The sequence below is a fragment of the Spirosoma litoris genome (genome assembly GCF_054776755.1).
The window spans coordinates 212,055-269,725 of record NZ_BAAHBI010000002.1; the positions used below are offsets into that span (position 1 = coordinate 212,055).

45 protein-coding genes (2 of these 45 cut by a window edge) are annotated in these 57,671 nt (G+C 49.0%); 42 read left to right on the top strand and 3 right to left on the bottom strand.

The genetic code is table 11. The features are described 5' to 3' along the window. The 7 genes from ACYVGR_RS01700 to ACYVGR_RS01730 all read left to right on the top strand — a co-directional run. Positions 1 to 906, top strand: partial view of a pectate lyase family protein gene (locus ACYVGR_RS01700; protein WP_460953415.1) — the 3' portion only. Its footprint begins 450 nt before the window's first position; 906 of the gene's 1,356 nt are visible here — the last part of the coding sequence; the start codon falls outside the window, past its left edge; its stop codon occupies positions 904 to 906. Between the two features lie 183 nt (positions 907 to 1,089). Further along, positions 1,090 to 1,791: an NUDIX hydrolase gene (locus ACYVGR_RS01705; protein WP_460953416.1), complete on the top strand. Its 702-nt coding sequence runs from the start codon at positions 1,090 to 1,092 to the stop codon at positions 1,789 to 1,791. 288 nt (positions 1,792 to 2,079) lie between these two features. Next, positions 2,080 to 3,717: a ribulokinase gene (locus tag ACYVGR_RS01710; RefSeq protein WP_460953418.1), complete on the top strand. Its 1,638-nt coding sequence runs from the start codon at positions 2,080 to 2,082 to the stop codon at positions 3,715 to 3,717. A 108-nt stretch (positions 3,718 to 3,825) separates the two neighbouring features. After that, entirely contained in the window at positions 3,826 to 5,316 is a 1,491-nt protein-coding gene (gene araA, locus ACYVGR_RS01715; RefSeq protein WP_460953420.1) for an L-arabinose isomerase, read from the top strand. 104 nt (positions 5,317 to 5,420) lie between these two features. Further along, on the top strand, positions 5,421 to 6,962 hold the full coding sequence (locus ACYVGR_RS01720) for an alpha-N-arabinofuranosidase (protein WP_460953421.1): 1,542 nt from the start codon (positions 5,421 to 5,423) through the stop codon (positions 6,960 to 6,962). A 90-nt stretch (positions 6,963 to 7,052) separates the two neighbouring features. After that, a complete protein-coding gene (locus ACYVGR_RS01725) occupies positions 7,053 to 7,751 on the top strand; it encodes an L-ribulose-5-phosphate 4-epimerase (protein WP_460953423.1) in 699 nt (232 codons plus the stop codon). Positions 7,752 to 7,864: 113 nt separating this feature from the next. Further along, positions 7,865 to 9,025 (top strand): aldose epimerase family protein, encoded by a 1,161-nt coding sequence (locus ACYVGR_RS01730; RefSeq protein WP_460953425.1) that lies wholly within the window; start codon positions 7,865 to 7,867, stop codon positions 9,023 to 9,025. Between the two features lie 460 nt (positions 9,026 to 9,485). Here the strand turns inward: ACYVGR_RS01730 and ACYVGR_RS01735 are convergent, their stop codons facing one another. After that, positions 9,486 to 9,776 carry a hypothetical protein gene (locus ACYVGR_RS01735; protein WP_460953427.1) on the bottom strand — a complete coding sequence of 97 codons (291 nt, stop codon included), beginning with the start codon at positions 9,774 to 9,776 and terminating at the stop codon, positions 9,486 to 9,488. Positions 9,777 to 9,969: 193 nt separating this feature from the next. On the opposite strand from ACYVGR_RS01735, the gene ACYVGR_RS01740 reads away from it, so the two are divergent. The 27 genes from ACYVGR_RS01740 (at position 9,970) to ACYVGR_RS01870 (ending at position 48,141) form a co-directional block, all read left to right on the top strand. Next, entirely contained in the window at positions 9,970 to 10,344 is a 375-nt protein-coding gene (locus ACYVGR_RS01740; RefSeq protein WP_460953429.1) for a hypothetical protein, read from the top strand. 19 nt (positions 10,345 to 10,363) lie between these two features. Continuing rightward, positions 10,364 to 12,613, top strand: coding sequence for a DUF7133 domain-containing protein (locus tag ACYVGR_RS01745; RefSeq protein WP_460953431.1), 2,250 nt, complete (start codon positions 10,364 to 10,366; stop codon positions 12,611 to 12,613). A 74-nt stretch (positions 12,614 to 12,687) separates the two neighbouring features. Next, a complete protein-coding gene (locus ACYVGR_RS01750) occupies positions 12,688 to 13,521 on the top strand; it encodes a ceramidase domain-containing protein (protein WP_460953433.1) in 834 nt (277 codons plus the stop codon). A gap of 261 nt (positions 13,522 to 13,782) precedes the next feature. Beyond that, positions 13,783 to 13,929 carry a sulfatase-like hydrolase/transferase gene (locus ACYVGR_RS01755; RefSeq protein WP_460953435.1) on the top strand — a complete coding sequence of 49 codons (147 nt, stop codon included), beginning with the start codon at positions 13,783 to 13,785 and terminating at the stop codon, positions 13,927 to 13,929. A 1,012-nt stretch (positions 13,930 to 14,941) separates the two neighbouring features. Next, positions 14,942 to 15,154 carry a hypothetical protein gene (locus tag ACYVGR_RS01760; RefSeq protein WP_460953437.1) on the top strand — a complete coding sequence of 71 codons (213 nt, stop codon included), beginning with the start codon at positions 14,942 to 14,944 and terminating at the stop codon, positions 15,152 to 15,154. Positions 15,155 to 15,165: 11 nt separating this feature from the next. Then, positions 15,166 to 16,233 carry a sterol desaturase family protein gene (locus tag ACYVGR_RS01765; RefSeq protein WP_460953439.1) on the top strand — a complete coding sequence of 356 codons (1,068 nt, stop codon included), beginning with the start codon at positions 15,166 to 15,168 and terminating at the stop codon, positions 16,231 to 16,233. Positions 16,234 to 16,245: 12 nt separating this feature from the next. Continuing rightward, a complete protein-coding gene (locus ACYVGR_RS01770) occupies positions 16,246 to 17,346 on the top strand; it encodes a formylglycine-generating enzyme family protein (protein WP_460953441.1) in 1,101 nt (366 codons plus the stop codon). 179 nt (positions 17,347 to 17,525) lie between these two features. After that, positions 17,526 to 20,597, top strand: coding sequence for a SusC/RagA family TonB-linked outer membrane protein (locus tag ACYVGR_RS01775; protein WP_460953443.1), 3,072 nt, complete (start codon positions 17,526 to 17,528; stop codon positions 20,595 to 20,597). Between the two features lie 25 nt (positions 20,598 to 20,622). After that, positions 20,623 to 22,185, top strand: coding sequence for a RagB/SusD family nutrient uptake outer membrane protein (locus ACYVGR_RS01780; protein WP_460953444.1), 1,563 nt, complete (start codon positions 20,623 to 20,625; stop codon positions 22,183 to 22,185). Positions 22,186 to 22,290: 105 nt separating this feature from the next. Next, positions 22,291 to 23,814, top strand: coding sequence for a sulfatase-like hydrolase/transferase (locus tag ACYVGR_RS01785; RefSeq protein WP_460953446.1), 1,524 nt, complete (start codon positions 22,291 to 22,293; stop codon positions 23,812 to 23,814). 6 nt (positions 23,815 to 23,820) lie between these two features. Then, complete coding sequence (locus tag ACYVGR_RS01790; RefSeq protein ID WP_460953448.1) at positions 23,821 to 26,130, top strand: sulfatase-like hydrolase/transferase; 2,310 nt, start codon at positions 23,821 to 23,823, stop codon at positions 26,128 to 26,130. A gap of 146 nt (positions 26,131 to 26,276) precedes the next feature. Continuing rightward, positions 26,277 to 27,710, top strand: a complete 1,434-nt coding sequence (locus ACYVGR_RS01795; RefSeq protein ID WP_460953450.1) for a sulfatase family protein — start codon at positions 26,277 to 26,279, stop codon at positions 27,708 to 27,710. A gap of 61 nt (positions 27,711 to 27,771) precedes the next feature. Further along, positions 27,772 to 29,607, top strand: a complete 1,836-nt coding sequence (locus ACYVGR_RS01800) for a sulfatase-like hydrolase/transferase (protein ID WP_460953452.1) — start codon at positions 27,772 to 27,774, stop codon at positions 29,605 to 29,607. 4 nt (positions 29,608 to 29,611) lie between these two features. Further along, positions 29,612 to 31,009 (top strand): sulfatase family protein, encoded by a 1,398-nt coding sequence (locus ACYVGR_RS01805; RefSeq protein ID WP_460953453.1) that lies wholly within the window; start codon positions 29,612 to 29,614, stop codon positions 31,007 to 31,009. A gap of 165 nt (positions 31,010 to 31,174) precedes the next feature. After that, positions 31,175 to 32,584, top strand: coding sequence for a sulfatase (locus tag ACYVGR_RS01810; RefSeq protein WP_460953454.1), 1,410 nt, complete (start codon positions 31,175 to 31,177; stop codon positions 32,582 to 32,584). A gap of 88 nt (positions 32,585 to 32,672) precedes the next feature. Then, positions 32,673 to 34,346: an arylsulfatase gene (locus ACYVGR_RS01815; protein WP_460953456.1), complete on the top strand. Its 1,674-nt coding sequence runs from the start codon at positions 32,673 to 32,675 to the stop codon at positions 34,344 to 34,346. A gap of 24 nt (positions 34,347 to 34,370) precedes the next feature. Next, positions 34,371 to 36,056 carry an arylsulfatase gene (locus ACYVGR_RS01820; protein ID WP_460953458.1) on the top strand — a complete coding sequence of 562 codons (1,686 nt, stop codon included), beginning with the start codon at positions 34,371 to 34,373 and terminating at the stop codon, positions 36,054 to 36,056. A 256-nt stretch (positions 36,057 to 36,312) separates the two neighbouring features. Then, a complete protein-coding gene (locus ACYVGR_RS01825) occupies positions 36,313 to 37,371 on the top strand; it encodes a hypothetical protein (protein ID WP_460953460.1) in 1,059 nt (352 codons plus the stop codon). A 2-nt stretch (positions 37,372 to 37,373) separates the two neighbouring features. After that, complete coding sequence (locus tag ACYVGR_RS01830; protein ID WP_460953462.1) at positions 37,374 to 38,633, top strand: mandelate racemase/muconate lactonizing enzyme family protein; 1,260 nt, start codon at positions 37,374 to 37,376, stop codon at positions 38,631 to 38,633. Between the two features lie 11 nt (positions 38,634 to 38,644). Further along, positions 38,645 to 38,821, top strand: a complete 177-nt coding sequence (locus ACYVGR_RS01835; RefSeq protein ID WP_460953464.1) for a hypothetical protein — start codon at positions 38,645 to 38,647, stop codon at positions 38,819 to 38,821. Positions 38,822 to 38,857: 36 nt separating this feature from the next. Further along, positions 38,858 to 40,276, top strand: coding sequence for a sulfatase (locus tag ACYVGR_RS01840; RefSeq protein WP_460953466.1), 1,419 nt, complete (start codon positions 38,858 to 38,860; stop codon positions 40,274 to 40,276). A 14-nt stretch (positions 40,277 to 40,290) separates the two neighbouring features. Further along, a complete protein-coding gene (gene bshB1, locus ACYVGR_RS01845; RefSeq protein WP_460953467.1) occupies positions 40,291 to 41,010 on the top strand; it encodes a bacillithiol biosynthesis deacetylase BshB1 in 720 nt (239 codons plus the stop codon). Positions 41,011 to 41,050: 40 nt separating this feature from the next. Beyond that, a complete protein-coding gene (locus tag ACYVGR_RS01850) occupies positions 41,051 to 42,313 on the top strand; it encodes a hypothetical protein (protein WP_460953469.1) in 1,263 nt (420 codons plus the stop codon). Positions 42,314 to 42,315: 2 nt separating this feature from the next. Then, on the top strand, positions 42,316 to 43,893 hold the full coding sequence (locus ACYVGR_RS01855; protein ID WP_460953471.1) for an arylsulfatase: 1,578 nt from the start codon (positions 42,316 to 42,318) through the stop codon (positions 43,891 to 43,893). A gap of 68 nt (positions 43,894 to 43,961) precedes the next feature. After that, on the top strand, positions 43,962 to 44,675 hold the full coding sequence (locus ACYVGR_RS01860; RefSeq protein ID WP_460953473.1) for a rhodanese-like domain-containing protein: 714 nt from the start codon (positions 43,962 to 43,964) through the stop codon (positions 44,673 to 44,675). 155 nt (positions 44,676 to 44,830) lie between these two features. Then, positions 44,831 to 46,261, top strand: coding sequence for an arylsulfatase (locus tag ACYVGR_RS01865; protein ID WP_460953475.1), 1,431 nt, complete (start codon positions 44,831 to 44,833; stop codon positions 46,259 to 46,261). Positions 46,262 to 46,359: 98 nt separating this feature from the next. Further along, entirely contained in the window at positions 46,360 to 48,141 is a 1,782-nt protein-coding gene (locus ACYVGR_RS01870; RefSeq protein WP_460953477.1) for an arylsulfatase, read from the top strand. Between the two features lie 254 nt (positions 48,142 to 48,395). On the opposite strand, the gene ACYVGR_RS01875 is transcribed toward ACYVGR_RS01870, so the two are convergent. Then, on the bottom strand, positions 48,396 to 49,466 hold the full coding sequence (locus ACYVGR_RS01875; RefSeq protein WP_460953478.1) for a dipeptidase: 1,071 nt from the start codon (positions 49,464 to 49,466) through the stop codon (positions 48,396 to 48,398). A gap of 242 nt (positions 49,467 to 49,708) precedes the next feature. On the opposite strand from ACYVGR_RS01875, the gene ACYVGR_RS01880 reads away from it, so the two are divergent. Then, the gene (locus tag ACYVGR_RS01880) at positions 49,709 to 51,421 is read left to right on the top strand and encodes a sialate O-acetylesterase (protein ID WP_460953480.1); all 1,713 of its coding nucleotides are present in this window, start codon (positions 49,709 to 49,711) and stop codon (positions 51,419 to 51,421) included. A gap of 200 nt (positions 51,422 to 51,621) precedes the next feature. Here ACYVGR_RS01880 and ACYVGR_RS01885 read toward each other — a convergent pair whose 3' ends face one another. Further along, positions 51,622 to 51,966 carry a winged helix-turn-helix transcriptional regulator gene (locus ACYVGR_RS01885; RefSeq protein ID WP_460953482.1) on the bottom strand — a complete coding sequence of 115 codons (345 nt, stop codon included), beginning with the start codon at positions 51,964 to 51,966 and terminating at the stop codon, positions 51,622 to 51,624. Positions 51,967 to 52,132: 166 nt separating this feature from the next. Between ACYVGR_RS01885 and ACYVGR_RS01890 the strand changes: the two genes are divergently transcribed. From ACYVGR_RS01890 to ACYVGR_RS01920, 7 genes are all read left to right on the top strand, one after another. Next, positions 52,133 to 52,522 carry a DoxX family protein gene (locus ACYVGR_RS01890; protein ID WP_460953484.1) on the top strand — a complete coding sequence of 130 codons (390 nt, stop codon included), beginning with the start codon at positions 52,133 to 52,135 and terminating at the stop codon, positions 52,520 to 52,522. A 28-nt stretch (positions 52,523 to 52,550) separates the two neighbouring features. Next, a complete protein-coding gene (locus ACYVGR_RS01895; RefSeq protein WP_460953485.1) occupies positions 52,551 to 53,246 on the top strand; it encodes an SDR family NAD(P)-dependent oxidoreductase in 696 nt (231 codons plus the stop codon). A gap of 486 nt (positions 53,247 to 53,732) precedes the next feature. Then, entirely contained in the window at positions 53,733 to 54,470 is a 738-nt protein-coding gene (locus tag ACYVGR_RS01900; RefSeq protein WP_460953487.1) for a LytR/AlgR family response regulator transcription factor, read from the top strand. Between the two features lie 199 nt (positions 54,471 to 54,669). Beyond that, a complete protein-coding gene (locus ACYVGR_RS01905) occupies positions 54,670 to 54,870 on the top strand; it encodes a hypothetical protein (protein WP_460953489.1) in 201 nt (66 codons plus the stop codon). Positions 54,871 to 54,950: 80 nt separating this feature from the next. Continuing rightward, positions 54,951 to 55,490, top strand: a complete 540-nt coding sequence (locus tag ACYVGR_RS01910; RefSeq protein WP_460953490.1) for a nuclear transport factor 2 family protein — start codon at positions 54,951 to 54,953, stop codon at positions 55,488 to 55,490. 60 nt (positions 55,491 to 55,550) lie between these two features. Next, entirely contained in the window at positions 55,551 to 56,603 is a 1,053-nt protein-coding gene (locus tag ACYVGR_RS01915; RefSeq protein WP_460953492.1) for a proline iminopeptidase-family hydrolase, read from the top strand. A gap of 63 nt (positions 56,604 to 56,666) precedes the next feature. Further along, on the top strand, positions 56,667 to 57,671 hold the 5' portion of the coding sequence (locus ACYVGR_RS01920; RefSeq protein ID WP_460953494.1) for an amidohydrolase family protein. It continues 495 nt past the right edge of the window; 1,005 of the gene's 1,500 nt are visible here — the first part of the coding sequence; the start codon lies at positions 56,667 to 56,669; its stop codon lies beyond the right edge, outside the window.

Sequence of the window (57,671 nt, forward strand, 5' to 3'; positions counted from 1 at the left end):
GGGATTCAGCAAAAGCGAATTATCATCGACCATTGTTCCATCAGTTGGGCAACTGACGAATGTGCCTCGTTTTACGACAACGAGAATTTTACGATGCAATGGTGCCTGATTTCGGAAAGCCTGAACAAGTCGGTTCATGAAAAAGGCCCTCACGGTTATGGGGGCATTTGGGGTGGTATGGGCGCTTCGTTTCACCATAATCTGATTGCTCATCAGAACAGCCGGACACCCCGATTCTGTGGATCGCGTTACCACAAACAGCCCCAGCGCGAACTCGTCGATTTCCGAAATAATGTCATTTACAACTGGGGAATCAATGATGTGTACGGGGGTGAAAAGGGGAGTCATAATCTGGTTAGTAATTATTACAAACCCGGTCCGGCAACCCCAACGAAGCTCCAGAGCCGGATTGTAAACCCATCGAAACCTTACGGTCAGTTTTTTGTCGCAGAGAATTTCGTGGTGGGTGATAGCATCATTAGTAAAAACAACCTGAGTGGTGGCGTTCAATGCGATGCGCCCGATTCGGCCATTGCTAAGCAGCCTTTTATGGTTGAGAGTCTTCCCGAGCAAACGGCGCAACAAGCCTATGAGCAGGTGCTTTTAAAGGCCGGTGCCAGCTATCGACGCGATGCCATCGACGCTCGTGTTGTCAACGATGTTCGCACTGGAACAGCTTCGTTTGGATCGCAGAAAAAAGGAATTATCGATTCCCAAAAAGATGTAGGTGGTTGGGTAACGCTGAAACAAGCCCCCGTGCCAACCGACACCGATGCCGACGGTATGCCCGATCAGTGGGAAACCAGTCACGGCCTAGATCCAAGCAGCCCGTCAGATGCTAGTCAATTTAAGCTCGACGAGCAATATACCAATGTTGAGGTCTATTTGAACAGTTTGGTTTTGTAGATGGCTCTTGGATGGCGCGAGGCTCCAGCCTCGTGCCATCCAAGAGCCATCCAAGTCTTCATAATTAGTATAATCGGCTGATTCTTCGCTTAGTCTTTGCAATAGCCATCTGAAGAAATAGCCCACCGCTTTTCATCAGTGCCATTTTTGGCCTACATTGCAGGACCTCCTACTCGTTACCTTATGGTTCACTATACTCATCCGAGTCGTATTCTTGTCGCGCTAGATTGTATCATTTTCGGTTTCGACGGAGAAGAACTCAAATTACTGCTGATCAAACGAAACTTTGATCCCGAACGCGGCAAATGGTCTTTGATGGGTGGATTTCTGAATGAGCAGGAAGATTTGGAAGCAGCCGCTCAGCGCATTCTGTACGATCTGACGGGCCTGACTAACAATTACCTCGAGCAACTACAAACTTTTGGTGCTGTAAAGCGCGACCCCGTTGAGCGAACAATCTCGGTGGTTTATTATGCGCTGGTCAATATTCAGCAGCAGGACATCAACGCTATTAAGGTGCATAACGCCTATTGGATTAATCTATCCGAAAAACCCGATCTGATTTTCGACCACAACGCGATGGTGGATCAGGCTCTTCGGCAACTCCGGTATAAAGCTGCTCTACACGCCATTGGCTTTGAATTAATGCCCGACAAGTTCACCATTCCTCAACTTCAGAAGGTATACGAAGCGATCTATAATACGCAACTTGATCGGCGCAATTTCAGTCGCAAAATCATTTCGACCGAACTCCTGATCGACACCGGAGAAAAAGACTCAAATTCAGTCACGAAGAAAGGCAAACTGTACCGGCTCAATGCTGACAAATACCAGAAATACCTTACTGATTATGTTGGTTTCTTCCCTGAGCTAACGCTATCCTGATTTGTACCTACGGGCCGGAGCACATTCGGCTTTGCCCCTCTTTCAGTTACAAACCTGGTAGATATGTAACGACAGAAGCTTTCTCTGCTATAGAATTTACGGGCATCAGACCAAGTCGTATTGCTGGTGCTTTCAGTAGGACTCTATCAGGAAAACAAATAATAATTTCATTTTCAATTCAATGAATACAAAATTGATGTAATATTGTGTCACACATACACTATTTAACAAGTTATACTCTCCTATCCTACTCAAAAAGGCTTTTTAGCCTCCCGAGAAACCTTATCTATGAATAATCAATATGTGATCGGCGTCGATTTTGGTAGCGATTCGGTCAGAGCCTTAGTCGTAAATGCCCAAACTGGCGAAGCCGTAGGAACGCACGTTCACGAATACACGCGCTGGAAACAAGGATTATATTGCGATCCAGCTACTTCCCAATTTCGGCAACACCCACTCGATTACCTCGAAGGGCTAACAGCTACGATTACTGGTGCCTTGGCCCAGGCGCCTGCCGACGTCCGTCAGCAAGTCGTCGGCATTTCCATCGATACCACTGGCTCTACTCCTTGCGCCGTTGACGAAACGGGTCTTCCGTTGGCGCTGCGTCCTGATTTTGCGGAGAATCCGAACGGAATGTTTATTCTCTGGAAAGATCATACCGCCAATGCCGAAGCCGAGGAAATCAACAATCTGGCTCATCATTGGGATACGGATTATACCAAATACGTCGGGGGTATTTACTCGTCAGAATGGTTCTGGGCAAAAATGCTACGGACGCTGCGAGTTGATGAAACCATCCGTGCGCACGCCTTTTCCTGGATTGAACACTGTGACTGGATTTCGGCAGTTCTGACGGGCAATACCAATCCATTGACCCTCAAACGATCGCGTTGTGCGGCTGGGCACAAAGCCCTTTGGCACAGTGAGTTCGATGGCTTACCCTCTGACGAGTTCTTAACCAAACTCGATCCGTTACTCAGCGGATTACGCGATCGCTTATTCACCGATACCTACACCTCCGACCAATCAATGGGGCATCTTTCCTCGGAATGGGCGGAGAAACTGGGGCTATCGACCAACATTGTGATCGGTGTTGGCGCTTTCGACGCGCATATGGGTGCTATCGGTGCCGAAATCGAACCCTATGCGTTTGTCCGCATCATCGGCACCTCAACCTGTGACATTCTAATGGCACCCAACGAGGAGATTGGTCATCGGCTCATTCGGGGTATTTGCGGGCAGGTCGACGGTTCGGTGGCACCGGGAATGCTCGGTCTGGAAGCGGGACAGTCGGCATTTGGCGATGTATACGCCTGGTTCGCGCGTCTGATTACTGGCCCTGTGCGTGAGCTATTAGGACAGGAAGCCGCCGATACGTTAAGTCAGCAGCTCATACCGCATTTATCGACAGAGGCTGCTAAGTTACCCGTCACCAGGAACGATGTCATTGCCCTCGACTGGATTAACGGACGCCGTACACCCGATGCCAATCATACGCTTAAAGCGGCTATAGCCGGGTTAAATCTGGGTACTGATGCCCCTAAAGTATTTAAGGCATTGGTGGAAGCAACGGCCTTTGGTTCGCGGAGTATTGTTGATCGTTTTCTGGATGAAGGCGTCCCGATCAAGAAAGTAATCGCGATTGGTGGCGTGGCAAAAAAATCACCCTTTGTGATGCAAACCCTCGCTAATGTACTGAATAAGCCCATTCAGGTAGCCAGTGCCGATCAGGCCTGCGCCCTCGGTGCAGCTATGTGTGCAGCAGTAGCGGCTGGTGTTCATCCAACGATGGAAGCCGCTCAAAAAGCAATGGGTTCCGGTTTCGATGCCGAGTACAAACCCCAACCCGACAAAGTAGCCATATACGAAACGCTGTATGCAAAGTATTTAAAATTGGGGGCTTTTGTAGAAAAGGAGTTATAAAGCATGTAGAACGGAGTGGTACTCCGTTCAGTCGCCTAAGCGACTAATTAACTGTTGAACAAATAGCCTGACGGCTGAACGGAGTACCACTCCGTTCTACATAAAATTATGCTCGATCTGAAACAATTTGAAGTCTGGTTCGTAACAGGAAGCCAACATTTATATGGCGAGGAAACGCTAAAACAAGTCGATGCCCATTCCTTGATTATTGCCAATTTTCTTGGTGATAAAATGCCGGTTCGGGTGGTGTTCAAACCTGTGGTGAAAACCCCAGACGAAATTTACGCCATTTGTCAGGAAGCTAACGTAGCGTCGAACTGCGTCGGGATCATTACCTGGATGCACACCTTCTCGCCCGCTAAAATGTGGATTCGGGGGTTAACCGTGCTGAAGAAACCACTTCTTCACCTGCATACACAATTCAATCGTGACATTCCCTGGAATGATATCGACATGGATTTCATGAACCTGAACCAATCGGCGCACGGTGACCGGGAATTTGGGTTTATCATGTCGCGTATGCGGTTGAATCGTAAAATCGTCGTTGGTTTCTGGCAGGATCAGGGCGTTATCGACAAAATTGCGTCCTGGAGCCGGGTGGCCGTAGCCGCTTACGAACTGAAGACGATGAAAGTGGTGCGCTTTGGCGATAACATGCGGCAGGTTGCTGTAACGGATGGCGATAAAGTAGCTGCCGAAATGACCTTTGGTATGTCGGTGAATACGCATGGCATTGGCGATCTGGTGGCCGTTATCAATCAGGTGACCGACGCCGAAATTGATCGACTCGTAGCCGAATACGCTGACAGCTACATACTGATGGATTCACTCCTGAAAGGCGGGGCCCAGCACAGTTCGCTACGCGATGCGGCCAAGATCGAAATCGGGCTGCGGGCGTTTCTGAAAGATGGCAACTTCTCGGCCTATACCGATACGTTTGAAGATCTGCACGGCATGACTCAATTACCGGGCATTGCTTCGCAACGCCTGATGGCCGATGGCTACGGTTTTGGTGGTGAGGGCGACTGGAAAACCTCAGCGATGGTTCGTACGATGAAAGTGATGGCGGCTGGTCTGAAAGGGGGTAACTCGTTCATGGAAGACTATACCTACCATTTCGATCCTGTGAATCCATTGGTACTTGGCTCGCACATGCTCGAAATATGCCCATCAATTGCGGCCGGTAAGCCAACCTGCGAGATTCACCCGCTAGGCATCGGCGGTAAAGCTGATCCCGTCCGCCTGGTGTTTAACGCTCCTGCTGGCCCGGCCATCAACGTATCACTCATCGACATGGGTAACCGTTTCCGATTACTGGTTAATGAAGTAGAAGCTGTAGATGTACCCGAAGCTCTGCCGAAATTACCCGTAGCCCGTGCCCTGTGGAAGCCCATGCCTGATATGCAAACGGGATGTGCCGCCTGGATTCTGGCCGGTGGTGCGCACCACACCGTTTATAGCCAGAATTTGACGACTGATCAAATTGAAGACTTCGCCGACATTTTCGGTGTCGAGTTAGTGGTCATTGATCGTAACACGAACCTCCGTCAGTTGAAAAACGAACTGCGCTGGAGCGAGGCTACGTATCGACAATTTTAAAGAGTGAATGAGCAAAAGAGCGAAAAGTTGATGCGCCAGCCACTCTTTCGCTCTTTCACTCCGCTTCGGCGGTCCGATTTCACTCTTTCACTCTTTAAATATCTATGAAAAAACAACTCCTAACTCTCTTCTTAGCCAGCAGCAGTTTACTGGCTTCAGCGCAGAACAAAGTAACGCTCAATGCCAACGAGGGCAAGCACCTCATTAGTCGACACATCTATGGTCACTTCGCTGAGCACCTCGGTCGTAGTATTTACGATGGTTTTTATGTGGGCGAGGGCAACACGAAAATCCCTAATAAAAACGGGGTTCGGCTAGATGTGGTCGCTGCACTGAAAAAACTAAAGATTCCGAACCTCCGCTGGCCGGGTGGCTGTTTTGCCGATACCTATCATTGGAAAGATGGTATTGGGCCAAAAGCTAAACGCCCTAAAATTGTGAATACCTGGTGGGGTGGCGTTACCGAAGATAATAGTTTCGGCACCCATGATTTCCTGAATATGTGCGAACTCCTGGGAACGGAGCCGTATCTGGCCGGTAACGTGGGGAGCGGCACCGTACAGGAATTATCGGATTGGGTTCAATATGTAAACTTCGAGAAGAACAGTCCCATGTCGAACCTGCGCCAGCAGAATGGCCGACAGGTTCCCTGGAATGTGCGCTATTGGGGTGTAGCCAACGAAGCCTGGGGTTGTGGTGGTAATATGAAACCTGACTATTACGCCAATATCTATCGGCAGTACAGCACGTTCATGAACACTCGTGTAGGCAAGGAGCGTATTTTTCGGATTGCCTCGGGAGCCAGCGACAACGATTACACCTGGACCGAGACTCTCATGAAAAATATTCCTGGTAGCCTCATGGAAGGACTGGCTATGCACCATTACTCGGTGTTATCGTGGGGCGAAGGCAAGAAAGGTTCCGCCACGGAATTTACCGATCAGGAATATTTCAAAACGATGCAGCAAGCGTTGTTGATGGATGAGTTGATCGAGAAACATTCGGCCGTGATGGACAAGTATGATCCTGAGAAGAAAATCGCCCTCATAGTTGACGAATGGGGTGGCTGGTATAATGTTGAGCCAGGAACCAATCCGGGATTCCTATATCAGCAGAATACCATGCGCGATGCAGTTCTGGCCGGGGCAACGCTCAACATTTTCCATAAACACTGCGAGCGTGTCCGCATGGCCAATCTGGCACAGGCCATTAATGTACTCCAGTCGGTTATCCTGACCAAAGGCGATAAAATTCTGCTGACGCCCACCTACCACGTACTGGAAATGTACAACGTGCATCAGGATGCAACAATGCTCCCCGTTGATGTAAAATCAGCTGATTTTGTCCTTGACAAGGAAAAACTACCCGCCGTATCGGTATCCGCTTCTCGCGATAAAGCGGGTAAAGTTCATATTTCGCTAGTCAACATCGACCCAACCAAGCCACAGGAAATTTCGGTAGATCTGAAAGGACTCAAAGCGGCTGGACTAACCGGACGAATCCTTACCTCTGCCAACGTACACGATCATAATACCTTCGATAATCTAACTAAAATCAAGCCGGTTGCCTTCAATGGTGCCAAAATAGAAGGCGATAATCTGACCGTAACGCTGCCGCCTGTTTCGGTGGTGGTCCTGGAACTATAAAGAGTGAAAGAGCGAAAGAGTGAATGAGCGCTGAGTCATCATTTCCACTCTAGCCGCTCTTTCACTCATTCACTCTTTCGCTCTTTACTCATGTATACATCTTTAAAAGAAGAATGCTACGAGGCTAATATGCAACTGCCGAAGTTGGGTCTGGTGCTGTTTACCTTCGGTAATGTCAGTGCTGTTGACCGCGAACGGGGCGTATTTGCCATTAAACCCAGTGGTGTTCCCTATGAGCAGTTAACGGCCCGCGATATTGTCATTTGCGATTTCGACGCCAAAGTGGTTGAAGGCACCATGCGCCCCTCGTCGGATACCAAAACGCATGCGTTACTCTACAAAACCTGGGAAAAAATTGGCGGTATTTCGCACACACATAGTACGTATGCGGTGGCGTGGTCGCAGGCGGGTATGGACATTCCTATTTTTGGAACCACCCACGCCGATCACACCCATCAGGATATTCCCTGCGCCCCTGCCCTAACCGACGAGATGATTCAGGGCGATTACGAGCATGAAACAGGTCACCAGATTTTCAACGTGTTTGCCGAGAAAGGGCTGAATTATAGCGAAATGGAGATGGTACTACTGCAAAATCACGGTCCGTTCACCTGGGGCAAAACCGCCGAGAAAGCCGTATACAACTCAGCTGTTCTGGAAGAGGTGGCACGCATGGCCTACCTGACGTTGCAAATCAACCCGAATACACCTCGTATCAAAGACACGCTTCGGCTGAAACACTACGAGCGCAAGCACGGGAAAGACGCGTATTATGGGCAGGGTTGCTAATCGGTATAGTATGAATACACCGAACTGACCTTTACCAACAGAGTCTATAGTAGCGATCAAACTTTTCGCTATGTATTCAGTCTATCTCTGTGACATAAACTCCTTACTAGTTCATGAAATTTTTGACCCAATTTCTCTCTCTGGCCCTCTTAGCGGGTTGTGTGACCATGAATTCCTGTACGTCTAAAAAAGAAACAACCGAACAAAAGCCAGGTATTGAAAAAGCGGTCTATGGCCAACTACCTGATGGCCAAACAGCTGACTTATATACGCTACACAATGCCGATGGCATGACCGCCAGCATTACCAACTACGGCGGAATCATCGTATCGCTAACCACACCCGATCGGAATGGGAAGTTTGAAGATGTGACGCTGGGTATGGATTCGCTGGCGGGTTACGTTAAAGGAACACCTTATTTCGGGGCGCTGGTGGGTCGATACGGAAACCGGATTGCCAAAGGGAAATTTACGCTGGATGGTAAAACGTACTCGCTCGCAACCAACAACTTCGGCAATCATCTTCACGGTGGTTTGAAAGGTTTCGACAAAGTTCTCTGGACAGCCACTCCAGTTGAAGGTGATGAACCCGCCCTTAAACTCACCTACACCTCGAAAGACGGCGAAGAAGGCTATCCCGGAAATTTAACCGTCGAGGTAACGTATACCTTACAGAAAGACAACGCCCTAAAAATTGATTATCAGGCCACTACGGATAAGCCCACCGTCGTAAACCTGACGAATCATACCTACTTCAATTTGACGGGTGGCGCTAAACGCGACATTCTCGACCACGTTGTAACGCTCTACGCCGACAAGTTTATCCCGATTGACCAAACGCTGATTCCGACGGGTAAACTACAACCCGTAGCTGGTACGCCATTTGATTTCACCAAGCCAACGGTTGTTGGAGCGCGTATCAACGATTCAACCGATACACAGATTAAATACGGTGGCGGCTACGACCACGGCTGGGTACTGAACGGCACAGGCGATTCGCTGAAATTAGCCGCTACGGTTTACGAACCTACCAGCGGACGAGTTATGGAGGTGCGCACAACCCAGCCTGCCATCCAGTTCTATACTGGTAACTTCCTGGACGGTTCTGTAACAGGCCGGGAAGGATTCCCTTACAAAAAACGGTACGCGCTGTGTCTGGAAACCGAACATTATCCAGATTCGCCGAACCAGCCCAACTTCCCAACAACGGTTCTTCGTCCGGGTGAAACTTACAAAACCACAACGATTTACCAGTTCTCATCGAAGAAAGAGTAGTATAAGGTGAATAATGGAAGATTTGCGAATAGAATTATACTAATTTTTTGTCCTCCCGACATCAGGAGGGATCTTTAGTAAATAACCAGTTACCAAAGATCCTTCCTGGCGTCGGAGGACAAAAAACAATATTATAAACAACTGACAATCAACAAATAACTCCAGATTCTATCCATTATTCACGTTAGAGCGTGTTTGGGAATTGAAAAGTAGTGGTAGTGGAGTCAACTTTGTGGTCGCCAAACGACAGAGCCATGACCAAACAGTGGGGGCACTAACCAACTACCAGTGGAACGCAATTTTGGATTTGCAAGAGTACAGTGGAGATTTTTTTAAGCGTCCATTGCAGTAGTGAAAAAATAGGTTTCTTGTTGACTGGATGTTCTTTGATGCAATGTCGAATGTTTCCGTCGACGGTTATACCAACTCTCGATCTACTCAACGAGAGCTAACCGAGCTGCTATACGTGTGGCAAAATGCACATGATTAACCAACCGCCACGGCGGACCGAGGGAAATAGGTGATCGTTTCCCTTTATGAACTGGAATAGCTCCCGTCGGTCCTGGAGAAGATGCTGACGGCCTTCTTTACTAGATCGCGTGGCTTCGGCCAGCCGATCCAATTGAGCTTCTTTCTGCCCTCGTTGCAATTGTCGGATCTGTTGCTGCTCACGGGTAAACGTGGAACTGGGGAGGGGAACTTGCTTTTTGGGGGCGTTGTGGCCACTTAGTGATTCGGCCTCGATCGACACCCAGTTCACGGTCAGCCCGCCGATGCGGCCGCATCTTGGATCGAGCCTTTAGCATATGATAACTCGACAGCTATCTCTTTAAAGGCTTCGTCAAACACACACGGTCCGCCGTTCGCGTCGTTTAGTCATAGTTACATTGGATTTTGCCCCAAAGCTGCCTAAAGCAGTATCCAGTCAAATGTAGTATGTCCACTTGGACGCCTTTACCCTGAATTTGCTCACCAACGATGAAGTCATCGCCATCGATCAGGACCCTCTGGGCAAATCGGCCAGATTGGTGCAGGAAGAAAATGGTATTCAAACCTGGATCAAACCGCTGGAAGATGGGTCATTTGCCGTCGGCCTATTCAATGTGGGCGACTTTGGGAAAACTCCAGAATCCTACTTTCGTTGGGGCGATGAAACAGCTAAATCATTCATAATGGATTTCACAAAAGTGGGCTTAAAAGGAGCATACCGCTTACGTAATGTGTGGCGACAAAAAGACGTTGGTATCTTTACTGGTTCATTCAAAACCGAGATCAGGCATCACGGCGTTGTATTGCTCCGAATGTTTCCAGGAAAGTAACCCAAAATCAGTCAGAAACATGACTAAGACAAGATCATTTAAAGTAGCATTTGCCTCATTAGTAACGCTTTCCATCTTCATGGCAGGCTTCAGAATTATCACGTATGAAGCGCCCGGAATTTCACTCGAAAACTACACCATAGAAGATGGTTTTCAGTTGAAGTTGATCGCTTCTGAGTCACTACTAAAAGCCCCCGTCAGCCTGGATTTTGACGATAAGGGACGAATGTGGGTGGTTGAAATGATCAATTATATGCCCAATCTCGAAGGAATCGGCGAAGACGAACCTACAGGCAAGATTTCTATCCTGGAAGATCTGAATAAAGACGGTGTGGCCGACCATGCCAAAGTGTTTTTAGATAAGCTCGTTCTGCCAAGAGGGCTGGCGCATGTTTACGGCGGCCTACTCTACGTAGATGGCCCCAAACTTTGGTTTGTCGAAATAAAAAATGACAAGCCGGGCAAAAAAACACTGGTCGACCCGGTTTATGCCGAAGGGGGTAATGTCGAGCATTCGTCGAATGGCTTGATGATGAACGTCGATAACTGGATTTACAATGCCAATTACAATTTTAGGTATCAGTTAAGAAATGGAAAATGGGTCAAAGAACCGACGTCGGCTCGTGGGCAATGGGGAATTACGAGAGACAATTTTGGGCGGCTGTATTACAATAACAACTCGGTCAATTTACAGGGTGATTATGTATTGCCCAACAAAATCATCCGGAACAAGTATTTCAAACCGACTATCGCTGAAAACAAGCGTTTAGCCAGTAATCGGGTATTTCCAATCCATCAAACATCAGTCAATAGGGGTTATCAGGAAGGCATTCTGGATGACAAAGGCTATCTAGTAAACGTCACGGCATCCTGTGGACCCTTGGTATACCGGGGTGGAATTTTCCCGGAAGCCTACAATCAAAACGCGTTTGTCTGCGTTCCCGAAGCCAATCTGATCAAACGAAATGTGTTACATTTTGACGGTCTTCAAACAACGGCCAGTCAGGCAATAGAAGGCAAAGAATTTATAGCGTCTACCGACGAAGGTTTCCGTCCGGTCAATTTGTTTACTGGCCCTGATGGAGCCATGTACATTGTGGATATGCACCGGGGCATCATCCAGCACAAAGCCTACATTTCACAATACCTGACCGAACAACTGGCCGCTAAAAAATTGGATACCTTACAAAATGCAGGACGTATTTTAAAAGTAACCAGCAAAACAATCAAGCCCAACACAGTCCCCGACTTATCGAAGGCTTCGAGCGCTCAGTTGGTGGCCTTACTCAGTCATCCAAACGGGTGGTTAAGAGATCGCTCTCAACAACTGCTGATTCAAAAGAAAGACCTTTCGGTTGTCGGCCAGCTCACCAAACTAACCCGGACAAGTAATTCGTTTTCAACGGCTATCCATGCCCTTTATGTGCTGGATGGTTTGAACGCCCTGTCGTTTGAAAGCCTTACTGAACTGATCAATCAATCGAAAAATCCAGAAACAATTGCCCATGCGTTAGGTCTTCTGGAGCGATTCGCTACAGCGCCACGCGTCGCTAAAATGAAAGCGATCAGCACGCAATTGCTGGCTCAGAATAATGAAACAATAGACCTGTATCTGTCGATGTCACTAAGCCCCTGGCTCAATCTGTCGGAAGCCAGTTTTCTGCCTATTCTGGCCGAAATCGACAAAAAGCATACGAGCCAGGGCATTTTTCAGGAGGCTATTACAAGTGGGCTTAGCGGTAAAGAAGACGTATATCTGGCATCGCTGAACCCAGGCGATCAGCTCAAAAAGAACTTGACTCTGGCCGTTAGTAATCGGCAGAAAAAAGAGATGAATCCCATCTTTGTTGTCGAAAAAAATACCGTCGATCCCCGAACAAAAGGGTTGAAACTGTTCCGAAGCATTTGCGCGACTTGCCACGGTGCTGATGGCAAAGGCATTCAGGATTTGGCCCCACCGCTCAAAGACTCCGAATACATAAATGGCTCCATGAAGCGGCTGGCTGCCATGATTTTACACGGTGTGAGCGGGCCGATTCACGTAAACGGCAAGCTCTACCAATTAAACAACGAAATGCCCGCGCTGATCAACAACAAGGAAATCAGCGATCAGGATATTGCCGACATTATTCGTTTTACCCAGAACGCATTTGCGAAAGATGGAAAAGATATTACGAATGAAGACGTCAAAAAAATGAGAGATAAAAAGCCGTCTGGCAACGGTATTTTCACCGAAAAGCAATTGCTGGAAGGTGATTTTGATAAGTGATTGCCCTAAACGTGCCGTGGTGTCGGTTACTTATAACCGACACCACGGCACGTAATGTTAAACATCAACCTCTTATGCCTATACCAGTTTTATATAAGCTCGTATTACGCTCGTTTTTCGTGACGCTGGGCATGCTGGCTGTCTGGTGGGGCCTCAATTCATTTTTCACTGGCTCGGTTTGGGAGGGCATGGTTGTCAGCAAATCGGCACTCGTGGTTGAATATTGCGAGTTCAATCATGTCGACAAATTCTTTCATCAACCCATGAATACGTATTCCAATCTGGTGTACTTCTTCTTTGGGGTATTGATCGTACAAATTGCCTACGACGATTATAAAAATGATGGTTTAAAGCGCCAAAATCGGCTGGAATCGTTTCCGATGCTGTCGGCGTTAATGGGTATCTGCTTCATTTATTTAGGTTTTGGCAGCGCGTTTTTTCACGCATCGCTTACCTACATTGGCCAACGGGTTGATATGAACGGCACCTACGGAATTACGCTCGTACTAGTCAGTATCGGCCTCTATCACGTGTTGTATAAAGTTAGGTTCACACAACCCGTCAAAACCATCTGGACTGTCTCGCTGGTAATCCTGATTATCCTGTTTTTGAAAATTGCCTTACTGATTCCAAGCTCTACATTATTACCCGGCCTTATACTGGCGCTACTGATATGCATCGCCATCAATTACTTCCAGTTCAGAAAAGAACGATCAGGGTTAGTAGGCATTGCAAGCCTTGTATTGATGGTAATTGCCGTCAAGTTCCGCACGTTGGATGTACAGAAAATTGGTTGCGACCCACATTCGTTGATTCAAGGTCATTCTATCTGGCATTTGCTTACAGCTCTCAGCAGCGTTTGCAGTTATTCCTTTTTTCGATTTGCCGGCAGGAAAAATAGTTTTTAAACCCAGAGTTACAGAGAAATGCATACAGAATTTATCGTGATGTCGGGTTCTAAAACCTCAAGCAAACCTAATTGTATCTCCGGAAAAGTCGTGAGGTTTACAACACCTTTCAGTTTGTATTTGGCGGCAGTAAAACGAGCTTGATTCACGATGGCGGTAGCACAACGCATTCCTCTAAATAATCCTCTTAGAAACATGGTCAGATTCGTCAAATTAGCTATCGTCGCACTTATCGTCGGCAGTGGAATTCTTTGCCTCAGTATGGCAAACCAGAAACAGCAAGCACCCAACATTGTCTACATCCTGGCCGATGATCTGGGTTATGGCGATGTATCTGTTTATAATCCGACAGGGCAGATTCCTACTCCTAACATTGACAAACTGGCCACCCAGGGTATGCGCTCCTGACAGGCCGTTATCCCTGGCGTAGTCGGCTATTTTGCCATCCGTAAAGGCGATTGGAAACTCATTGAAGGTCTCGGTTCGGGTGGATTTACGGAGCCGCGAGATGTGAAACCTGTGGCGGGAGAGCCTACCGGGCAGCTCTACAATCTGGCAACCGATCAACTGGAAACAACTAACGTATACCAGCAAAATCCAGAGAAGGTAAAAGAGTTAACAGCGCTGTTAACTCAGATTAAACAAGGAAAAACGAGGTAGCATAACGCTAATTTTTGTCATCCCTCCTGCGTCGGGATGACAAAAAAGCATCTATAAACTACTAAAGCCGATCTATTCGATCGAGAATTGACCGGCATCAATCTTCAAAAAATCCTATACTTGTATATAGAGAGCTCTATACGTTACTACACAAAATTTAGTCAGTCAGCAAAAACTTTTGTGTGTTGTTTATGACGGAACCCTTTTGCAGAAAGAGGATTTTAAGCATGTAAGATAAAATATTAAATTTCCAACTAGCTGTATATGAGAGGCTTTTAAAATAAAATGATTTAAAAATTTGTTTTTATAAAATAATCGTTTCTACCTTTGAAGCACATTTCAATTACTACCTGCAAAGTAGTTGTTATTTATACAGATAAAGCTTTGGGCGAATGATTTCGGCTTTCTGTAGCGCCGTAACATTAGATCAGTGCTAATTTTCCAACCTATAAATAACCAGTTATATGCGAATGCATTTTACGCTTTGTTGTAGTATCTACAGGGAAAGCCCCCAGACCCTTTCCAGATTTCACTTCTGTTGACACGTTACTAGTTTTATCCATCAATCTTGCCATTGCAGTTTGCCGTTTCGCTTTGCTGCAACGCTTCATCATCAAACATTTTTTTTCATCATATTACTATATAAAATCCATATAGTATATGTATTTATAGAAGCTAAAAACGCATGATAACTTATCCCTTCTGATTCTGTGGTGTGCGGCAATCTCTGTTTCCAAAAAGATAGGCGTTTACTTTTGAAATGCAGGCTCTTCAGTCGACAACTATTCTTACTAAAAACAGGGGTGCCCACCCACGGAATCAGAAGGAACAAATTCCGTTAAAACAACTCATGGCTGCCGAAGACGTAAAAATTCTAGCAAAGAAAATTGGTGTAAGCATTCTGGTTTACGCCATCCCACTAGCTATCCTAAGCGGTGGACTTCTGCTTATCAAATCACTACTGTTCAATTAATTACTATAACAATGGCTCTCGATCAATCCTTATCAAAGAAGATTATTCGCGATGGGCTGATTAGCATAATTCTCTATGCACTGCCCGTAGTCGCGTTGGTTATCTGGTTTAGCTACACCGGCGAAACACCCTGGAAAAATCCGGTAAAAGGATACTCTCAACTAACGGCACCTGATTTCCTAACCTTTCTGGAACCCGTTTTCAAGAATCTGAAATCCTGGGGTTTTATAGCGTTAGCACTGGGTTTGGGCACGCTGGAATTTGCCCTGGGACTTTACGACAACAAGTGGACATCGACCGAGCGTAAAATCGATATCGTCTGTTTTCTGGCTCCCAAGTTCCTGATTCCGCCGGTTGTTGCGTATTTCAGCCTAACGCTTTTGCCTACGCTACTACCCGGCTACGCCAACATTTTCTCATGGGTACCTTTCTGGGGGGGCTTCTTCCTGATTGCCGTAGCCGATGATTTGACTCAATACTGGTATCACCGGCTGCACCACCAGATTCCGTTCATGTGGCGTTTCCACCGGACACATCACTCGGCCCCTTATATGGGTATGGCAATGGCTAGTCGGCAGAATTTCATTTATACGATCTTCTTCTCGCAAACCTACCTGACTGCTACGCTCATTTACCTCGGTCTGGGTTACCCCGCCTTGTTTGTAACGGCTATTAAAAGCTTAATTACCATGATGGCGCACAGCAGCATTGCCTGGGATAAACCCTTCTACAAATACCGGATTCTACACCCCATCGCCTGGGTCTTGGAGCGGCTCATTTCTACACCAGCCACACACCATGCCCACCACGCCGACACCACTGACGACGGCATCGGAAACTACAAAGGCAACTTTGGTAATATGTTTTTCCTCTGGGACGTCATTTTTGGCACCGGGCTAATCACTCGCCAGTACCCGACCTCCTACGGCATCAAATTTTACAAAGAGGAAGAATGGTACGCTCAGTTTTTGTGGCCAATCTTCAAATCAAAAAAAGAAGGTAGTGAGCTGGCAACCGATGGCCCTGAAGTGGGCGATGAGGTAGTGGCAGAGCCGACATCTAACCTGGTAAGTGCCTAACAAACAAGACCTATGTTCTCATTTCAATCCGTTATTCCCGCTACTGCTTTATTGATCGCCAGCGTGGCTTTCATGACAAAAACGGGAGTAACCAATAAAAAGTCGGCCAAGGTTCCTCAAAAGTCGATTGCGCTCTGTGGTGCATCAACGTGTAAAGTGCCATCGCGAGCCGTCGCCTTACGAACGAGTCTGGTATCAACTACGTCCAAAGAGTCGAGTACTGCCGATATGGTGCTTATCAAAGGGAGTAGTTTTCAGATGGGTACCGTCGATTATCCGGATGCAAAACCCGTACATGCCGTAACTGTAACTAGTTTTTGGATGGATACCCACGAGGTAACCAACGCTCAGTTTGAGGCCTTTGTAAAAGCTACGGGCTATCGTACTGTAGCTGAACGCCCGCTAAATCCGGCTGATTATCCGGGCGTACCCGCCGATAAGTTAGTACCCGGTTCGGCGGTATTTACCCCACCTACCCAGGCCGTTTCGTTGCAAAATCCCTTGCAATGGTGGCAGTACGTAGCAGGTGCCAACTGGCGGCATCCACTTGGTCCTCAGAGTAATCTGGTTGGAAAAAGCAATGAGCCAGTGGTACAGGTGTGTTACGAAGATGCTGCCGCTTATGCCCGATGGGCGGGCAAACGCTTACCAACTGAAGCCGAATGGGAGTTTGCGGCACGGGCAGGCCGGAAGAACGCAACCTACTACTGGGGCAATACCCTGAAACCAAACGGGAAATGGGTGGCGAATATCTTCCAGGGATCGTTCCCAAACAAAAACTCATTGGAAGATGGCTTCAAAACAGTAGCGCCGGTCAAAACCTTTCCGGCCAACCCTAATGGATTGTACGATATGGATGGCAACGTCTGGGAGTGGTGCAGCGATTTGTACCGACCCGATTATTACCAGAAAAGCCCTGCTGTTAATCCAAAAGGCCCAAACGACAGCTACGATCCCGACGAGCCCGGAACAGTAAAACACGTACAACGTGGCGGGTCATTTCTGTGCAGCGACCAATACTGTACCCGCTATAAAGCAGGCAGCCGGGGAAAAGGCGAAACTACCAGCGCCAGCAATAATCTAGGATTTCGCTGTGTTCGTACAGCTGAATAAATAAGCAGTAACGCGGGTTTCCACGGCAGCGGCCGACCGTCCGCGTTACACCTACAAAAAAGCCAGCCCTGTTGCAGCGGGGCTGGCTGGTCAAAACAAGGCTCGGAGGCAACCGAATTTGAGCAGTCGTTGGCACGACTAGCCCAGTACCTTATTGTTTATCTAACCAGTACAAAACAATGAATAAAAGTTTAATTTTTTTACTATGGGTTTGGATTCTTACCCAACCTTCCTCTCTTTTTGCACAAGGTACAACACCCGTTATTAACTCTACCCTGACCGGTAAGGTCGTGGATGCCAAAACAAAAGAACCCCTGATTGGCGCTACCATTCAGATAAAAGGCATTACCAATGGGGCTTCTACAGATGTCAACGGTAAGTTCACGCTGAAAACTGCCCAGACATTACCGTTTACGCTTATCGTTACGTATGTCGGTTACAAGACTCGGGAAGTCGCGGCTGTTTCGAATACCATCGACATTGAACTGGAGGAAAATCTTGGCCAGTTAAGTGAAGTCGTCGTTGTAGGTTACGGGACGGTCAAGCGCAGCGACATCACGGGCTCGATTGCCTCCGTTCCCTTGGAAATTAAATCACAGCCAGTTGTCTCTCTCGAACGACTACTCCAGGGGTCCATTGCTGGGGTGACGGTTACGCAAACATCTGGTCAGCCAGGTGGTGGGGTGAGCGTTCAGGTCAGAGGCAGCAACTCGATTACCGCGGGTAGTGACCCTCTCTATGTAATCGACGGCTTTCCGATCAATAACGATTATGGCGTAAGCGATGCGGGCGTTACCGATGGCCCCAAAATAAACCCACTATCGTCTCTGAACACAGCGGATATTGAGTCAATCGACGTACTGAAGGATGCCTCCGCAACGGCCATCTATGGCTCGCGGGGAGCCAATGGGGTCGTTATCATCACAACGAAAGGGGGGTCAGCAAAAAAATCCACGATTAGCTACGATGCCTATTACGGACAGCAACAGGTAATCCGAACGCTACCCCTACTGAATGCCAGAGAGTGGTGGTTACTTCGAAAAGATGCGGCTGTCAACTCAGGCAAAACGCCTACCCTACCCAGTGTTTCTGGCTATTCCTTAGATACCACGGGGGCAGGAACCGACTGGCAGGCTGCGGGCTTCCGTAAAGCAGCCCAGCAAAGTCATAGTCTGTCCATCTCCTCCGGATCGGATAAAACCCGATTAGGCATTTCGTTTAACTACTTCAAGCAGGATGGCGTACTCCAGAATACGGACTTCAAACGAATGTCGGCACGGATAAATATTGATCATAACTACAGCAAAAAACTACGGCTTTCGACCAGCATTACGGGTAGCAATACGAAAGCGAATGTGGCTCCTGCGGCCATTGTCGGTGCTTTAATTTTAACGCCACCTGCGCTACCTATTTATCAGGACAATGGCACATTCGTTAAAAATAGCCCTTTCGAAACGGTCTATGCCAATCCCATCAATTCGTTGATGAACCAGATTAACCAGACGTCTACGAATCGGTTTTTGGGCAATTTTTCGGCTGAATACACCTTTTTTGAGGGGTTGAAAGGGAAAGTTCTGGTGGGTGCTGATGTTGTTGACAACAAACAGAATCGATACCTCCCGATCTCTACTTACGAAGGCTCAGCCCTGAATGGTGACGCGCTGGTGGGCTCTATTTTCACCACCAACTGGCTGAATGAAAATACACTCAGCTACGATAAGCATTTTGGCGGTAAGCACTCGCTTAATGCTGTTGTCGGTTTCACTGCTCAGCAGTCAAAAACAAGAGGTTCTGTGGCTGAAGCCGCCGGGTTTACATCAGACGCTCTCACATTCAATAACTTGGGAACCGGCATTACCAATCGCACCCCGGCTTCATCGTCCATCGACTGGTCTCTAGCCTCTTACTTAGGCCGAATCAATTATGTTTATGACGAACGGTACCTATTTACGGCTACCTTCCGCGCCGATGGTTCGTCGAAATTTGGCGATGGGAACAAATGGGGCTATTTCCCCTCGGCAGCCCTTGGCTGGAACATTAGCAATGAAAAATTCTTTAGTGAAGTTCGCCATGTTAGCTCGGCCAAACTTAGGCTAAGTGCGGGATCAACGGGAAATCAGAATATACCTCCCTATCAATCACTGGCCCAGTTAACGTACTATCCTTACAATTTTTCGGGCTCTACCGTCTCTGGCTATGCACCGAGTACTGTGGCCAACAAGAATTTGAGTTGGGAAAAAACCTTTCAGGTGGACGCAGGTCTGGATGTAGGTTTATTAAACGAACGTATCCATCTAACGGCCGACTATTACTATAAAAAGACAACAGATCTGCTGCTAACCCGTACCGTTCCCGGAACGTCTGGTTTATCGGATGTCTATAATGGTCAGGGATCGACAACCTATCAAAATGTTGGTGCCGTATCAAACCAGGGTATCGAGTTAAATATTAACTCCCGAAACATCACCGGGCCATTTAAATGGACGACCATCCTGATTTATGCCAAGAACACGAATAAGATTCTGAGCCTTGGCGATGGAGTTGATCAATATATCCCATCCAGTTCAGCCCCTTCCATCGCGAAAGTTGGCCATCCCCTCGGCTCATTCATCGTGTATCAAACCGATGGGCTGATTCAGCAAGATACGAAACCCCTGACTCCACAAGCCAACAACAAACCCGGCGGACAACAGTACAAAGATCTGAATGGGGATGGTCTTATCACGCAGGCAGGTGACCGGATTGTGATTGATAACCAGATCAAGTTTACGGCTGGTCTAACCAACACGTTTAGCTACAAAGGTTTCGATCTGTCGATTTTCTTCCAGGCTTCGGTGGGTGGTAAACTCTACAATGTTAACCGGGCTAACCTTGAATTAGGAACAGGCTACACCAACTCCTCAAAAGTCATGCTGGACCGATGGACGCCTACTCATACCAATACAGACGTGAAAGCCGCTTATCAGGACCCGGCCATTACTATCTCGGATCGGTTCATTGAGGATGCCACTTACTATCGGCTGAAAAACGCTTCGTTTGGCTATACGGTCCCTAAAACAGCTATTTCCAAAGTAGGTCTCCAGGGTTTACGGGTGTATGTATCAACGCAGAACGCGGCTACCTGGACCAAGTATACCGGCTTTGACCCAGAAGTTAGTTCAAGCGGACAAAGCCTGATTAATCGGGGCGTAGATGATGGCGTCTATCCCAACAATAAGTCATACCTGGCAGGCGTGTCTATTACCTTCTGATTAATTCGTTTAACAGTGCACAATCATGAAAAAATACTCATATAGCTTACTACTTATAGCGGCTTTCATCACCAGTTCCTGCAAGGAATTTCTGAAAGAACAACCCGAATCGATCATTTCAGAAGACCAGTACTATAAAACGGAATCGGATGCGGTAACAGCCATCAACGCGGCTTATTTCTTTCTGAATACGGCTAAAGTACAATCGCCTTATAATACCTTGTTTAATACAGGGATGAATATGGCCGGTGATGACGAAGATCCAGGTCCGGGGGCAACCAACCCCGATGTTCGGTCGCTATCCGTTTTAGCGCATTCAACCAGTAACCTTCGGGTGTACGAACTCTGGCAACAACACTATGCGGCCATTCGGAAAGCCAATGTCGTGCTGGCCAAAGTACCCGCCATTTCGTTTGCCGTACCTGCTACGAAAGATCGAATTCTGGGCGAAGCTAAATTTTTACGGGCTCTGTTTTACTTCAATCTGGTCCGTTTATACGGCGACGTTCCTCTGATTACGACGTATCAAAACTACGTGTATGCCTCCGATTATGCGGTTGCCCGCACGCCCTCAGCCGATGTATATGCGCAGATTGAGAAAGATCTGACCGAAGCGGCCCAGGTTCTGCCCGCGTCCTACAGCGCCCCCGATGCAGGACGCGCTACCGCAGGAGCCGCCAAGGCGCTATTGGCAAAAGTTTATTTGATCAAGGCATCCTTGCCGTTAAAATTGACCGAAAACTACCAGAAGGCAATCTCTAAAGCCGAAGAGGCTTTATCGCCTGCCGATGGCGGAACGGGTACGTATGGATACGATCTAAAAGCGGACTACTCACAGGTCTTCTTACCCGCGTATAAAAATGGCGCCGAGCATATTTTCTCTGCACAGATGAAGGGCAACTCGTATAGCCAGGGCAACTCTGAAAATCCGCGGGCCATTTTTACGTCGATTCCTGGCCTGACGGGCAACTACGCGCATATGGTTCGGTTCTACACCCAGGGCAACGACAAATTTTTCAATATCTACAAGCTTTATAAAGCCACCGATAAGCGCCGGGATGTCACCTTTGTCCGCAACTTTACCAGCCCGACAAACGGCAAAAAATACGGCCTTCCGATTGCCAATTCGGCCGTTGCTAATGATTCGACGCCCTTCTGGCATAAGTGGTGGGACCCCGCCAACACAGCGGTCACTAGTAACTCAGAGGCCAACGTACCCATTATCCGGTATGCCGAATTACTCCTGATTCATGCAGAAGCCGAAAATGAGGTAAATGGTCCAACCGCCAAAGCCTACAAATCAATTAACCGGGTACGCAAACGGGCTGGCCTGGCCGACCTGACCGCAGGCTTAAGTAAGGATCAATTCCGCGATTCCCTCTATCTGGAGCGTCGGCTTGAACTATCGTATGAATACCAGCGCTGGTTCGATCTAATCCGGGAAAAAGATGCCAGCGGCAATGGGATTCTGATCTCCAGCCTGCAAAAAGTGGGTAAAACCAATGTGGCTGCCAAGCACTACTTATACCCCATTCCGCAAACCGAAATTGACAATAACCCCAAGCTAACCCAGAATGCGGGTTGGTAACGATTCCACGGTTAGGTAGAGCAGCCCGGCAAACTGCTCTATCTAACAAATTTACCTTTTCGGAATCAGTAAAAGATGAAAGCAAAGTCAGCAACATCCTTAACAATGAGATCCTTAGCCGGGATAGCAATCTTTGGCTTAGGTAGTTTCATTGGCCCTGTCCACCTCACCCCCGTCCCCTCTCCTGGTTTTCAGGAGAGGAGTGCAGAACTGGCCTTCTCTAGCCCCTCCCCTAGTTTTCAGGGTTGGGGTGGGGTAGCTTCTGGCAAATCAAATACCTCCCCGCTCAACGTACTGGTTTTATACTCCGACGACCAACGGTATAACACCATTCACGCCCTGGGCAACGACGTCATCCAGACGCCCAACCTCGACCGGCTGGTGAAGCAGGGGGTTGCCTTTACACGGGCGCAGACAATGGGTGGTATGCATGGGGCCTTATGCGTACCGAGTCGGGCGATGCTGCACACGGGGCGGTACCTAAATGACTTACAAAAAACCGGCGATACCATCCCGGCAACGCATATTACATTACCCGAATACCTACGCACGAAAGGCTACCAGACCTACGCCATCGGAAAATGGCATAACGACAGAGCTTCTTTTTTCCGCAGTTATGCAAATGGCGCTTCGCTATTCTTTGGTGGGATGCACATGCCTGACAAGGGTGGTCAGGAGCACCCGCAGTTTGTGAACTACGATCCATCTGGAAAATTCAAGGAACCGAATCAAAAAGCAGATACGTATTCTTCGGAACTGTATGCGAATGAAGCGATTAAGTTTCTGGATCAGCAGACACCGACCACCAAACCCTTCTATCTATACGTCGCCTTTACTTCACCTCACGACCCACGTACACCAACGAAAAAGTACCGAAACCTCTATGACAAGAATCGGATTCCGCTGCCCACAAATTTCCTCCCCCAACATCCATTCGACAATGGTGATCTGGAGGTACGCGACGAAAAGCTGCTGCCCCGACCGCTTACCGAAGCACAAGCCAAAGAGGAACTGGCGTTGTACTACGGCATGATTTCGGAGCTGGACGCGCAAATCGGGCGTATTCTGGATGAACTGGACAAACAGGGGTTAACCAAAAATACCCTGATTGTTTTTGCGGGTGATAATGGACTGGCGGTCGGCAGTCATGGTTTACTAGGAAAGCAAAACGTTTACGAACATAGCATGCGAGTGCCACTGATAATCAGTGGTCCTACTCTGCCTAAAAACCAGCGAGTCGAAGCGCTCACCTACCTGGCGGATATTTTTCCGACGGTGACGGGCATTCTTGACATCCCAACGCCACCCACGGTTGAAAGCCAAAGCCTGCTGCCGTTTATTAAAAACCCGAAAAAACCGGGCCGTCAGCAGGTCTATTATGCCTACCGGGATTTGCAACGGGCCGTTCGCACTGCCGATAACTGGAAGCTGATCAAATACAACGTCAATCAGCAGCAAACCACTCAGTTGTTTAATCTCAATAACGACCCTTACGAGACAAAGAACTTAGCCGACAATTCGGCCTTTGCGCAAAAGAAGCAGCAACTGGAAGCGCTGTTAATCAGCGAAATGAAGACCTATCACGATGCGCTCGACATTACTAAACCTAACTGGGGGAAACAACCCTAAGTGCTCATGAAAAAGACTCCTCTTTTAATAACCAAATTCTCACTTGCAGCCTGGGCTCTGCTGGCGACAACAGCGAGCACCAGGGCTCAATACACACCCGTTCAACCCAGCAAAGCGACTATCGGCAAAACCGTAGCTGAAACCCAGCAGTGGTGGCCCGAACGGAAGAAAGCTCCACAGGGCGCTCCAAACATCGTCTGGATTTTGCTGGACGATATTGGGTTCGGGGCAATTAGCTCATTTGGTGGTTTAATCCAGACACCAACGCTGGACAGCCTCGCCTATAACGGTCTCCGGTATACCAATTTCCACACGACATCTATCTGTGCACCAACACGGGCGGCCCTGCTGACGGGTCGGAATCACCATTCGGCGCATATGGGTCTTTTTCCGGAAAACGCCATCGGAACGCCAGGTTATGATGCGCAGATTCCGTTCGAAAAAGCGACCATCGCTGAAATCCTAAAAGAAAATGGCTACAACACATTTGCCTTAGGCAAATGGCACATTACCCCGCTGGCCGATCTGACGCCAGCCGGACCGTTTAATCGCTGGCCAACGGGTCGTGGTTTCGATCACTTTTTCGGATTCCCATCTCGTGGAAGTACCGATCAGTGGCACACCGAATTTTGGGAGGATACGCGTCGGATAAAAGACCAGCAGAACGGAAAGCATTTTAATCAGGTGTTGGCCGACAAAGCGATCGAGTACGTTTCTGAACAGAAATCGGCTGCACCCGACAAGCCTTTCTTTTTGTATCTGGCAACGGGTGCAGGTCATGCCCCGCATCAGGTAGCAAAGGAATGGTCGGATAAATACAAAGGCAAGTTCGATGCCGGTTGGGATGCCTACCGCGAACAGGCTTTAGCCAATCAGATTCGTCTGGGTGTTGTGCCGAAAAACACGGTACTGCCTCCCCGTAACCCCGGCATTAAAGCCTGGAACACCCTCTCAGAGCCGGAGAAGAAACTCTATGCCCGTTTCATGGAAGTGTACGCTGGTTTCCTGAGCTACACCGATCACGAAATCGGCCGTGTGGTGAACCATCTGAAGCAAATTGGCCAACTCGACAATACGTTGATCTTCGTGTCGGTCGGCGACAATGGGGCGAGTAAAGAAGGCACGTTTGTCGGTACAGTCAACAATTTCGATCCGGAAATCTCGGACGAAGAACATCTAAAGAAAAATCTGAAAGAGATTGACCTGATAGGCACCGAGTTCGCTAAGGCAAATTACCCATTGGGTTGGGCAGCTGCTACGAACGTACCATTCCGGCAGTGGAAAACGGACGCCAATTCAGAAGGTGGTACCCGAAATCCGCTTATCGTTTTCTACCCTAAAGGCATTAAAGAAAAGGGAGCGTTCCGCACGCAATATGGCCACGTCATCGACATCCTGCCTACAACTGTTGAGTTGATCAATGCCCAGATTCCGCAAACTATCAACGGTTATAAGCAGGATGCTGTCGAAGGAACGAGCCTGGCGTATAGCATCAATGATGCAAATGCGACTAGCCGTCACACCCAGCAGTATTACGAAATTCTGGGTACCCGTTCGATTTACAAAGACGGCTGGAAAGCGGGTACGCTCCACGTTAAGAAGCAGCCGTTCGATCAGGACAAATGGGAGTTGTTCAATATGAACGAAGATTTTAACGAGTTGCACGATCTGGCAGCCAGCAACCCCGAAAAACTGAAAGAACTACGCGAGTTATTTGAAAGCGAAGCCATTAAATACAACATCTATCCATTGAAAGACGGCACACCACCAACCGTTGGGCCATCGGCTTACAAGAATCTGAATCAGGTTGTGTTGTATCCGGGCATTCAAACCCTGATCGATATTGCTAGTCCCCTCGCCGGGAAACAAGCCTTTACCCTAACAGCCGATGTGACGATTCCGGCTAACGGAGCCGAAGGAGTATTACTCTCACGGGGTGGCCGGGCTGGTGGACTTACCCTTTTTGTGCAGGACAAGAAATTGCAGTTTGTCTATAACCTCGGCGATGGCACCAAATACGCAGTCTGGTCAAAGGGCATATTACCAGTGGGAAAAGCGCAATTACGCGTCGATGTCCATTTTGATACCCAGAAAAAAGCGGGCCAGATCGATTTATATGTCAACGGGACGCAGGAAGCCAAAACAACCTTCGAACGCAGCATTGCCTCGATCTATTCGCACGAGGGTGTCAACGTCGGTTTTGATGACCTAACCCCCGTTTCGGATTCGTATAAAGTGCCCTTCGCATTCACAGGCAAAATCAATAAAGTCACCCTCGATTTCGAACCAGCCCAACAATCGTATCTGAAAAAGTAACGCGGACATCTTGTCCGCACTGTAGAAATCCGCGCGCGTTTCTGTCATTCCGACGCCGGAGCGGATTCCTCCTGACGTCGGAATGACAGAAAAATCGTCAGAATGACAAAACAAGATACTGGAAATACATTTCAAACAGCCCATTAATGCCTAAAAACATAACGCATATAGCCTTAACCTTGCTACTGGGTCTGCTCCTACCAGGCTGGGGATTCGCGCAGAAAAAGGCCAATCAGCCAACGAACATCATCTTTATTTTATCGGATGATCACAGTGCGCCCTTTCTGAGCAGCTACGGCTATCCGAGCATTAAAACGCCCAACATCGACCGTCTGGCGCAGGAAGGGATTCGGTATACCCGTGCCTATACGACGGCTCCTCAATGTGTATTGTCGCGTGCGGCACTGATGACTGGTCGCTCCACGCTCGATATTCAGATGACGCGCTTTTCAGCACCGCTGCCCGCTGATGTTATTACGTATCCCGAGCTACTACGAAAAGCGGGTTATTACACCGGTATTTGCGGACGAACTTTCCACCTGAACGGAAATCGCGGTGTGAAGGAATCGGCGGTGGTTTATGACAAATACGGTTTGGAGACCTTCAAAAACCGGGTCGATTACCTGCGCACGACACCCAACTCTGACACTATACAGCTTCAGTACAAGGAGTTTCTGGACAAGGCCCCTAAAAACAAGCCCTTTTTTCTACAGGTTGGCTACAGCGATCCGCACCGGGTCTTCACAGCGAAACAATTTGAGCCTGACCCAGCAACCCTTACGTTGCCGGAAGGATGGCCCGACACCAAGCTGGTACGGGAAGATTTCGCGGCTTATCTCGGCGAAATTCAGCGGCTGGATGGCGACGTAGGCCAATTGTTGGACGAAATCAAAAAGCGTGGACTGGACCAAAATACGCTGGTGGTGTTCATTGGCGATAATGGCGGAGCGCTGCTACGGGGTAAAGGCACGCTCTATAACCTCGGCATCAACGTACCGCTCATTGCGCGGCATCCTAGCCTAGTCAAAGCTGGGCAGGTGAATACTGCCATCATATCGGGCGAAGACATCGCACCGGCCTTTTTGCAGGTGGCCGGGGTAGACATTCCTAAAAATATGACGGGCAAAAGTCTGGTGCCCTCCTTTCAGCAAGCTTCGTACGAACCCCACGATTACGTCTTTTCGGTACGGGGCGCTCACGGTCATGGTTTACCCACCAGCACGGTTCATTTTGATTTGGGCCGAACCATTATTGGCAGCAGGTATAAGTTGATTTACAACGCCTTATGGCAATTACCTTATACGCCCGTCGATTTTGCAGCGCAACCCTTCTGGCTTGATTTAACCCAGCGACATGCCGAAGGCAAGTTAAATCCCAAGATTGACCAGCGCTTGTTTGCGGCTCGCCGGGAGATGTTTGAGTTGTTTGATTTGGAGAAAGACCCAAATGAGTTCACTAATCTCATTGACGACGAGCAACATCAGGACATTGTTCATGACTTGAAAACCCGACTACAGGAATGGATGATTCTCAACCGGGATTACCTCCCCTTACCGATTCCGCCGGAGGGGAAATATTAACTAGTCTCTACCGTTCGGTGTAGTCTGAAGACTACACCGAACGGTAGGCAACGCTAAACACATGATGACAATAAAGAAACGAATACTCGGCCTGTTGCTATTGGGCTTTTTTCAGGGAAAGGCACAAGCGCCTGCCGACCGACCCAACATTCTTTGGATCGTTAGCGAGGACAACAATACCTCGCTGATTGGCTGTTATGGCAATCCGTACGCGACAACACCCAATATTGACCAGTTTGCCAAACAGGGCATTCTGTACAAAAATGCGTTTTCGACAGCACCGGTTTGTGCGCCTTCCCGCAATACGCTCATCACGGGCATGTATCCGCCCTCACTGGGCACCGAGCACATGCGCAGTACGTATCCCGTTCCTTCGTTTGTGAAGTTCTTTCCGAAGTATTTGCGGGAAGCGGGTTATTACACGACCAACAATTCAAAGAAAGACTATAATACGATTGATCAGAAAGACGCCTGGGATGAGTCGAGTGATTCAGCGACTTACAAAAAGCGCAAAAATGGTCAACCGTTCTTTGCGGTGTTCAACCTGTTTGTATCGCACGAAAGTGGTTTACATAAGCCACTTCCGTCGCTACACCACGACCCGGAAAAGGCACCTATTCCGCCCTATCATCCCCGAACGGCTGAGTTTAAACACGATTGGGCGCAGTATTATGACAAGGTCGAAACCATGGATCAGCAATTCGGCAAACTGCTGAACGAATTGACTGATGCAGGACTGGCGGAGAATACAATCGTGTTCTACTATGCCGATAATGGCGGGGTGCTGGGACGTAGTAAACGGTTTATGTACGAATCGGGATTGCACGTACCTCTCATTGTTCATCTCCCCAAAAAATACGCCCACCTGGCAAAGGCAAAAGCAGGGACGCAAACGGACCAACTCGTTACGTTTCTGGACTTTGCCCCTACTATTTTGAGTCTGGTCGGCATTCAGGTTCCAGCGTATATGCAGGGGCAGGCATTTCTGGGTAGCCAGCAAAAACCCGAACATCAATATGCCTACGGATTCCGGGGGCGTATGGACGAGGCCATTGACCTGTCAAGATCGGTTCGGGATAAAAAGTACCGGTATATTCGGAATTATCTCCCGCACAAGATTTACGGTCAGCACCTGAATTACTTATGGCAGGCCCCTTCGATTCCCTCCTGGGAAGCGGAGTATAAAGCGGGTCACCTGAACGAAGTACAGTCCCGCTTCTGGCAATCCAAACCTGCCGAGGAGCTGTTTGATGTGGATGCCGACCCAGATAACATTCACAATCTGGCGGCCGATACTCGCTATTCAAAAGAGTTAATTCGGCTACGAAAAGCCAATGACCAGTGGCTCCGACAAAGCAACGATGTTGGCTTTATTCCAGAAGCTATGCTATCAAAAATTGCCAGCCAGGAGCCCGTATATAATTATGCCCATCAGGGAAAATACAATACCAATCGAATTATTGAAACGGCTACGCTGGCTTCGTCCCGCAACCCGGCTGATGCAGGTGAACTCATCAAACGACTTGCTGACACAGACCCGGTAGTCCGGTATTGGGCCGCTACGGGCTGTACCGTTTTGAAGCCAGTTGGTGCAAAAAACTCCCTGCAAAAACTCCTTCAGGACCCGGAGCCTGCGGTTCAGGTTGCCGCTGCCGAAGCACTGTATGGGCTTAACGAGAAGGCCGAAGCCATCGATTTACTAAAAAAAGCCTTGACTAATGAAAACCGTTTGGTTCGTCTTCAAGCTCTGAGCGTGCTACAAGGCATAGGCAAAGATGCGCTTCCGGCATTACCAGAAGTGAAGGAAATTGTAGCCCATGCCTCGAAAGGCTATTCAGTCGATACGGCCTACGATGTTCGTGCGGCCCAAAATCTGGTGGAAGAACTTAGCCATTAATACGATGTACACGTCCTCCAAAGAGCGCACCTTCCTGAGTTTAGCTCTGCTGATTTTCAGCAGTCTGATCGGCGTATTTGCTCAATCAACGAAGAAGCCCAATGTCATTATCATTATGGCCGACGATCTGGACAGTCGGCAGTTGAGTTGCTATGGGGGTCAAAACCTTCGCACCAAAAACATCGACGCGCTGGCGGCTGAGGGGCTGAAATTCAACCAGATTTATACATCCGAAGCCATGTGCGTACCAACACGGGCGTCGCTGTTTACGGGCCTGTATCCGGTGCGTCATGGGTCGTTCCAGAATCACAAACCTGTGTATGATAACCTGAAAAGTGTTGGGCATTACCTGGCCGATCTGGGGTATCGGGTTGGGCTGACGGGCAAAGATCACGTTACCAAACCCAAAACTGTTTTCCCGTTCGAGATCGTGAAAGGCTTCGAACCGAATTGCGTGGCACCGACAGATGACTACGAACTCGACGATGTGAAGGAGTACATTACGCGTGACACCAAGCCCTATTGCCTGTTTGTTATGAGCATCAATCCGCATGCTCCCTGGACAGTTGGCGACACCACTGAATTTGACGCCGACAAACTCATTCTTCCTAAAAACTGGGTCGATACGAAAGTAACCAGGCGTCAGTTTGTCAAGTATCTGGCGGAAGTTCGGCGGCTGGACAATCAGGTGGGCGATATTACCCGACTCCTGAAAGAAACGGGTCAGGATAAAAACACCATCGTCGTGTTTCTGGGTGAGCAGGGTGCCCAGTTTCCCGGAGCCAAATGGAATCTGTGGGACGTCGGGCAGAAGAGTTCGATGCTGGTGAAATGGCCCAGTAGCGTTAAACCCGGCACCCAGACCGACGCGCTGGTTCAATATGAAGATATTACCCCTACGCTTATCGACATAGCCGGTGGAAAACCTATTGCTGGACTGGATGGTAAAACGTTTCTGCCAGTGTTGCTGGGGAAAAGTACGAAAGCGCGGGACTACGCCTATGGCATTCACAACAACATCCCGGAAGGCAACCCCTACCCGATCCGCAGCATTCGCGACACTCGCTATAAGCTGATTCTGAATCTCACGCCAGACAAAGATTATTACAACCGGTTCATGATGAATCCAGCCCAGAAAGATCGCAATTCGGTCTGGTTTTCCTGGGCAAATCAGGCCACGAACGACCCGAACGCCAAACGAATCACCGAGCGCTTTGTCAAACGACCTGCTATCGAATTCTATGATACACAGGCCGACCCATGGGAGTTCAATAATCTGGCCACCAATCCAGCTTACCAGAATCGTATTAAACAATATCAACAAAAACTGGACGATTGGATGAAGCAGCAGGGCGATGCAGGAGCCTCGCTGGATATCATTTACACTAAAAAGAAGGAATGATCGCTACCACTTTGTCATCTGGGCAATTTTATGTCATCCCGACGCAGGAGGGATCTTCGGGTGATACCCTAAAATAGTTCTTGCCCGAAGATTCCTCCTATCGTCGGAATGACACAGTTCATGACAAAAAAACTCAGGATGGCAAACAAAGCACAACGCTATTTTATGAAATCGAAAATCAGCAACCTGTTCTCTTTCCTTGGCGCGCTTCTCCTAATCGGAACAACCGGTTTCGGGCAATCGGTGAAGACCAAACCCAACATTGTCTTTATTATGGCCGATGACCTGGGCTATACCGATCTGGGCTGTTATGGCAATCCGTACATCCGAACGCCCAACATTGATAAGCTGGCGAAAGGAGGATTGCGGTTCACTCAGGCGTATTCCGCTTGTCCGGTTTGCTCGCCATCAAGGGCTGCCATTTTAACTGGAAAGCATCCGGCCCGGCTACATCTAACCAATTTTATAGCCGGAGATCGGAAAGATGCCAACTCGCCGATTCTTCCTGCACAATGGACCAAATACCTGCCTTCTTCGGAGACGACGCTGGCCGAAATCGTGCAGCGTCACGGCTATCAAACGGGTATGATTGGCAAATGGCACTTGGGGAATGGCAATGCAGATTCAACCGCTCCGGCAGCGCAGGGATTTGGTTATGACCGAGTGATCGCCAAAAATGGGCTGGATTATTACAATTATACCATTACGGCCAAAGGCAAAACGGTTTTTGAAGATAACGGAACACACTACCTAACCGACAAGCTGACCGACTACGCCGTTGAGTTTATCGACCAGAACAAAAACCGTCCGTTCTTCCTCTATCTCACCTATTCCGCACCCCATGTCATGCTGGTGCCCAGAGCGGACAAACTGAAGTATTACTACGATCAGTACGCCAAATCGAAGGGCAAGTATAATCCGAACTATGCCGCTATGATCGAAAGCATGGACGATGGCGTTGGGCGCGTGGTTGAGCAACTAGCGAAACACAGATTACTTGATAATACGATTCTGGTTTTCACTTCCGACAATGGCGGGTTGGGTTTGCCGGAGCTTGGACCAACGCCCACCAATCTGGAGCCACTCCGGGCCTGGAAAGGCCATGTTTACGAAGGTGGTATTCGAATCCCGCTGATTTTCTGGTGGAAAGGACAAATACTTGAGCACGCTGAGACGAATAATTACATCACAGGAACTGACTTTCTTCCGACGTTTCTGGATGCGCTAAACATCCGGGATCAACCGGCCAGCTCCGATGGGAAGAGTTTTTATTCAGTGCTAAAATCGCCCGAAAAACCCAAAGATCGCGGACCCATTTTCTGGCATTATCCCCATTTCAGCAATCAGGAAGGGCGACCAGCCGGAGCCGTTCGATGGGGAGACTACAAACTGGTGGAGTTGTACGAGACGGGCAAACACGAACTGTATAATCTGGCCGACGATATAGCCGAGCGTAACGACCTCTCGGCAAGTCTTCCGGAAAAGACAAAGGAACTGGCCGATCTGCTAAAAAAATGGCGCTCAGAGGTAAAGGCTAATATGCCCGAGCCCAATCCAGATTATAAAAAACTATAAACCAAGCCGATGCCAGTCAGAACCTGGCTTTTTTACGCAACCTCATTCAATGGCTCGACCCCGCAAAAAGACCCACTCTCCGATAACTATGAACCAAATTATTCTTAGTCTGGCCCTATCGGCACTCGCTCTCAGCGCGTCGGTTGCTCAGCAAAAGTCCCGAACATCGGCAAAAGCAACTGCTGACAAACCCAATATCATTCTGGTGATGGTCGATGATCTGGGTTACTCGGATTTTGGCGCATATGGCTCCGAAATCAACACCCCGACCATCGACAAACTAGCCAGCGAAGGGCTGCGGTTACGTGAATTTTACAACAACTCCATCTGCGCCCCCACGCGAGCGTCGCTCATTACGGGGCAGTACCACCACAAAGCGGGCGTGGGGTATTTCAACGTCAATCTGGGTTTACCGGCTTATCAGGGCTGGCTCAATAAAGAATCGCTGACGTTTGGCGAGGTGCTCAAACAGGCGGGTTATCGTACCTATCTGTCGGGTAAGTGGCACGTTGGAAATGATAGTCTGTACTGGCCCAGGAAGCGCGGCTTCGACCGATTTTATGGGTTCATCAATGGTGCCAGCAACTACTACGACATCAGCCCCTATAAGGAAAAAGCCCCACCCGTCGAACTGGTCGAGGATGACAAACCGATCAATTTGGAACCGGGCAAGTACCTGACCGACGAGATTACGAACCACGCCATTTCGTACATCAACGAATCGGGAAACAAACCCGCCAAACCCTTCTTTCTGTATCTGGCTTTCAACGCTCCACACTGGCCGTTGCAGGCACCCGCCGAGGACATTGCCAAATACAAAGACCGTTACGCCATCGGTTGGGATTCACTCCGGAAAGAACGGCTGGCCAAGCAAATTAAACTCGGTATTGCCGATCCCAAACAAGCCATCGCTGCCCACGACCCAGAAGTGGTCCCCTGGGCAAGTCTGACCTACGACGAACAGCAGCTTTGGCAACGGAAAATGGAAGTTTACGCGGCAATGGTCGATCATGTCGACCAAAGTCTGGCGCGTATTCTGGCTGAACTCAAGCGACTCAAAGTTGATGACAATACGCTCATCGTGCTGATTTCCGACAACGGAGCGCAGGGAGGTCTGATCCCAACGGGACGGAAACGCCCGCGTAGTTCAGGGCCAATCGGGTCGGCAGGTTCGTATGATTATCAGGAGCAAAACTGGGCCTACGTATCGAATACGCCGTTCCGTAACTACAAAGCCACGCCTTACGAGGGCGGCATTAGTGCGCCTTTTATCGCCTGGTATCCAAAGAAAATTAAGGCAGGTACCATCGCCAAAGGCACCGCCCACCTGATCGATTTGGCCCCTACGTTTTACGATCTGGCTGGAGCGAAATACCCCGAAACCTTCAACGGCGTGAAGACCAATCCGCTGCCTGGGTTGAGCCTAACGAATCTGTTGTTTCAGGGAACAGCGCTTCCAATCGATCGGCCTATTTTCTGGGAACGGGCGGGGAATCGGGCGGTTCGCAAAGGCAAGTGGAAAATCGTATCCATCTTCCCGCAGAACAAATGGCAATTGTTCGATCTCGAAACCGACCGGGGTGAAACCACCGATTTAGCCACCCAACACCCCGACATTGTCAAAGACCTAAACGCCGAATACGAAGCCTGGGCCAAACGCACGGACGTAGAACCCTACGAAAAACTCCGCCCCGTTAGTCAGGGCATACCCGGCGGCAATGCTGGCCCTAACCAGAATCGAGCCGCTTCCCGTGTCGAATAAATATCGATTGACTTGAAAAGCTTTATGAAACGTAACATCATACAAAAATCACTGCTGGCTGTCGCGACTCTCTATGCTATAAACGCGTCGGTATTCGCCCAAAGCCCTACCCCCTCTGCCCGCCGGGATGCCGTACCACCCAATATCATTCTGATTATGGTGGACGATATGGGTTATTCAGACCTGGGCTCATACGGCTCTGAAATTCAAACGCCTAATCTGGATCGACTGGCCAATGAAGGACTGAGACTGAGAGAGTTTTATAACAACTCGATTTGTGCCCCTACGCGGGCATCGCTTATTACAGGGCAGTACCCCCACAAAGCTGGTATAGGTTATTTCAATGTCAATCTGGGTTTGCCCGCCTATCAGGGCTATTTAAACAAGCAGTCGCTCACCTTTGGCGAAGTATTGAAACAGGCCGGGTACAGCACACTCCTTTCCGGCAAATGGCACGTTGGAAACGATAGTTTGTACTGGCCTAAGCAGCGCGGCTTCGACCGGTTTTACGGAATTTTAGGCGGTGCTTCCAACTACTTCGACGCTGGCCCATTACCCATTGGGCGCCCTTCGCCAGTAACCGTTCTGGAAGACAATAAACGACAACATCCTAAACCCAACTCCTTTTATTTCACCGATGAAGTAACCAACCATGCCGTAACGTTTTTGGACGAACAGAATAAAGAGAACAAACCATTCTTCCTGTACTTAGCCTACACGGCTCCACACTGGCCGTTGCAGGCCCTGCCGGAAGACATCGCCAAATACAAAGGCAAATACGATGCAGGCTGGGATGCGCTACGTAAGGAACGGCTGACTCGTCAAGTCAAATTGGGGATCATCACCCAAAAGCTGGCCGATGCAGCCGCTGCCCGCGATGCCGACGTACCCGAATGGGATGCGCTGACCTATGAGGAAAAGCAACTCTGGAAAGCCAAAATGGAAGTCTATGCCGCCATGCTCGATCGTGCCGATCAGGGAATTGGCAAGGTGCTGGATAAACTGAAAGAACTCCAGAAAGACAAAAACACGCTGATTATTTTTATCTCAGACAACGGCGCGCCTGCCGAGGATGTAGCGCACTGGGGGCCCAAAGCGGGTCGCAATACGGGGCCAGTTGGAACGGCGGGATCGTTTGAATCGCAGGGTAAAAACTGGTCGTATTTGTCGAATACGCCCTTTCGGTCGTTTAAGTCATTTGCCTACGAGGGTGGCATTCGCACGCCATTTATTGCCTGGTTTCCGGGCAAAATCAAAGCAGGGACGTTAGCACGTGGCACTGGCCATCTCATCGACATAGCGCCTACGTTTTACGACCTCGCCAAAGCGTCTTATCCGGCTACGTATCAAGGAACTACGATCAATTCGTTGCCCGGAAAAAGCCTAACAAACCTGCTCTTCAATGGACAGGAGCTAGACGCACAACGACCGCTTTTCTGGGAGTGGGCGGGCAACCGGGCCGTTCGTCGGGGCAAGTGGAAACTGGTTTCGATCTATCCAAGCTACCAATGGGAGCTTTATGATCTGGAAAGTGACGCGGGTGAAACGCAGAATGTAGCCGCCCGAAATTCGAATCTGGTCGATGACCTGTCGGCACTGTATTTCAATTGGGCCACGCAAACCGACGTAGTCGACTACGACAAAATAAAGCCGAAAGAACCGCTTCTACCCACACCCAAAAAAACGTCGGTCGGAAACCGAAATTTCTAATATTGTTCATCCCGAAAGTCGTGCACGACCTCGTCCCTTGACAAGTATTCTAATCCCGAAGGGATGCTATGATTATAGAAAAAAGAAGCGACCCGTTGAGAACCCTGAAAGGGTGAAATAATGTCACCCTTTCAGGGTTCTCAACCATTACACTCATTTTGTTTACTATAACCCTGATACCCCTTCGGGGTTAAAAACTAGATCTTAATAACACTACCCCTTCAAGGGAAACATCTTCCCACTAACCAAAACTGTTATGAAAAAGCTGCTTGTTTATAGTTTAGCGCTATTTACCCTCTTAACCGATAGAATTTATGCGCAAACTATTACCCTTGAGCGATTTGCCAATAACCCAATAATCTCCGCCAGTCAACTCCCCAAACTGGAGGGTGATGACCTTAACGGGCCATCGCTGATCAAAGTCCCCGACTGGCTCCCCAATAAACTGGGCAAATATTATCTGTACTTCGCCCACCATAAAGGCAAATACATCCGGTTAGCCTATGCCAACGACTTACATGGGCCCTGGAAAATTTACAAACCCGGTACGTTGCAAATCACCGATTGCCGCTGCAACGATGCGCCATTTCCGGCTACCGAAAGCATCCGTCACGAAGGTGCCGAAAACGCAGGGGATGGCGTTACACACGTTGCCTCTCCTGATGTACATATCGACGACCGCCAGAAGCAACTGATTCTTTATTTCCATTGCCCGCTGGAACATAAAGGACAAAAAGGACAATACACGCTTCGGGCCGTTACCAACGATGGTATCCATTTTAAAGCCGATACAGCCGTATTGGGCGAATCGTATTTCCGGGTTTTCCAGTGGCACAATACCTATTACGCCATTGGCCGGTCGAGTTCAATTTATCGTTCCAAAGACGGGAAAACGGAGTTCGAGAAAGGCCCAAATCCGTTCGCAAAAATCCAGAAACCGAATTCGCTCCGTCATTCGGCGGTCAAGTTGGTGGGCGATACGCTATGGGTGTTTTACAGCCGCGTTGGCGACACACCAGAGCGGATACTTCTCACAAAAATCAAACTAACCGACGATTGGACCAACTGGACACCAACCCCTCCGCAAGAAGTGGCCGCCCCCGAAACCGATTACGAAGGTGGCAATCTACCCCTGACGACCTCGAAAATAGGCTTGTTCTATGGCAAGGTTCGGGAGTTGAGAGACCCCTATGTTTTTGAGGAAAACCAGAAGTGGTATTTGCTGTATTCAGCCGCGGGCGAAAATTCAATTGCCATCGGTCAATTGCATTTTGGCAAACAGCCAACGCCCGTCAACCCTTCGCGAAGCAAGTAATTATGGCACTTTCACGAAGACATTTTCTTAAAGCAGCGGGTATTGCCACCACCTTACCGGCGGGTAGCCAATTCACCGAACCGGGTTCATCAGTTGTCCCGACGAAATCGAATTTGTCGATTAGGGGGATTGTCGTTCATACCATAAAAGTTAATCAGCGAGGCAACTGGTATTTTGTCGAACTAAAGACCAACAAGGGCATCAGTGGTCTGGGTGAAGCCTCCCACGGATTTACGGCTGCTACCCATAATGGCGAGGCTTTACTCAAATCAGAAATAGCGGCCTACTTCGAGTTGATCAAAGGCGAATCGCCTTTTAGCGTGGAACTGTTTCGGCAACGAGGATTGCAACGGGCACAGGCAAACGGTCGAACAGCTGTCACAGCGTTCAGCAGCATCGAACAGGCACTTTGGGATTTGACCGGAAAAGCACTCGATGTACCAACCTACGAACTGCTTGGCGGGAAACTTCGGGATAAAATCAAAGTATACGCCAACATCAACCGGGCTACCAACGAACGCGATGCGAAGGGCCGACGGTTGATTTCGTCCTTTCAGCGCAATGCCGAATTGGCCTTAAAAAGTGGTTTTAAAGCTGTAAAGCTGGCCCCGTTCGACGACATGAAACCGCTGAAATCGGCTAGTCCTCAAGACATCGAAGCCGATATTGATTATGCCATTTCCTGTACCGAAGCGGTTCGTCAAACCATTGGTCCCAACGTCGATCTGCTCATTGATGTACACAGTCATTTGAATCGACAACTGGCAATCCAGACAGCCAAACGATTGGAGAAAACGAACCTGTACTGGTTCGAAGAAGCGGTTGACCCGCAAACCCAACTCGATGATACCAAGGCGATTACCGATGCGATTCAGCAACCCGTTGCCGGTGGTGAATCCATTGCCGGACGAACTGGCTTTGCGCCCCTGATCAACAACAAAGCACTTGATATCATTATGCCCGATGTTAAGCATTGTGGAGGTATTCAGGAGTGCCGCTACATCGCTGCCCTGGCTGAAGCTGCTGGCGACATCAAGGTGTCGCCCCACAATCCCAGCGGCCCCATTTCGACCGCAGCCAGTGTGCAGGTCTGTGCGGGCATGCCCAATTTTTCAATCCTGGAATTTGCCTATGGTGAAGTGCCCTGGCGAGCCGATCTGGTGAAACCAGCCGAACAGTTTCAGGATGGTTTCCTGCCCGTACCGACTGGCCCCGGTTTAGGCTACACCCTGAATTATACCCTGATAAACAAGCATAGTTAAATCCATTGCGTATGAAATCCTGCAATAATCCGATCGCAATCCCCTTATTCCTGACAGTCGTCAGCGCCCTGTTCGTTGGCCTTAATTTGCCTCAAAAGCAAAATCCGCCAACCGCTATCCTTCAGCAAGACCCAAATCGGCCCAATATCGTGGTGATTCTAGCCGACGATCTGGGTTACGGCGACTGACGGAAACCTGTTTTACATCTACTGATGATCAAGCAAATGAATCGTACCGTTTTTTTTACAGTAGGGCTACTTTGGGCTTACCAGCTACTGGCTACAACCAGTTTATGGGCACAATCGAAGCCGCCAACCTCGCCAGCAAAACCAAACATTGTGCTGATCATTGCTGATGATCTGGGTTGGAAAGATGTTGGCTTTATGGGCAGTACGTTCTACGAAACGCCCAATCTGGATCGGCTGGCCGCGCAGGGAATCAAGTTCACCAGTGCCTATACGGCAGCAGCCAACTGTGCACCGAGCCGGGCCTGCCTGTTTTCGGGTCAGTACTCCCCCCGGCATGGGATTTACACGGTTGCCAATGCAGATCGGGGCGATGCCAAAACCCGGAAACTGATTCCTGTCAAAAACAATGAGGTATTGCCCGATAGTGTGTATACGCTAGCCGAAGCCCTGCGCGATGCCGGTTATCAAACAGCGAGCATTGGCAAGTGGCACCTGGGCAAAAGCCCAACCACTCAGGGCTTTACCTACAATCGGGCTGGTGATGAACGGGGCATGAATAAGCATTTCAGCCCATATGGAATTCCAACGCTACCCGACGGTCCTCCCGGTGAATACCTGACGGACCGGCTGACGAGTGAGGCATTGCAATTCCTGGACCAGCCTCGCGACCGGCCGTTCTTTTTGTATCTGCCGTATTACGCTGTTCATACACCCTTGCAGGCACCCGATTCGCTAGTAAAAAAATACGAGCGAAAACCGAAATCGCCGGGGCAAGGTCATGCTACGTATGCGGCCATGATTGAATCGCTCGACAGCAACGTAGGCCGAATTCTGAAGAAACTGGAAGCACTGGGGTTGGATCGAAACACCATCGTGATTTTCACATCGGACAATGGCGGCATCCGGTCCATCTCCCGACAAGACCCGATTCGGGCTGGAAAAGGGTCGTACTATGAGGGTGGCGTTCGGGTACCCCTGGTTGTTCGCTGGCCGGGTACCATAGCGGCCGGAAGCACGTCGCCAACGCCTGTCATCAATCTGGATTACTATCCAACCTTTCTGGACATCCTGAAACGGCCAAAACCGAGCCAGCCGCTGGATGGCATCAGTATCCTCCCACTATTAACTGGAAAGTCGGTGGCTGAGCGTCCTTTTTTCTGGCACTTCCCGATCTATCTGGAAGCCTACGATCAACAAACAGACAACGGACGTGATCCATTATTCCGCACTCGACCCGGCTCGACTATCCGGCTGGGCGACTGGAAGTTGCACGAGTATTTCGAAGACAACGCGCTTGAGCTTTACAACCTTAAAACTGATCTGGGTGAACAGCACAACGTAGCTTCTGAGAATCCGGCTGTCGTCAAAAAACTACACACGCTTTTACAGGATTGGCGCGCTAAGCAAGCAGCCTTTATACCAACAGAACGGAACCCGGCTTATGTCGCTCCGTAACAATTAACGGGATTATGAAACTAGATATGCTCGTTTTTTCGGCCCACCCCGATGACGCCGAAGTAGCGTGTGGCGGCACCGTGCTACACCATCGTGCACTAGGTCGAAAAATCGGGTTTGTCGATCTGACCTGCGGAGAATTGGGCACCAGGGGTACACCCGAAATTCGGCTAAGAGAAGCAGCTGAAGCGGCTCAATTGCTAGGGCTGAGCACTCGTCTTAACCTGCATTTTGCGGATGGTTTCTTCAAAAATGATGAATGCCATCAGCGAAAAGTCATTCAGGTTATCCGCCAGTACCAGCCCGATGTAGTTCTTGTCAATGCGCCCTCAGATCGCCACCCCGACCATATACGGGCCGCTAAACTAGTTGTGGATGCCTGTTATTATGCCGGTTTCGCCAAGTTGGAAACGTATGATGGAAAGCAGACGAAACAGCAAAACTGGCGCCCCAAAGCCATCTATCATTACATACAGGACTGGTGGCTTCAACCCGATTTTGTGGTGGATGTATCGGGCCATTTTGAGCAAAAGCTCCGAGCTGCCAAAGCCTACCGAAGTCAATTTTATGACCCTGACAGCCTCGAACCAGTCACGGCAATTTCCGACCCTGGTTTCTTCAGTCGTGTAGAGTCACGAGCCGTTGAGTTCGGTCGCATGATTGGCGCACGGTACGGCGAAGGCTTTCTGAAAAACAGCATGATCGATACAAATGCCTTCTTCGACTTTCGCTGAATTTGGGCCATTCACTTTCTCATTTACTCTGTAAGAAACCATGATATCCTCTGTCAATTTTGTCAAACTCAGTAGCCTGATGAGCTTGCTAACCCTGAGCCAGCTGACCGCACAAACACCTGATTACCTGACGGGTAAGCGTTTGTACAACACCGTCGAAAAGTTTGTAAGTCTGGGCGAACATCGCACGGGTACCGAAACCGACCGCAACACCTCGGCCTGGCTGGGCAATGAACTCAGGCAGGCAGGTTATGCCGTCAAGTACCTCGAATTTCCGGTTAAGCAGTTCTTTTTTGATAAAGGAAGCCTGTCAACGGGTGCTAAAGCGATCAACATATTTCCATTGTGGTATGTCAACGACAAAAGTCCACTTCAGGTCGACGCACCAATCGTTGACAGCCGAACGAGTAGCCAACCTGCTGATTTCGCGGGGAAGATTGTCCTCACGCGACTTTCGGGCCAAACCGGTCATAACGCGATCTTAAAGCCGCTTATTGACGGAGGTGCCAAAGCGATTGTAGCCATTACTGAAAACCCATCGGGCGAGATAGTAGCCATCAATACATCGTACAGCACTGAACCCTGGCCCATTCCGATTGTGCTAGTGGCTCCCAACGATAGCGCCAGCGTATTGGCTGCGGTTACGGCTCATAAAACCGCTTCACTGGCTATCAAGGGTACTTTTCGTGATGTAATCGCGCGCAACATCTACGGAAAAATTGGCAATGGCCCTAAGACAATCGTGGTTTCCACACCAATTAGCGGGTGGTTTACCTGCGGAGGGGAGCGCGGTCCCGGCATTGCGGCCTGGCTGGCGCTGGCAAAATGGGCAAGCGAAGCGAAACTGCCGTATACCTTTTTGTTTACGGCCAATTCAGGGCATGAACTGGCCAATCTGGGTGCTCGTCAGTTTCTGGAAACGATTGCTCCCAAGCCTGTCGATACGCACCTGTGGGTCCACCTGGGTGCTGGGATCGCTACTAGAAAATGGGCTAAAACAGAAGCTGGTTACGCTCCCACCGCTCAGGTAGATGCTAACCGACAGATTGTCTACAGCCCATCTGTAAAAGACAGTTTTGAGCGGTCGTTTCAAGCCATCGACGGACGTAAAGCGGTGACCGACAAAGGGGTTGGCGAATTGATTGAAGTCGTCAAAAAAGGCTACCCAAACTTTCTGGCCATTGCGGGCGCGCATTTCCTGTTTCATGCGCCCACAGACGACGTCAAAGCCACCTCACCCGAATTGCTCGAAGAAATCACCCTCGCCCTGAAACACTTCATCGAGCTACAAACCCAACGCTAATCATGGCTCGTTCGATCAATTACATACTTACAAGCCTCAGCCTGCTGCTTTCGGTACTGCCGGGTTTTGCCCAACCGTCTAAGCCAAATATCCTGATCATTTTGGCCGACGATTTGGGTTATTCAGACATTGGTGCCTTTGGGGGTGAAATCAAAACGCCCAATCTGGATCGGCTAGCCCGGAATGGGCTGGTAATGACTCAGTTTTACAATGCCGGACGCTGCTGTCCGTCAAGAGCCTCCTTACTGACCGGGCTGTATCCACATCAGGCCGGAGTTGGTGATATGGTGCAGGACAAAGGTTTCCCACCCTATCAGGGCTACCTGAACGATAGTTGTGTAACCATTGCCCAATTGCTAAAAAAAGCGGGTTATTCAACCACCGTTGCCGGAAAGTGGCACGTTGGTTTGGTGCCATCGGCCTGGGCCGTCAATCGGGGATTCGATAAGTCGTTTACGATGCAGAATAACGGCAGCAGTTATTTCAATTCGCAACCCCTGTACAACGATGGTCGAACGGTTACGTTTCTGAACGGTAGCCGCGAGATTACCCGAACTGATACGTCGACCTATCTTACTCAGGCCATTACCAATTTTGCGGTGGAGTCTCTGGAAGCTGAACGCAACCGGTCAAATCCCTTCTTCTTATACGTAGCCTACACGGCGCCCCACTGGCCTATTCAAGCCTTGCCCGAAGACATTGCCCGCTACAAAGGAAAGTACCTGAAAGGCTGGGATGAATTGCGTAAGCAGCGGCATGAAAAACAGATCGCTACGGGTATTGTCGATAAAAATTGGCGACTCTCTGAACGCTTCGAAAACGTGCCGGACTGGAATAGTCTCACGGCTTCGGAAAAAGAGGATTGGGATACTCGCATGGCTATTTATGCCGCCATGATCGACCGAATGGATAAAGGAATCGGTGAGATTCTGGACAAACTTAAGGCGATCAAGAAAGACGATAACACGTTGATTCTCTTTTTGTCGGACAATGGCGGTAGTGCCGACGATGTCCGAAACTGGAATTATGTCACCCAAAAACGGGGCACACCCGGCTCGGTCAATTCAATCGACAGCTACGAAACGCCCTGGGGGAATGTGAGTAATACGCCGTTCAGCCTATTCAAGAAAAACACGCATGAAGGAGGCATTTCCTCTCCATTCATTGCCTGGTATCCAAAGGTCATTAAAGGCGGAACCGTTCGCCGAGAGGTAGCTCATTTGATTGATATTATGCCCACTTGTTTGCAACTGGCGGGTGCAGCGTATCCCCAGACGTTCAACGGAAAAGCACTCAAACCCGTCGAAGGTGTCAGTTTGGCCAATCTCTTTTTCAACAAACCATTCAGTGGCCATGACGCGATTTATTGGGAACACGAAGGCAGCCGGGCCATGCGAAAAGGCAACTGGAAACTGGTTGCGGAGCATACTAAACCCTGGGCGCTTTATAACCTGAGCACCGACCGGACAGAAACGCAAAATCTGGCGGATCAGTATCCCGACAAAGTAGCCGAACTGGCGAAAGCCCATCAGCAATGGTCGCAGAAAGTCGGCGTTGTCGACTGGAATCGGATTAAGTAAGTAAACCAATTACCCTGTCACCCCTCAGGGCAACGAAGCTCTGGGGATAGTTTAAACCAAAACAATTCATGAAAAAGCAACTTGCATTCATCTTTGTCCTATTGGGCTTCGCTACAGTAGCCATTGCTCAAACCGAAAAATCAGAAGGCGTACTCCCCGTCGATCAGTTTACCGCGAAATTAAAAACACAGGCAACTCCTCAACTGATTGATGCCCGGAGTGCCGAAGAATTTGCGCTGAACCACATTCCAAACGCTGTTAATTTCAATCTCCAGACCGAAGGGTATGAAACACTCGTTAAGGGAATCAGTAAATCGAAGCCCGTATTTATCTACTCCATTGCCAATGGGCGTAGCGTTGCTCTGGCCAAGGATTTACGGAGTAAGGGTTTTAATGAGGTCTATGTACTCGACAGCGGCATCGGTGCCTGGACGGGAGCGGGAAACCCATTGTACACGACCGCGAAAAAAGGGCTGACGCTGGATGAATACAACGCCATTCTGGCCAGTAATAAACTCGTTCTGGTTGATATCGGCTCCAAATACTGCGGTTCCTGCAAAAAAGTAAAACCTATTCTGGAGACCCTTCGCAAAGAACACGGTGGTGCCCTGAAAATTGTTGAAATAGAGCTTGAAGAAAGCCCAGCCCTGATTGCTTCGCTCAAAACCGTATCAGGCTTTCCTTACCTTATTCTGTACAAACAGGGCGACATTGTGCTGAAACGCGCTGGCTTAACCGAGCTAAAAACCGAACTTGATACCAAGTTGGTGGCGTCGAAATAAGGGCTGACGCTGTTTAAGCTTTTCCTCTTATGGAAAAACTAGGCTGATTTTTGTCATTTCGACCGTAGGGAGAAATCTCAAGCCTGATTAATACGCGAACTTGAGATTTCTCCCTACGTCGAAATGACAAAAAATCTACTCAGTTTTAATGGAATATGAAAAAACTATCTTTTTTACTGATTCTCCTGCTGGCTATTGCTGGCAGTTCTGTCGCCCAACAACGCAGTTCGACAAAGCCCAATATTGTGCTTATTGTGGCTGATGATCTGGGTTACGGAGATGTGGGGTTCAATGGGCAGAAGCTTATCAAAACACCCAATATAGACCGCTTGGCCGCTCAGGGCGTTCGGTTCACGCAATTTTATGCAGGCACAACTGTGTGTGCGCCATCCCGATCAGCTTTACTAACGGGGAAACATTCGGGGCATACCTACATTCGGGGGAATAAAGGCGTTGATCCTGAAGGGCAGGAACCCATTGCTGATTCGGTGGTAACGCTGGCGGAAGTACTGAAAAAATCCGGATATGCCACAGGAGCGTTTGGCAAGTGGGGATTAGGTCCGGTAGGGTCTGAAGGAGACCCCAACAATCAGGGGTTCGATCAATTTTATGGCTATAACTGCCAAAGTCTGGCCCATCGCTATTACCCAGATCATCTGTGGAAAAACGGCAATCAGGTCGTTTTAACTGAAAACCAGAACCTGGCTCATAATCAGACCTATGCTCCCGATTTGATTCAAAAGCAGGCCTTGAGTTTTATTGAATCTCAGAACACAAACAAGCCATTTTTTCTCTTCCTCCCCTACATCCTGCCCCACGCTGAATTGCTTGTTCCCGACGATAGTCTATTCCGGCATTACAAAGGCAAATTTCCCGAAACTCCGTTTAAAGGAGCTGATTATGGGGTCAGTGCCACAACGGGCGGCTATACGTCACAGGCTTATCCTCATGCTACGTTTGCCGCGATGGTAGCTCGGCTGGATGCTTACGTTGGACAGGTGCTGGCTACCCTTAAGGCTAAAGGTATCGACGAGAACACACTGGTTATTTTTACGAGTGATAACGGACCACACATAGAAGGCGGAGCAGATCCAACGTTTTTTGCCAGTAGTGGCGGCTTCCGTGGCGTCAAGCGTGATCTGTATGAAGGAGGTATTCGTGTACCGTTTATTGCCCGATGGCCGGGGACTATTAAAGCAAACACGCAAAGCCACTACATCGGGGCATTTTGGGATTTGTTTCCTACGTTCGCCGAATTAGCGGGTGCAAAGCCAACAACAACTGGGGATGGTTTTTCCATAGTACCGAGTTTACTTGGTAAAGGAAGCCAAAAGGAGCACGCGTATTTGTATTGGGAGTTTCACGAAGGCGGAGGGAAACAGGCCGTGCGACAAGGCAACTGGAAAGCCGTTCGGATCAATGCCAATAAACCAAATGGGTCAACCCTGGAGCTTTATGATTTAGCCAAAGATCCGGCCGAAAAGCACGATGTAGCCAGCTCATTTCCGACGAAAGCGAAGGAATTGGAGAAACTAATGAATCAGTCGCACGTTCCGTCAGCCATTTTTCCGTTTGGCGATCAGTAAATAGAACGCTGATTTTTATGATCAATATGATTTTTGTGGCGTCAGATGTAAGCATCTGACACCACATCAACCCCATGTCAATCAAGCCAGCTCGTTGAATGAAAAAAACTCTTCTTCTAGTCATTGTACTTGGCCTACTAAGCGTCACATCGGTGTGGGCGCAAAAGAAAATCAACCCACAAACGCGGCCCAATATTATTCTGATCATGACGGATGATCAGGGGTATGGCGATTTGGGATTTTACGGAAATCCACATCTTAAAACCCCAAACATCGACGCCTTTGCTGCCCAGAGTACCCGATTAACCAACTTCCACACCTCTCCCGTTTGCAGCCCGACTCGGGCCAGTTTATTGACGGGTCGGTATCACCAACGTACAGGCGTGCATGATACCTACAATGGCGGCTCCATTATGGCAACAGAAGAGGTGACGTTGGCCGAAATTCTGTCGCAAAATGGGTATCAAACGGGTATCGTTGGTAAATGGCATTTGGGCGATAACTACCCCTATCGAGCGTCGGAGCAAGGGTTTGCGTTCTCTTTCGTTGGGCACGGCGGGGGTATTGGCCAGCCCGGCGATCATGCGGATAACTTTTTCCGTCCCGACAGCAGTTATTTCAACTCGACGCTCTACCGAAACAATGTACCAGTCCAAACTCAGGGCTATTGTACCGATGTGTTTACCGATGCTGCGCTGGATTTTCTAAAAACCAGCCAGCAGAAATCCGGAGACGCGGCCCGACCGTTTTTCCTGTATGTTGCCTATAATGCACCGCACGATCCGTTGCAGGTACCAAAAAAATACTATGACCAGTATAAAAACCTGGCACTTAATACCCCTTTTGATACGAAGTCTGGTACAGACTGGGCATCTATGACCGACAAGGATAAAGAAGACGCTCGTCGGGCTTACGCCATGATTACCAATATCGACGATAATGTCGGGCGAATTCTGGCACAAGTGAAAGCCTTGAATCTGGAAGAAAACACCATTATTATCTTCACAACCGATAATGGAAATCAGCAGCTACGGTTCAACACAGGCTTTAAAGGACGAAAAGGAACGGTTTATGAAGGCGGCACACGCACTCCGCATTTTATTCGAGGCAAGGGGATTTTTCCAACGAATAAAGACATCTCGGCCCGTATCGCGCATATTGATATATTACCCACTTTGCTAGAAGCTGCACGGGTTCCGTTGCCAGCAAAGTTGGCGATTGATGGTCAGTCGGTTCTGGGAATAATTCAGGGTCGAGAAACAGCTCGTAAAGACGTTTTTTATAATGCCTGGAATCGGGGCTGGCCCGAACCCTATCGGAACGCGGCTCTTTACAAAGATGACTTCAAATTAGTGGCCGTCAACGCTGATGACCAAAAACCCGAAAGTTTTGAGCTGTATAACCTCAAAACGGACCCGTATGAACGCACGAATCTCATCACGGCTAACCCAGCAATTGTCCAGGACTTGAAAACTGAACTTGACAAGGTATATAAGGATATTGCTGCAAGCCCGAATCTAGTAACCCGCCGAATCAGTCTGGGCACGACTCACGAAAATCCGACCGTATTGACCCGTCAGGATTGGTCGGGACTGATTAGTAACTGGATTGCCGAAACGGGTTTAGGGTATTGGGCTGTTCGGGTAGAAACAGATGGCTACTATGATTTTACGATTCAGCATAAAGCCATCAAGAAAGGGAGTCGGGTAGTTGTTCGAATCGGTCAAACCCAACGTAGTGTGCAAACCGATCAGGATAACAGCAAACAGGAAGTGATTGGTCAGGTTTACCTGAAACGGGGCGACTACAACCTGGAATCGTGGTTGGAAACGGATAAAGGCACACTGGGCCCTTTTTATGTAAATGTCAGTAAGCGCTAGCTCCACCAACTAGTACTCGTCCAATTTAGTTTCTATAGATTCTTTGGATTCTATCGCCTTTGATTATCAACACAATAGAGCCAACCGCGCGGGCGGCCCCCAGAATCTATAGAATCTCCTAGAATCTAGTTTGCCAAAGCACTAGACAACATGGTGTACTTCAATGAAAGTGAAACGTCCTGCAATTATTCGTTTGGCAAAGGAATCACAGGACGTTTTGGCCTTTTTAGGTAAGTAATCAGAAAATCAATCGATTACGCCCACACGCGTCTTAGAAATCGAAGCCAGTTACCGTGCATAACATTGGCAATATCGTCTTCGGTATAGCCCCGCTGACGCAGTAAATCAGGCACTCTTTGTAAATCGGCGATGGTTTCCAGATCGTAGGGCGACTGCTCTTTTCCAAAAGCACCGTCTAAATCCGAACCAATGCCAATGTGTCGGGCATTCCCCGCCAATTGGCAAATGTGGTCCAAATGGTCAATCATTTTGGCCAGATCACAGTTCATTCCTTCGGGCGTCGATTGGCCCCGTACCCAGTTCGGAACCATCATCCAGGCATCCAGCGCACCGCCAATAACGGCGTCACGAGCAATGAGTTCCTTGAGTTGTTCATCGCTAAATTGGCGATTGTGATTGACCAGCGCCCGACAGTTATTATGGCTCGCCCAAACGGGACCATCAAAGTAATCCAGGGCCTCCCAGAAACTGTCATCGCAGAGGTGAGTTGCATCCAGAATGATATTGAAACGCTTCATTTCCCGCAGCAATTCACGACCAGCCAACCCCATAAACCCAGTGGCATCGGTACCCTGAGCATAACGACCAGGGCCATAGTGAGCCGGGCCGATAGCGCGTAATCCATAGTTATAAGCCGTCTCAACGTAAGCGGGCGTCACAATCGAATCAGCCCCCTCCAGACTGAGAATGTAGCCTATTGGCTTCCGATCATTGGGGGTGCCATTATTCCAGAGCGCGAGGTGTTTTTCCAGCCCCGTCAGATCACGGATTTGGATCATCTCACCCGCTTCTTCCATTGTTTTATACCAGATCTGTTGCCCTTGAGTCTGCGCCCATGCCTGTTCGGGCGATTGCCAACCAGGCAATGGGTTTCCTGGTGCCACAAAACGGGCAATCTGGGTAGCAACAACCAGGCCAATATTGCCCCTGCGTAAATCGGGAAACGATACCGTACCTTTCGCCCGGTCTGGCTTATCGGTCATACCTTGCTCGCGTTCGCGCAACCGCTCCACTGGCTGACGCAGGTCGCGGTTCCACTCCATTGCGTTCATGCTTAAGTCAAGATGCGCATCAATTGTAAACATAGGCTAGCTTAGAAAAGAAGATTCAATTTATTCGAAAACAAAACGCGAACTTAAGCAAACCTCTCCTATTCCTCCGTTAGTTTCCAGTCAATGGAGCTGATTAGAACGCTTGAAGTAAAATAAAATGAGCTAAATATTATGTACAATTAGCTCGCAACTAGCCTATATGACTATTCTGGCTTGTTTTTTGCCTTCAAATCAGTAATTCTTGTATTTAAGTATCCTAACAGAGTTATTTAGATATGAAATCCACACATCTACTAAAAGAATGTCGAATTGCAGTTTATTTTTTCTTACTCTTCCCATCTAGTCTTTTCGCTCAGGTACAGGTAACATTTCCTACTAGCCGATTGGTCATTCAACGTAACAATACCAATCAGGCCAATGTACCTGTTATAGGAAGGTGCCCCGCTAATGCTACCCAGATTCAGGCCCAGTTAACGGTTCGTCAGGGAGGCACAGCCACAGGCTGGATTGTCCTCGACAACGCTCCCAACAACGGCGTTTTTCAAGGCAAGTTTCCGGATGTAGCTGGTGGCTGGTACGACCTCAACGTAAAAGCGTTTTCGGGCAATACTGAAATTGCCTCTACCCTTCTGGAGCGGATTGGTGTTGGCGAAGTGTTTGTGACATCCGGTCAGTCCAACTCCTGGGGAATTAATTGCACCAGCGGACAAGCCAACGATGATCGTGTGTCTATCATTAACTACTGGACGGGTCAGGCAGGAGAATTCTCGGAGAATGCTTTGCCCTTTACAGTCAGCCATGCCGACTTATCGACAGGTATTGACAATACGGGCATGTTTCCGGGGGCTTATTTATTTTTATGGGGAGGGCTTGGCGATAAGCTCGTCGAGCAGTTGGGTGTACCCATTATGTTCTATGGAGCCTCGTATCCAGCAACAAACTCCAAGCACTGGATGCATTCAGCGAATGGAGAAGAAATCTGGTCAGGATTTTCTCAAAATATGCCCTATCGTCTTTTGGGTGTAACCATTTTACATTACCTGAAACGAACAGGTGTACGGGCCATTTTGTGGCATCAGGGCGAAGGGGATAACTACTACCAAACATACGACGACTATATTAATAATATCGGTCTGACAATTAATAAGTCCCGCACTCAATTAGGCTTTGGGAATCTTAGCTGGGTTATCTCACGCGTTAGTTACATACCGAGCACAGTGGGTTCCGAATATACCAATCACGAAACCGATCCGAATATTATTGCCGCTCAGAATACGCTGGCAGGGTGGCCCAATAACGCGGCTGGACCTGCTACTGATAGCATGATTTATCCTGATTACCGAAAGACCGATTATTTCCATCTTCACTTCGATGCAGATGACTGCCCGGCGCTTATTACAATCTGGAATCAACACCTATCAACCGACTATTTTAGTAGCCGACAACCCTCTTTACCTGACCGGCTTATTCAGTTAACCACAGGCTATGTGTTCCCCTTCGCAGACACCGCAGGTCACCAAACACAAGTCCCCTATTTTTCGTTGGTTCCCACTCGTGCCGACAATCAATATCAGGTAGACATTCTAAACGAAGGGGGATGTTATCTGGCCACCTTAGCCTCAGGAACGACTAATCCGCTAACGGTTACACTACCCAACTGGGCAAATGGGCGCTACCGCTTCCGGGTTAATTCTACCTCTCCGGCTGTGCTAGGCGAGCCCAGTGAGCCAATAACAATCACGGGATCGGGCAGCGGATTGCCACCAATTATTCCGCCCAATTATGTAAGTACCATCCAAAATGGGTTCTGGAATACCCCACAGGTTTGGTCATGCGGTTGGATACCCTCTTTGCTTGATACTGTTCAGTTAAAGCATACGATCACCATACCGACTAACTACCAAGCCCAAACGAAATCGCTCTGGACGAACAGTGGCTCTCAATTAATCTATCAGTCGGGAAGCAAGCTTCAAATTGGGGCGAATTAAAACATGATAAGATTTTCACTAAAATAGGTAGTTCTGGGGAAAAGTACATAATTCGTCATTTACGCCAACAGTTTACAAAGTCGTTTAAAGAAAAGCAGGTTTATTTGAGAATGGACATAACGCACAGAGAGCTGTCTGATGCTGGCTAGACCGGTTCCAATTTCATTGTATTTATTACCTTCTACGTGGATGGGTGATTGTTAGGCCGAGGCTCTCATGATATGCTCCCGGTGCTGTACGCCCCAGTTCTTCAAAGCCTCAATCACACTCCCCAGTGTTTCCGCATAAGGCAGCGTGGTATAGGTGATCAGAACCGGATAGCCATCCTCAACAGTCCGTTTGATCAATCCATTCTCTTCCAAGTCTTTTAACTCCTTGGCTAAAACCTTCGTACTTAGGTCGGGAATACTGCGCTGTATTTCGCGAAACCGATGATTGCCTACCCCGATAGACACTAAGATTAACAGTTTCCACTTGCCGTTCACTACTTCCAACGCATCTCTAATGGGGATCAAAGCGGATAAACAATCGGTGTAATTAGGCATAGCTTTCTTAGTTGATTACCAAAAGGTAACTGATTACCTATGGGTAACTGATAACTTTAGGTTATCAAATGTAGCTACTTTTGTTAAGAAAACAAACGGGCGCCCCTACCTATTAGCGCATGTAAGTAATGTTCAGCGCATTACAATTTCTAACCATCAATCCATTATGAATACCAAGCACGTAAGACTAATCTATTGGACATCCACGCTATTTCTGGCCTTGGTTGGCTTAGCGGGTATCTTCAACATCCTTATGGTTGACCAGTTGGTCCAGGTCAACCGATCGCTGGGACTACCCGATTATTTCATGCCCTTTTTTGGTTTCGTCAAAGTGGTTGGTGCCATTACGATTTTGGTTCCTGCGCTTCGATACTTCCAGCAAGCCGCCTATTTCGGTTTTATTTTTTATTTCATTGGGGCAACCTACACCCTGATGGCCACCCATGGCGGCCCTGAAAAATGGGGTGTTACCCTATTGATTCTTGCTGCTGCGGGAGTTTCGTATTGGGCCTGGCAACAACTATTTCAGCCTAAAGCCACTCTCCAGATTTCGTAGTTCTCACTTCCAAAAATCGTCTTTATTTATGGCACAAACACTCGCCATTATCGGTGCTGGCCCTGGTGTTGGGCTGGCAATCGCGGAAAAATTTGGTTTGCAAGGCTACAAAGTAGCCCTCTTATCCAGAAATACCAAGAAGCTGGCCTTGCTCCAAAGCAAACTGCAAGCCCAGGGCATTGCGGCAAGCATTTTCAAGGTTGATATTCTGGACCGTGATAGTATTACGCAAGCGCTCTATCAGGTAATCGATACCTATGGCTCCATCGATGTGCTCGAATTTAGTCCGTCGCCTGCCTGGGAAAGCCTGCGGACCCCGCGACACATTGATGTTGCCAATGAACAATATCATTTAGATTTTCAGGTGCTCTCGGCCATCAGGGCTGTACAAACGGTGCTTCCGCAAATGCTCGAGCGCAAAGCGGGTAGTATCCTGTTCACTACGGCGTCAGCCGCCCAGCGTCCTAACGTATCTACGGCTAGTTTTGGCGTGGCGGCTGGGGCATTACTCAATTATGCGCGTTTGCTTCACGAGGATCTGGATCAGGACAATATTTACGTGGGTATCGTATCGATTGGGGCCATTGTGGTCGGTGAGGGTATAGGCTCAAAAGGTGATTTTCCCGCTGATATGCCAACCATTCATGCTGACGAAGTGGCCCAAACACATTGGAATCTTCATGCGAAACGTGAGGTAGTCGAGATCATTATTGGCGCGAACTAGATCACGCCTTCACGTGTAAAGAGTACCTTGAAAATAATTAGTTCGAGGTACTCTTTTGTCTAGATAAAAGAGGTGTAGTTCATAGGTAATGCTTTATTAGGTGCTTGGAATTTCTTAAAACGCCCGAATTATTGATCCCCATCGTCTCAGAAAGGAGCGATTTTATGAGAATGGAATGGCCCTCACTGGCCTTTCTTAAAAGGTATTACTTTTTGACGTTGGGTACCTATTTTTTTTAATATCTGTCCAACGCCATTCTGTAGCATACAGGGTATTTTTGACAGGTTTACTGAATGTCATAAATCCTTCTTTTCCGAATGGCTTCGCTTAATTAAGTCATTGGTTTTCATAACCATAAAATTTGAGTTTACTTCGTAGCGGATTTATAGTGTTGATTACACGGCCAACGCTACCGAGGATACGCGGTACCGAGTTCAACCTCCGGGACGCGCGGATTGATTACTTGACCAATGATCAACAAATAGAATGGACACCCCGTTGAAGTTGCTCGTCGTGGAGGACGACATGATCATTGCTGCCACCATCGCCCTGCAACTCACTAAACTTGGCTATGAGGTGAGCGGGATTGTGCCTAGGGGCGAAGAAGCCATTCAACATGCTGAAACCAACCGGCCTGACCTGATTCTGCTTGATATCATTCTCAAAGGCGCACTCGACGGTATCGACACAGCCCATGCTATCCATCAGCGGTGGAATATCCCGATTATTTACGTCACGGCCAATACCGACGAAGCCACCTTTAACCGGGCAAAAAAAACGCGTCCCTACGCTTTCATCTCCAAGCCCATCCGGGCAATTGAGCTACAACGAGCTATCGAACTGGCCATGAGCCGCCTGGCCGACGAGCCCCCCACCTCTGCCAACCCTGCCCCCGATGCGCCCTTTGTGCTCAGTGACCGGATTTTTGTGCGGCACCGCGAAAAGATCGTCAAGATTTTCATCGCCGATATTCTCTACGTGGAAGCCGACCGCAATTATTGCCACCTGTACACGGCCGACAAAGAATACCTGCTAACAACGACCCTGAAGGCGATGGAAGACAAACTCCCGGTGGCCTATTTTGTGCGGGTACACCGCTCCTATCTGGCCAATCTGACGCAGGTCGATGAGGTGGGAGACGGGCATATCGGGATCAAGGGTAAAACGATTCCGCTCAGCCACCTCCTGCGGGAGGCACTACTGAAACGAATCCAGACCATTTGAGGCCACCGGGCAAAATCGGCATTACCGTTCACACATCCGGTAAGAAAATACCCCCATTCGGACAGTAAACGGATACGCTCGTCCGGGCGAACTTGGTTGGGGAATACGCTGGCGATAGTTTAGATCCGTTGTCGGCCAAATCGCTTTGCCGGGCTAATTGGCCGATCCGTTTCAGACCACACCTAAACTAGGCTTAACCATGTCGTTTCCGTTTGCCACTATTCGTTCGCCAGCGATTTTTAACTTCCGGTGGCTCGTGCCGAATAGGTCGCTCATGCTGAACGGCAAAGCCCCGGTCAACGCTGCCCGAAACGTGTATAGGTATGCGTTGGCTTCTCAGGAGATGGGAATGCAGTTCCAACCCGCCCACGTGCCGCTCAACGAGTGGGCCGACGTTTGATCCTGATACAGGCTTCTATCGTTCGCCTGAACCCGTTTTTTCAGTCAATCCAAATCCTCAAAACCAAGCAAACTAAACCAATGAGAACTAATCAGGTACCCAGGATGCTAGCCATTGTCATCGCCCTGTTCCTGTTTGCCACCAGTTGCAATACACCCGCTAAAGAAACGGCTACTCAAACGACCGACGTGTCGGCCATGACACCTGAACAAAAGCAAGCGATTGAACAGGAAATTTCTGGCCTTGTGAAGGAATTCTTCCAACAGGTTGAAAAACTGGACATTGAAGCGTGCATGACCTACTTTGAGAAGACACCTGATTTTCAGGCCGTCAATCCCGATGGTACCCTGGGCGACTACGACGCGCTAAAAAAATTGAACGCAGACGGGTTTAACCAGATGAAGACGTTGAATGTCGTGCCAGCTAAGGAAGTGATTCGGGTTCTGACTGGCTCGCTGGTGCTTTATACGTTCTCGATGGAACAGAATGCAACCCTCAAAACCGGCCAGAAATTAAAGTTTGAGCACGTAGCGGGAACAATGCTCTTCACCAAGATCAACGGCGCGTGGAAAGCGACGTTTTACCAGGAGTCTGCATCGGCACCGGTAGCCGTCAAGTAGCAAAGACGGAACGCATATAAAACCTGTATCCTCGCCGTTTTTTCTCTAGTAGATAGATCAATGAAAATCAACCAATTTCTACCTTCGATCTTACCAGCCACTTTTGCTGTTTTGCTCATTGGCCCGACCGTTGCAGGCTGTGACCCAAAACTAAACGCCGACAAGGCTAACACACTCCAAACCTACTTTGCCCCAGCCGATACGGGTATGCAAAACGGGGGCGTAAAAATAATCCCGATCAAGACTCCGAAGGGCACATTCAACGTGTGGACGAAGCGGATTGGCAACAACCCAACGGTCAAGGTTTTGATTCTGCACGGCGGTCCCGGTGCTGGTCATGAGGCCTACGAGGTGTTCGAGAGTTTTCTGCCTAAAGAAGGCATCGAGTTCATTTATTACGACCAACTCGGCGCGGGTAACAGCGACCGCCCAACCGACACGAGCTTGTGGGTGCTGCCCCGTTTTGTTGACGAACTGGAGCAGGTTCGGGTCGCTTTAGGGCTAGATAAAGACAATTTCTACATCTATGGCCACTCGTGGGGCGGCATTCTGGGCATAGAGTACGCACTCAAATACGGGCAAAACGTCAAGGGCTTACTTATCTCAAACATGATGAGCAGTGCGCCCGCCTACAGCCGCTATGCCAACGAGGTACTGGCCAAACAAATGGACCCCAACGTGCTGGCCGAGATCAAAGCCCTCGAAGCCAAAGGCGACTTTGCCAACCCGCACTATATGGAACTGTTGCTGCCCAATTATTACGAAAAGCACATCTGCCGTATACCAACGGCGCAATGGCCCGAACCGCTGAACCGGGGGTTTGCCAAACTCAATCAGGAGCAGTACGTGACCATGCAGGGGCCAAGCGAGTTTGGCATGGCGGACAATGCTAATCTGAAAAACTGGGATCGAAGCAAAGACCTGCCCAAAATTACCGTGCCGACGTTGGTTATCGGGGCCACCTACGACACGATGGACCCCAAACACATGGAGTGGATGGCCGGGCAAGTGAAAAACGGCACTTTTCTACTATGCCCCAACGGTAGCCATTTCGCGATGTATGACGATCAGCAAACGTATTTCACCGGGCTGATCGCTTTTTTGGCGAAATGATACAGGTTTCCCGGCATGTCAATCCGGGGCAGACGAACGAATTAGTACTAAACAGTCACAACCATGTCTATTTATCGGCAGTTACGAGGATGGGCCATCGGGTTCACGCTGGCGTTCGGCACGGTTTATTCCGTACTGGGGCAGGTAGGCCCGGAATACGATCTGGTGGTGGCTGGTGGCCGGGTTATTGACCCAGAAACCAAATTGGACACCATTAAAAACGTGGGCATCATCGGCAATCGGATTGCCCAAATCAGTTCGGCACCTCTGCGTGGGAGGCAAGTCATAAACGCCAGCGGGCTGGTGGTATCGCCGGGTTTTATTGACCCGCATGTTCACGGCATCAGCAACAAGGAGCAGGAATACCAACTGCACGACGGCATTACGACGGCCTTAGAGCTGGAAGTGGGTGTGCCGTTTCTGGACGAGTGGTATAAGACCCGCCAGGGAAAGGCCCTAATCAACTATGGGGCCAGTGCCAACTGGGGCTTTGCCCGGATGCAGGCGTTACCCGGCTACGCCAACGAAGCCGCCGAACTGAAGCAGGCGGTAGCGAATGAGACCTTCAATGCCGACATGGGCATGAGCGCGGTGGGCGGTTCGTTTACCAAAGGAATCGACGCAGCTCAAACCCAAACCATGCTGGCCAACATCCGAACCGACCTCGCAGCCGGGGGCATTGGCATTGGTCTATACATTGGGTACGTGCCGGGGGCCAAACCCGAAGAGGTTTTTCGGGTCTATCAACTGGCGGGCGAGATGCAGGCCACTATTTTCAATCACGTCCGCGATCCCAATCTTGTGTATATTCAACAGGCTATCTCAGATGCTATGCTGACCAACGCGCCGATGCACCTGGTGCATATCTCCAGCATGATGCTGTCGCAGATTGAGGTGGGTATCGAAATGGTGCAGATGGCCCAAAAAAGAGGATTTCCCATCACCGCCGAAATTTACCCCTACACCGCCGGTTCGACGGGGCTGTTTACCAATATGTTTGCCGATGGCTGGCAAGAACGGCTGGGCATCGACTACAAAGACCTGCAATGGGCAGCAACCGGCGAACGG

What these genes read in the sequence shown, in the direction of transcription:
- ACYVGR_RS01705 (WP_460953416.1), top strand. Translation starts at nt 1,090, where the DNA reads ATGGTTCACTATACTCATCCGAGTCGTATTCTTGTCGCGCTAGATTGT.
- ACYVGR_RS01710 (WP_460953418.1), top strand. Translation starts at nt 2,080, where the DNA reads ATGAATAATCAATATGTGATCGGCGTCGATTTTGGTAGCGATTCGGTC.
- araA (WP_460953420.1), top strand. Translation starts at nt 3,826, where the DNA reads ATGCTCGATCTGAAACAATTTGAAGTCTGGTTCGTAACAGGAAGCCAA.
- ACYVGR_RS01720 (WP_460953421.1), top strand. Translation starts at nt 5,421, where the DNA reads ATGAAAAAACAACTCCTAACTCTCTTCTTAGCCAGCAGCAGTTTACTG.
- ACYVGR_RS01725 (WP_460953423.1), top strand. Translation starts at nt 7,053, where the DNA reads ATGTATACATCTTTAAAAGAAGAATGCTACGAGGCTAATATGCAACTG.
- ACYVGR_RS01730 (WP_460953425.1), top strand. Translation starts at nt 7,865, where the DNA reads ATGAAATTTTTGACCCAATTTCTCTCTCTGGCCCTCTTAGCGGGTTGT.
- ACYVGR_RS01745 (WP_460953431.1), top strand. Translation starts at nt 10,364, where the DNA reads ATGACTAAGACAAGATCATTTAAAGTAGCATTTGCCTCATTAGTAACG.
- ACYVGR_RS01750 (WP_460953433.1), top strand. Translation starts at nt 12,688, where the DNA reads ATGCCTATACCAGTTTTATATAAGCTCGTATTACGCTCGTTTTTCGTG.
- ACYVGR_RS01755 (WP_460953435.1), top strand. Translation starts at nt 13,783, where the DNA reads ATGGCAAACCAGAAACAGCAAGCACCCAACATTGTCTACATCCTGGCC.
- ACYVGR_RS01760 (WP_460953437.1), top strand. Translation starts at nt 14,942, where the DNA reads ATGCAGGCTCTTCAGTCGACAACTATTCTTACTAAAAACAGGGGTGCC.
- ACYVGR_RS01765 (WP_460953439.1), top strand. Translation starts at nt 15,166, where the DNA reads ATGGCTCTCGATCAATCCTTATCAAAGAAGATTATTCGCGATGGGCTG.
- ACYVGR_RS01770 (WP_460953441.1), top strand. Translation starts at nt 16,246, where the DNA reads ATGTTCTCATTTCAATCCGTTATTCCCGCTACTGCTTTATTGATCGCC.
- ACYVGR_RS01775 (WP_460953443.1), top strand. Translation starts at nt 17,526, where the DNA reads ATGAATAAAAGTTTAATTTTTTTACTATGGGTTTGGATTCTTACCCAA.
- ACYVGR_RS01780 (WP_460953444.1), top strand. Translation starts at nt 20,623, where the DNA reads ATGAAAAAATACTCATATAGCTTACTACTTATAGCGGCTTTCATCACC.
- ACYVGR_RS01785 (WP_460953446.1), top strand. Translation starts at nt 22,291, where the DNA reads ATGAGATCCTTAGCCGGGATAGCAATCTTTGGCTTAGGTAGTTTCATT.
- ACYVGR_RS01790 (WP_460953448.1), top strand. Translation starts at nt 23,821, where the DNA reads ATGAAAAAGACTCCTCTTTTAATAACCAAATTCTCACTTGCAGCCTGG.
- ACYVGR_RS01795 (WP_460953450.1), top strand. Translation starts at nt 26,277, where the DNA reads ATGCCTAAAAACATAACGCATATAGCCTTAACCTTGCTACTGGGTCTG.
- ACYVGR_RS01800 (WP_460953452.1), top strand. Translation starts at nt 27,772, where the DNA reads ATGATGACAATAAAGAAACGAATACTCGGCCTGTTGCTATTGGGCTTT.
- ACYVGR_RS01805 (WP_460953453.1), top strand. Translation starts at nt 29,612, where the DNA reads ATGTACACGTCCTCCAAAGAGCGCACCTTCCTGAGTTTAGCTCTGCTG.
- ACYVGR_RS01810 (WP_460953454.1), top strand. Translation starts at nt 31,175, where the DNA reads ATGAAATCGAAAATCAGCAACCTGTTCTCTTTCCTTGGCGCGCTTCTC.
- ACYVGR_RS01815 (WP_460953456.1), top strand. Translation starts at nt 32,673, where the DNA reads ATGAACCAAATTATTCTTAGTCTGGCCCTATCGGCACTCGCTCTCAGC.
- ACYVGR_RS01820 (WP_460953458.1), top strand. Translation starts at nt 34,371, where the DNA reads ATGAAACGTAACATCATACAAAAATCACTGCTGGCTGTCGCGACTCTC.
- ACYVGR_RS01825 (WP_460953460.1), top strand. Translation starts at nt 36,313, where the DNA reads ATGAAAAAGCTGCTTGTTTATAGTTTAGCGCTATTTACCCTCTTAACC.
- ACYVGR_RS01830 (WP_460953462.1), top strand. Translation starts at nt 37,374, where the DNA reads ATGGCACTTTCACGAAGACATTTTCTTAAAGCAGCGGGTATTGCCACC.
- ACYVGR_RS01835 (WP_460953464.1), top strand. Translation starts at nt 38,645, where the DNA reads ATGAAATCCTGCAATAATCCGATCGCAATCCCCTTATTCCTGACAGTC.
- ACYVGR_RS01840 (WP_460953466.1), top strand. Translation starts at nt 38,858, where the DNA reads ATGAATCGTACCGTTTTTTTTACAGTAGGGCTACTTTGGGCTTACCAG.
- bshB1 (WP_460953467.1), top strand. Translation starts at nt 40,291, where the DNA reads ATGAAACTAGATATGCTCGTTTTTTCGGCCCACCCCGATGACGCCGAA.
- ACYVGR_RS01850 (WP_460953469.1), top strand. Translation starts at nt 41,051, where the DNA reads ATGATATCCTCTGTCAATTTTGTCAAACTCAGTAGCCTGATGAGCTTG.
- ACYVGR_RS01855 (WP_460953471.1), top strand. Translation starts at nt 42,316, where the DNA reads ATGGCTCGTTCGATCAATTACATACTTACAAGCCTCAGCCTGCTGCTT.
- ACYVGR_RS01860 (WP_460953473.1), top strand. Translation starts at nt 43,962, where the DNA reads ATGAAAAAGCAACTTGCATTCATCTTTGTCCTATTGGGCTTCGCTACA.
- ACYVGR_RS01865 (WP_460953475.1), top strand. Translation starts at nt 44,831, where the DNA reads ATGAAAAAACTATCTTTTTTACTGATTCTCCTGCTGGCTATTGCTGGC.
- ACYVGR_RS01870 (WP_460953477.1), top strand. Translation starts at nt 46,360, where the DNA reads ATGAAAAAAACTCTTCTTCTAGTCATTGTACTTGGCCTACTAAGCGTC.
- ACYVGR_RS01875 (WP_460953478.1), bottom strand. Translation starts at nt 49,466, where the DNA reads ATGTTTACAATTGATGCGCATCTTGACTTAAGCATGAACGCAATGGAG.
- ACYVGR_RS01880 (WP_460953480.1), top strand. Translation starts at nt 49,709, where the DNA reads ATGAAATCCACACATCTACTAAAAGAATGTCGAATTGCAGTTTATTTT.
- ACYVGR_RS01885 (WP_460953482.1), bottom strand. Translation starts at nt 51,966, where the DNA reads ATGCCTAATTACACCGATTGTTTATCCGCTTTGATCCCCATTAGAGAT.
- ACYVGR_RS01890 (WP_460953484.1), top strand. Translation starts at nt 52,133, where the DNA reads ATGAATACCAAGCACGTAAGACTAATCTATTGGACATCCACGCTATTT.
- ACYVGR_RS01895 (WP_460953485.1), top strand. Translation starts at nt 52,551, where the DNA reads ATGGCACAAACACTCGCCATTATCGGTGCTGGCCCTGGTGTTGGGCTG.
- ACYVGR_RS01900 (WP_460953487.1), top strand. Translation starts at nt 53,733, where the DNA reads ATGGACACCCCGTTGAAGTTGCTCGTCGTGGAGGACGACATGATCATT.
- ACYVGR_RS01905 (WP_460953489.1), top strand. Translation starts at nt 54,670, where the DNA reads ATGTCGTTTCCGTTTGCCACTATTCGTTCGCCAGCGATTTTTAACTTC.
- ACYVGR_RS01910 (WP_460953490.1), top strand. Translation starts at nt 54,951, where the DNA reads ATGAGAACTAATCAGGTACCCAGGATGCTAGCCATTGTCATCGCCCTG.
- ACYVGR_RS01915 (WP_460953492.1), top strand. Translation starts at nt 55,551, where the DNA reads ATGAAAATCAACCAATTTCTACCTTCGATCTTACCAGCCACTTTTGCT.